The organism is Streptomyces sp. P17, from assembly GCF_032436805.1.
Lineage (GTDB): Bacteria > Actinomycetota > Actinomycetes > Streptomycetales > Streptomycetaceae > Streptomyces.
On record NZ_JAVRBF010000015.1, the window covers coordinates 57,672 to 113,756 of the forward strand.

The following is a 56,085-nucleotide window of genomic DNA, read 5'->3' on the forward strand; positions in this document are numbered from 1 at the left end:
CAGATCCTGAAGATGGTGATGCTGCTCGGCTCGGGCGCCGTGGTCGCCGTACTGGTGCTGAGCAAGTTCGACTGGGACCCGGGGGCGTTGTTCAACGCGGCAGCCGACCAGAGCGGGGTGGGCTCCGCCTTCCTCAACTCCGGGCTGCAGTTCTCGGGCGGGCCGTATCCGGGGCTGGACATGATCAGCTCACAGCTGGCCGTCGTCCTCGGCGGTGCCTGTCTGCCGCATGTCACCATGCGCATGTACACCGCCGACAGCGCCCGTCAGGTACGCCGTTCGATGTCCTGGGCGGTCTCCACGGTCGTGCTGTTCGTGCTGGTCATCACCGTCGTCGGATTCGGCGCGACCGCGCTCATCGGACGGGCCGTGATCGCCGGGGCCGACCCGCAGGGCAACACCGCCTATCTGCTCGGCTCGCAGGCCGCGTTCGGGGCCGAGGTGTCCGCGGCGGAGACCTTCCTGTTCACCACGGTCACCACGGCGATCTTCCTCACACTGCTGGCCTCGGTCGCCGGAATGATCCTCGCCTGCGCCAACTCCCTCGCCCATGACGTGTTCGCCGCCCGGGTGAGGGAGTTGTCCGGGCGCCGCGAGATGATGCTGGCGCGGCTGTCCGCCCTGGCGGTCGGAGCGCCGGCGATTCTCCTCGCCACGATGGCGCAGCACCGCAGCCTCCAGCCACTGGTGACGCTGTCCTTCTGCCTCGGCGCCTCGGCCATCGCGCCCGCGCTGGTGTACAGCCTCTTCTGGCGCCGGTACACCCGAACCGGCCTGCTCAGCACGATGATCGGCGGTTCGCTGGTGGTGCTGTTGATGATGCCCGGCACGAATCTGGTCTCCGGATCGCCCTTCTCCGCCTTCCCCGAGGCCGACTTCAACTGGTTCCCGTTCACGACGACCGGACTCGTCTCCATTCCGGCCGGGTTCCTTTTCGGGTGGCTGGGGACCGTGGTCTCGGGTCGCCGGAAGGCCGAGGAACAGCGGCGGCAGTACGAGGCCGTGGAGGGGTGGATTCTGGCGGGGGCCGTACGTCGGCAGGGTTGACGTCCGCGGGGAGATTCCGATCTCCCCGGCAACCCTTCGCGCCGTCGGTGGCGACTGGGGGACGGAAGCGCACTTGATCTTCCGTCTCCCCCGAACTTCCGAACGAGAGCGATGACGTGAGCGAGAGAGCAACTGCCCGCAGGCACCGGCCGCGGCGCAGGAAAGCGACCCCCCGCAGGGCTCTTCTGATCGGCGGCCTGGTCACCGCCCTGGGCGCGGGCGCGGTCACCGGCGGCATGCTGATGACGGCCTCGGCGTCCGGGCCCGGCGCGGGCACGTACCGCCTGGTGAACGCGGCCGACAGCACATGTCTGACCGTGCCGTCCACCGGGACCCGGCTGGCCACGGCGGCATGCGACGACGGCGCCGGCGCGCAGGCCTGGCAACTGGTCGACGCGGACGGCGGGTTCACCGTCGAGGCCGCCGACAGCGGGCTGTGCGCCACGGTGAAGGACGCGTCGAAGTCGGCCGGCAAGGCGGTGCAGCAGCAGGCCTGCGACGGGAGCGCGGCCCAGGTGTGGGAGCTCGACGCGGTGGGCGCCGCGTATCACCTGGTCAACGCGGGCAGCGCGAAGTGCCTGAACGTCAAGTCGGCGCTGGTGCAGCAGAACTCGTGCGACAAGGCGAGCACCAAGAGCTGGACGCTGGTGGCGGAGGGGGAGGTGACACCTTCGGCTTCCGCGTCGGCGTCGGCTTCCCCGTCGGCGTCCGCATCCGCCACCAAGTCGGCTACGGCTTCCCCGTCGGCGTCCGCATCCGCCACCAAGTCGGCTACGGCTTCCCCGTCGGCCTCCGCCACGACCTCCCCCTCCAGCGGTACGGCCCTCGCCGCTTGGCCGACCCCCACCGGCAACCAGGCCGTCAGCTCCACCATCGAGGTCTCCGGCACCTACGACGGCACCCTCAAGCGCTTCTACGGCTCCGGTGCCCTCGGCAGCGACGGTCAGTCCGAGAGCCAGGGTCCGCTGTTCGCGCTCGCCGACGGTGCCGTCCTCAAGAACGTCGTCCTCGGCGCGCCGGCCGCCGACGGCGTCCACTGCCTGGGTAGTTGCACGCTCCAGAACGTGTGGTGGGAGGACGTCGGCGAGGACGCCGCGAGCTTCAAGGGCAAGTCGACGTCCGCCAAGTACCTGGTGGACGGCGGCGGCGCCCGCAAGGCGGACGACAAGGTCCTCCAGTTCAACGGCGCGGGCACCCTCACCGTCCGCAACTTCCAGGTCGAGGACTTCGGCAAGCTGGTCCGCTCGTGCGGCAACTGCTCGACGCAGTACCAGCGGCACATCGTCATCGGCAACGTGAAGGCGACCGCCCCCGGCAAGGCCCTGGTGGGCATCAACGCCAACTACGGCGACACCGCGACGCTCTCGGGCGTGACGGTCGTCGGCGACAGGGACCTCACGATCTGCGAGCGCTTCAAGGGCAACAGCAGCGGCGACGAGCCGACGTCGCTGGGCGAGGGCCCCGACGGCACGTACTGCCGCTACAGCACCTCGGACGTCACCTATTAGTGACCTGACCGTCGTGCACCGGTGAACCACGCCGGACCGCGAGTCCCTCGGGAGGGCTCGCGCCGGCTCCCGAAGGGGCGCCCGGGATACGGGGGCTCGGGCGCCCCTGCACCCCTACTCCGCCGCGGCCCGCCCCGTCAGGGTGATGAGGCTGTTGCGTACGTGGTCCATATGGGCGCGTACGTCGTCCCAGCGCTCCCCGTGCTCGCGCAGCACGCGCTCGGTCTCGCTCGCGATCCGGTCCTCGCGCACACGCGCCTCCGCGATCACCTCGGCCGCCCGCGCCCGCGCCTCCTCCTGCAGCCGCCGCCCCGCCGCCTCGGCGTCGGCGAGCGCCTGCTTGGCGTCGGACAGCGCGGCCTCCGCGCGGGTGACCTGTTCGGCCTGCCGGGCCTCGGCCGCGGCCACCCGCTCCTCGGCCTCGCGCTCGAACGCGGCCCACCGTTCGGCGTGCTCCTTGGCCTGCTCGGCGAGGAGTCCGGTGGTGCGCTGCCGCATCTCGCGCAGGGCGGCGAGCGCCTCGCTGCGGCTCTCCTTGACCTCGTGCCGGGCCGCGATCCGGGTCTCGTCCGCCTCGGCACGCGCCGCGAGCAGACGCTGACGTGCGCGCTCCTCCGCCTCGGCGCGTACGGAGTCGGCGTGCGCCTGTGCCGCGCCGTGCACGCTGTCCGCGTGCGCCTGCGCCGCCTCCGCAAGGCGCTGCGCCTCCTGGCGCGCGCCCTCACGCACGGCGCCGGCCTCCTCCACCCCCAGCTCAAAGATGCGCCGCGCGCGCTCCCCGAGCGTGTCGTACGTCTGCGGCGCGAGTCCCGCCACGGTCTCGCGCAGCCGTACCGCCTCGGCCGCCATCTCCTTGGCGAGCACGGTCAGCCGGGCGGCGCGCTCCCAGGCGGCGTCCCGGTCCTGGGAGAGCGCGGCGGCGAACGCGTCGACCTGTTCGGGACGGTAGCCACGCCCCCGTACGGCCACGAAGCCGTGAGGCGGGACCGGTGTGCCGCTCATGCTGGAACCCCTCTCCATCAGACGGACGCAAAATCATGATTTTGCGGACATCTTGATGTATCGGGAAGAAAGGTGCATAACGCGACACTCCGGTCACGGGTCACGGCCGCCATCCTTCGGCGGTACCACGCGCTCGTCACCAGGAGGTGCCCGCGGGCTCCTGGAGCAGCGCGGACAGCTCGGCGTCCGTGAAGAACTCCGTGAAGAACGGAGCCTCGCGCCAGGCGCCGACCGCGGCGATGCGGTCCTCTCCGGCGCCCGCCTTGCGCAGGTTCTGCGTGTGGCCGTACACGCAGGATCTGCAGCCGTTGATCTGGCTGACCCGCAGCCCGACGGCCTCCTGCGTCTCCTGGGACAGACAGATGGGTGCTTCACCTCACTGACGGAGCCCGGACAGCGGATGTGACCGTTCGGCCGAAGGAAATTCCGGGGACACGAAGAAGCCGGGTCCGGCCGTCATGACCGGACCCGGCTTCCACGCGTGCGTGCCGTTCAGCGGAGGTCCGTCACAGCAGGCCGTCCCACATCTGCTCCAGCAGGACCGACCACCAGCTCTCCGGCGAACCGAGCGCCGCCGGGTCGAGGGCGGCCAGCTGAGCCTGGAAGTCGACGGTCCAACGGCCCGCCTGCTCCTGGTTGAGACCGAACCGCAGCCGCCACATCCGGCCGAGCAGCGCCAGACAGCGCTGGAACTCGGGCAGCCCGGTGTTGACGAACTGCGGCGGCACGGGCGCGCCGCCCGGACCCGCCTCCACCGGCACGGCGACGATGTTCGCCGTCCCGTACTGCACACAGACCGCCCGGCCGAAGTCGCTGCCCATCACCAGGTACGAGCCCGCGTCCGAGGCCGGCTGCACCCCGCGCTCGGCCGCCAGTTCCGCCAGCGTCGGCACCGGCCGCCCCGGCTGGGCCTGCGCCCAGAAGAAGGGACCCATGTCCATCGGCAGTCCCGCCGCGACCAAGGTGTGCGCCACGACCGGCGGCACGCCCTGCCGGGACACGGCCGCCTGCTCGAACCGGAACACCCCCGGCCCGAACGCGGCCGCCAGCTCCTGCCCGATCCCCTCCGGCGGCAGCGGCGGCGCGGGCTGCACCTGCGGCAACGGCGCCCGCACCGGCGCGAGCCGCGCGGGCCCGTCCGCCACCTGGTGCAACTCGCCCTGGTGCGCCAGCAGTTGCCGCATCCCCTGCTGCCGGCTCGCGTGGTCCGTGCCGTACGGCGCGATACTCGCGATCCGCGCCTGCGGCCACTGCTCCCGGATCATCCGCGCGCAGTACGCACCCGGCAGCTCGCACGACTCCAGCTCGGTGTGCAGCTCCAGCACCTGGTCCGGCGGCACGTTCATGGCGCGCAGCTCGTGGAAGATCTGCCACTCCGGGTGCGGCGTGCCCGGCGCCGAACGCCGGATCAGCTGCTGTTCGGAGCCGTCCTGCGCGCGGTAGCGCAGCACGGCCTGGTACCCCGGGCCCACGGTCGGCTGACCGGTGGGCTGCTGCGGGTAGCCGTACGCCGGGGGCTGCTGACCGGGCATGGGCACGGGCATCGGCTGACCCGGCGGCGGCATGGCGCCGGGCGGCATCGGCGGCTGGGGAGCGCCCGGTGCCATACCGGGGGCGCCCGGAGCACCGGGGGCGTGCGGCGGCGGGGGCGCGCCGGGGCCGCCCACCGGCGGCGCGGACAGCACGGTCTCCGCGTGGTGCACGGCACCGCGCCCACCACCGGGAGCGCCACCCGCACCGGGGGCACCCGGCATGCCCGGGGCGCCAGGGGGCTGCGGCGCGCCGGGGGCGCCGGGCATGCCCGGGACTCCGGGTGCGCCGGGCGGGTTCGGCAGGCCCGGGGCGCTCGGCGCACCAGGCGGGCCCGGAGGCTGCGGTACGCCGCCGCCCCCGCCCAGCTGACTCGGGTCGGCCAGCATCGTGGCCGCGTGGTGAACACCGCCCGGAGGCGTCCCACCAGGCGCACCCGGCGCACCGGGCGGCTTGGGGGCGCCCGGAGGCTGCGGCGCGCCCGGACCGCCCGGACCGCCCGGCCCGGCCGGGCCGTCGGGACCGAGCGCGGACACGAGTTGCGTGGGCACGTACCCGCCCGCCGGTGTACCCGGCGCGCCCGGACCGGACGGCGCGGGCGGCGGCGTGGCCGGACGCGCGCCCGGTGCTCCCGGGGCGCTGGGCGGAGGCGGCGGAGTCGCCCCGCCCCGCGCACGACGCGGCGGAGGCGCCGCCTTGCTCGTCGCGGCGTCGGCGATGTCCCCGGCGTTCGGCGCGAGCGGCCGACCCGGCGCACCCGCACCGGCCCCGTCAGGGGCGGCACCCGCTCCGCCCTGCGGGTAGCCGTAGGAGGACGCGCCCACGGGCGGCGGAGGCGTGGCACCCGGCGCGGGGGCGCCCGGAGGGGGCGTACCCGGCCCGCCTGCACCACCCGGGCCCTGCGGATAGCCGTACGACGACGCACCGGGCGCCGGCGTACCGCCAGGCACACCGGAGGCGCCAGGCACAGACGGAACTCCGGGCGCACCGGGAACCCCATGCGCCGGCGCACCCGGATCATCAAGCGCCGGTGCCACCGCCGTCCGCGGCAGCTGGCTGCCCCCCGACATCAACGCCGTCTTCGCATCCGGAGCCGCAGGCGGCGGCGTGTTGTCGTCCACCTCGCTCAGCGGCGGCGCGAACACGGTCGCGGGCAGCGGAACGGAACGGTCCTCACCGGCGTCCGCGTTGGTGTCCGTACCTGCCCAGGGAGTCGCCCCGACCGGCGCACCGTGCGCCCCCGAAGCCACGCCCGCGCCCCTCTGCGCCCCGGCACCACCACCGTCATCACCCGCACCGGCATCCGGCCAAGCCGCACCCCCACCGGACGCAACAGGCGCCCCCGGCACAGGAGTCGGCGCACCACCAGCAGCAGACCCGGCACCAGCGCCCGCACCCGGCACCCCGGCCTGCGTCTCAGGAAGCCCCCCGCCGCCGGCACCGGACCCCGTACCCGAGCCAGATGCCGCGGCCGCAGCCGCACCCCCCGAGGTGTCCCCACCCCGACGCCCGGGAATCCCCATCTGATCCGCCGCCTCCTGCAACCACTCCGGAGGAGTCAGCAGGAACGACGTCTGGTTCAGATCCACCCGCGCCGGAGCCGCCGACGCCGGTTCCGGGGCCGTGTCCGGGCGGCCGTACTCCTCCTCGTAGCGGCGGACCACCTCACCCACCGGCAGCGAGGGCCACAGGGTCGCCTCGCCGCTGTCCCGGGCGATGACCAGCCGCTGAGCGCCGCCGTCCGAGCGCGGTCCGTCCGAGCGGTCCTCGGCCCAGACCACGAAGCCGAGCTCGAACTCCCGTACCCGCACCTCGCGATGCTGGTACGACGGCACATCGCCGTTGACCCATTCCTCCGCGCGCTCCTGCGCCTGAGCGAACGTCACCATCGCGAAACTCACTCCCCGGACACGGAAGTAGACACGGGCACGGCACGGGCGAAACCGCCGTCGACCATCAGGTTCGCCACCGTCTCCAACTCGGGCGGGGAGCCCGCAAGACGGGAGAGGAAGACATCGAAGTCGTCGCCGCAAGGCAGGAGCAGCCGCTCCACCCGTTCCGCCGGCGACCAGGACGGATCGACGTCCCGCGCGTCGTCGTACGCGCAGAACCACACCGAACCGATTCCCTCGCCCTTCACCTTCACCGCCAGCAGACCGCCCTGGACGAAGCCGACGCCCAGATAGTCCTTGGTCAGATGGTCACGCAGGCACTTGTTGACGTAGACCAGGTCATTGACCGCCGCCTCGTCGCGCACCGTGAAGAACGGCTGGTCGATCAGCAGCCCCAGCTCCGCGTCCAGCGCCGTCCCGACCGGCGCGCAGCCGCCCGCCGCCTTCAGGAACGAGCGGTACGCGCCCGGCAGCCGGTACCCGAGGTCCTCCTCGACGCCCAGCACCTGCGACTCGCTCACCGCCACACCCGACTTGGGCAGACCGACATGCGCGGGACGCGTCTCCTGGAGGGGCCGCGTGCCCCGCTTGTTCTGGTCCACCGGCGCCGTCGCGACCCCGCCGTGATGCCGCAGCAACGCCTTGACCTCGACCGGAACCAGCTCAAGACGCCGTGAACCCACCGCGTGGTGCCAGGTCCAGCCGTGCGGAGTCGCCACCGACGGCACCGTGTCCCACAGTTCATGACCGGAGGCCGCCAGCGCCGCGTTCGCCGACACATAGTCCGTCAGACGCAACTCGTCGACACCGAAGCCCTCCGGCGGCTCCGCGATCTCCGCGGCGGCCCGCGCGTAGGGCGAGAAGTCGGGATAGCCGTGCTCGTCGATCCGCACCCCTCTCGGGTGACGGGCGGCCCGTACCGGGTCCGGGAAGTGCACGACCTGCCCGGCGTAGGCGGCGTTCGGCGGCGCGGCTCGCTGCCCGAGCCGACCTGTCGTCATGGCGGTTGCCCCCTGCGGCGTTCTGGTACGGCACGCAATGACCCTCCTCGGCCACTACGCCCCGTATCGACTGTCTCCACGCGTCAACCGCATGGATCGCGGTGCCGACAGCCTATGCGGTACGACGACGCCGGTCACCGGGCACCGGTCAGGGCCCCTCCGCTTCCGTGACCAGCCGTCACCCCGCCGTGACAGCCCGCCCAAACCCGGGCGTGTCGCGCCGCCCCAGCTTCCGCACCGGCCACGGCATTTGGCACTCTGTGTCGTCCGGGGGATGCACGGAGGGGATGACGATCATGAACGCGACGCAGACAGGACCACACCGAGGCCCGAAAACCAGGCCGTCCGGCGACCCCCGTATCGGCTGGAGCGCCACCGAGGCCCCGCACGCTCCCGCCCTGCGCCACCGTCGTGACGGCATACTCCCCACCGTCGCCGCCGCCCTCTCGGTACGCGGCGCCACCCTCACCGGCACCGCCGCCCGCGGCGACCAGCCGCCCGCGCTGCACCCGCTCGTCCAGGACTTCCTGGACACACTGACCAGCGCCCAACGCGACCGTTTCACCGGCCGCTGCGCCGAGACGATCCTGATCTCCCGGCACATCGCCGCCGCCGACGCCGCGCGCGGCAAACGTGCCGCCCGCAAACCGATGACCAACGGCGAGGCGCGCAAGGCCCTCAAGCAGGCCAAGCTCACCGCCCGCCGCATCCGCGAGGACGGCGACCCGCTGCACGGCAGCTTCGCCGCCCCCTGCCGCGCCTGCACCGCCCTCAGCGCGCACTTCGGCGTCCGCGTGGTCGATCCCACGACCGCCGACGACTGACACCAGACCCAAAAGCCGGACACTCCGGACTCCCGCACGATCGAGGGCAGATGCACCCAGACCGCACGTCCACCACCCGCTTCCCGGTGCCCGTCGACGCCGCCCTGCGCGCCGCCGGCTGGCAGCCCGGACGCTGGGACATCAAACAGGCCGAGATCTGGGCCGACGCCCTGCGCGACCACGCCTCGCCCGCCGGGCACCGGCACACCGTCTTCCCCGCCGCGGTGGAGGCATGGGCGGAGTTCGGCGGACTGCACATCACCCCGCCGGGCCCCGGCCGCCAGGTCGCCCCGGCCAGCGTGCACCTCGACCCGCTGCACGGCCTGCACATGGCCCGCACCCTCGGCGACCTCGGCCGCGCCCTCGACACCGAGGTCTGCCCGCTCGGCGCCGAGACCGACACCGCGGCCCTGCTCGCCATCGACGCCGAGGGCCGCGTCTACACCCTCGACCACACCGGCGACTGGTACCTCGGCCCCGACATCGACACGGCCCTCACCACGCTGGTCGCGGGCACCGAGCCGGTACGGCTCACCGCGGGCTGAGCCGCCACAACAAGCCGTAAAGAGCCACAAAAAGCCATCAGGCCGCCGGAATCACCGCCGACACCCGGAACCCCCCGGCGTCCGTCGGGCCCGACACGAACACCCCGCCCAGCGCGGAGACCCGCTCCTTCATCCCCACCAGACCGTTGCCGCCCGACGGCAGCCGCGCCGAGGACGCGGACGCCACCTCCGGCGGCGGCTCGTTCTCCACCTGCATCGCGATCTCCGAGACCCGGTGAGCGAGCCGGACATGCGTCTTCGCCCCCGCCGCGTGCTTGTGGACGTTGGTCAACGCCTCCTGCACCACGCGGTATGCCGTCTGCTCCACCTCGGGCGCGTAGCCGCGTACGTCGCCCTCGACCGAAAGGTCGACCACCATCCCCGCCGCCGCGGACTGCCCGATCAGCTCGTCCAGTTCCGACAGACACGGACCGTCGGCCGACGCCCCCTCGTCCTGCGCGGCCCGCGAAGCCGCCGCGGCGGCCGCCGCGCCGACCGCCGCCAGCGGCACCACCGGACGCCGCCCGGCGACACCGTCACTGGCGCGCAGCACCCCGAGCATCTCCCGCAGCTCGGTCAGCGCCTGCCGGCCCATGTCCCCGACCAGAGCGGCATTCTTGACCGCCTTCTCCGGATCCTTGCGCGCGACCGCCTGGAGCGCCGCCGCATGCACCACCATCAGGCTCACCCGGTGCGCGACGACATCGTGCATCTCCCGCGCGATCCGCGTGCGCTCCTCGCCACGCGCCCACTCCGCCCGCTCCTCGGCGCGCTCCGCGAGCAGTTGCAGCTCCCGCTCCAGGCTGTCCGCCCGCTCCCGCAACGACTCCATCAGCCGGCGCCGCGCGCCCACGTACAGCCCGAGCAGCAGCGGAGGCGCGGTCATCCCCAGCGATGTCGTGATCGCACCGAACGGCACGAACCAGTCCCCGAACTGCAGATCGCCCTGGTCCACACCCTGACGCAGCCACACGAACGTCACGATCAACATGCCGACCTGGGACATCCCGGCCAGCGCCGCGATGATCCGCCGGGGCAGCTCCGAGGCGGCCAGGGTGTACAGGCCGACGATGATCATCAGGAAGCCCATCTGGGCCGGCATCACGGCGATCGAGACGAGCACGACCGCGATCGGCCACCTCCGCCGCACCACCAGCACCGAACCGGCCAGCACCCCGAACAGCACACCCACGAACGACGGAATCCCCGCGTCCGCCGCAAATCCAAAACCCCTCGCCCCGCACTCCAACGCGGACACCGCGGCCAGACCTATGTCCAGCACCGCACTGCGCCACTTCACCCACCACCACGGCCCCGCCCCTGCCGGGACCGCGGCGTGGTCTTCCCCCGTCGTGGTCATGCCTCCAGCCTACGGGCGGGGGCCGCCGCTTTTCCGGCGAGTTTCGCCGACTGGCCTACACCACATCGTTCATCCCCGGAACCGAGGATTCCGGGCGGCGGGGGCCTCAGGGCGGCCACGCACACCGTCGCATCCACGGCACCTGGTACGGCATAGTGGTGTCCGTGCGCGCAGCCGATCAACGAGATCGGACACCGCGCGCGAACCATCCCGGATCGTCTAAGGGCAGGACAAACGGTTTTGGTCCGTTGAATGAGGGTTCGAATCCTTCTCCGGGAGCTCACCACGGGCCCTGACACCTGCGTCAGGGCCCGCTCCCATAACCCCCACGAAACGCCCCGGTATCCTGCGGATGTCACCCCTCCCCATCCCAAAAGCCGAAGGGCAACCCCGTGAGCGCCATTCGCCCGGCAGCCGTCGTCGTTCTCGCAGCGGGTGAGGGCACCCGTATGAAGTCGGCCACACCCAAGGTCCTGCACGAGGTCTGCGGACGCAGCCTCGTGGGTCATGTGCTCGCCGCCGCGCGTGAGTTGCAGCCCGAGAATCTCGTCGTGGTCGTCGGCCACGCGCGCGAGAAGGTCACCGCGCATCTCGCCGAGGTCGACGCCGAGGTGCGTACGGCCGTGCAGGCGCAGCAGAACGGCACCGGGCACGCCGTACGGATGGCCCTGGAGGAGCTCGGCGGCACGGTCGACGGGACCGTCGTAGTCGTGTGCGGCGACACCCCGCTGCTCACCGGCGCCACTCTCCAGGCCCTCGCCGCCACCCATGCCGCGGACGGCAACGCCGTGACCGTGCTGACCGCCGAGGTGCCGGACGCGACCGGTTACGGGCGGATCGTGCGGGACGGGGCCTCGGGTGCTGTCACGGCGATCGTCGAGCACAAGGACGCCAGCGAGTCGCAGCGGGCGATCCGGGAGATCAACTCCGGGGTGTTCGCCTTCGACGGGCAGTTGCTCGCGGACGCGCTCGGCAAGGTCCGTACCGACAACAGTCAGGGCGAGGAGTATCTGACCGACGTCCTCGGGATTCTGCGCGAGGCGGGGCACCGGGTCGGCGCCTCGGTCGCCGGTGACCACCGGGAGATCGCGGGCATCAACAACCGTGTGCAGCTCTCCGAGGCACGGCGGATCCTGAACGACCGGCTGCTCACCGAGGCCATGCTGGCCGGCGTGACGGTCGTGGATCCCGCGACGACCTGGGTCGATGTCACGGTGACCTTCGAGCAGGACGCGCTTGTGCACCCGGGTACGCAGCTGCTGGGCGCCACGCACCTCGGTGAGGGTGCCGAGGTGGGGCCGAACTCGCGGCTGTCGGACACCCGGGTGGGTGCCGGGGCGCGCGTCGACAACACGGTGGCGGACGGGGCCGAGGTCGGCGCGGGGGCGACGGTCGGGCCGTTCGCCTATCTGCGGCCGGGCACGCGGCTGGGCGCGAAGGGCAAGATCGGCACGTACGTCGAGACGAAGAACGCGTCCATCGGCGAGGGAACGAAGATTCCGCATCTGTCCTACGTGGGTGACGCGACGATCGGTGAGTACACGAACATCGGTGCCGCCAGCGTCTTCGTGAACTACGACGGCCAGGACAAGCACCACACGACGGTGGGGTCGCACTGCCGTACCGGTTCGGACAACATGTTTGTGGCTCCTGTCACGATCGGGGACGGCGCGTACACCGCCGCCGGGTCCGTGATCACCAAGGATGTGCCGCCCGGTTCGCTGGCCGTGGCCCGTGGTCAGCAGCGGAATATCGAGGGCTGGGTGGCCCGTAAGCGTCCGGGGAGCGCGGCGGCGAAGGCGGCCGGGGCGGCGTCCGGGGAGCCGGAAGGCGCAAGCTGACTGGAAACAGGTGCGTCTGGGACGGCGTACCGTGATAAGTGCACATCCGCACCTAACCAGCTGAGACGGCCGCTCGCACCAGCCGGTGACGGGCTCGGTGCGGCCTCTCGACATCCAGCTGAGACACCTCTGAGGAGACAGTGCTGTGACCGGGATCAAGACGACCGGCGAGAAGAAGATGATGTTCTTCTCCGGCCGCGCCCACCCCGAGCTTGCCGAGGAGGTCGCCCAGCAGTTGGGTGTCGGGGTCGTCCCGACGAAGGCCTTCGACTTCGCCAACGGCGAGATCTATGTGCGCTACCAGGAGTCGGCGCGTGGTGCGGACTGCTTCGTGATCCAGAGCCACACGGCTCCGATCAACCAGTGGATCATGGAGCAGCTGATCATGATCGACGCGCTGAAGCGCGCGTCGGCGCGCTCCATCACGGTCATCGTGCCGTTCTACGGTTACGCGCGGCAGGACAAGAAGCACCGCGGTCGTGAACCGATTTCGGCGCGTCTGATCGCGGACCTGATGAAGACGGCGGGTGCGGACCGGATCCTGACGGTGGATCTGCACACGGACCAGATCCAGGGCTTCTTCGACGGTCCGGTGGACCATCTGTTCGCGTTGCCCCTGCTGGCGGACTACGTGGGCCGCAAGGTGGACCGCGAGAAGCTGACCGTGGTCTCGCCGGACGCCGGCCGGGTGCGGGTCGCCGACCGCTGGTGCGACCGTCTCGGCGCGCCGCTGGCGATCGTGCACAAGCGGCGTGACAAGGACGTGGCGAACCAGGTGACCGTCCACGAGGTCGTGGGTGAGGTCAAGGGCCGGGTGTGTGTACTGGTCGACGACATGATCGACACCGGTGGCACGATCTGCGCCGCGGCCGACGCGCTGTTCGCGCACGGCGCGGAGGACGTCATCGTCACCGCCACCCACGGTGTGCTCTCGGGTCCCGCGGCGGACCGTCTGAAGAACTCGCGCGTGAGCGAGTTCGTGTTCACCAACACCCTGCCGACGCCGGGTGAGCTGGCGGACGACCTCGACAAGATCACGGTGCTGTCCATCGCGCCGACGATCGCGAGCGCGGTGCGCGAGGTGTTCGAGGACGGTTCGGTGACGAGCCTGTTCGACGAGCAGTAAGCCGCTTGATCAATTTTCGTACGGCCTCCCCCGCCGAGTAGACTGCTGAAGTTGCTCGGCGAGGGAGGCCGTACTCATTGAGGCACACTCAGTGGGGTACGGCGATCCGTTATCGACGCGCTCTTCGTAGCAGGCCGTTCGTGGCCGGGTGACCCTGTCCGTTTCTCACCCATACGAGGAGTGATCACTATGTCCGAGGTGAAGATCGCCGCCGAGACGCGCACCGAGTTCGGCAAGGGTGCCGCGCGCCGCATCCGCCGTGACAGCAAGGTTCCCGGTGTGCTGTACGGCCACGGTTCGGACCCGCTGCACCTGACCCTGCCGGGCCACGAGCTGCTGCTGGCGCTGCGTACGCCGAACGTCCTGATCGCCCTGGACATCGACGGCAAGACCAACGAGCTGGCGATCCCGAAGGCCGTGCAGCGTGACCCGCTGAAGGGCTTCCTTGAGCACGTCGACCTTCAGCTCGTGAAGCGTGGCGAGCAGGTCAACGTCGAGATCCCGGTGCACACCGAGGGTGAGCTGGCCGCCGGTGGCAACCTGCTGGAGCACGTGCTGAACGCGCTGCCGGTCGAGGCCGAGGCCACGCACATCCCCGAGTCCGTCACCGTGTCCGTGGAGGGCCTGGAGGCCGGTGCCTCCATCCTCGCCAAGGACATCACCCTGCCCAGCGGTGTGAAGCTGGCCGTCGACGGGGACGCGGTCGTCATCCAGGTCCTGGCCGCGCAGGCCGAGGAGGCCCCGGAGGGCGAGGCCGAGGGCGAAGAGGTCGCCGAGGCCTGATCCTCACCCTCTGTTTTCGGTTCGTCAGCCGCTGCTTCCTCCGGGGAGCGGCGGCTGGCGCGTATCAAGGAGACATGTACGTGACTTCCGACCCGAGCGCCCCCTGGCTGATCGCAGGCCTCGGCAATCCAGGACCCGAGTACGCCATGAACCGGCACAACGTCGGGTTCCTGGTGGTGGATCTGCTGGCCGAGCGGATCGGGGGGAGGTTCAAGCGGGCCGGTAAGGCGCAGGCGCAGATCGTGGAGGGGCGGATCGGACCGCCGGGGCCGATGAACCGGCGGGTGATCCTGGTGAAGCCGATGTCGTTCATGAACCTCTCCGGGGGTCCGGTGAACGCGCTCAAGGACTTCTACAAGGTGCCTCTCGCCAACATCGTCGCGATCCATGACGAGCTCGACATCGACTACGGCACGCTGCGGCTGAAGCTCGGCGGCGGGGACAACGGGCACAACGGTCTGAAGTCGATGACGAAGGCGATGGGTGCCGACTACCACCGGGTGCGGTTCGGGATCGGCCGGCCGCCCGGGCGGATGCCGGTCGCGGACTTCGTGCTGCGGGACTTCTCCTCGACCGAGCGCAAGGAGCTGGACTACTTCGTGGACCGGGCGGCGGACGCGGTGGAGTGTCTGGTCATCGAGGGACTGGAGCGGGCTCAGGGGACGTACAACTCGTAGCCGAACAAACAGGGTTCCCGCCCAGGCCGACATTGACTTTCAGCAAGGCGATGGCCAAGGATCGCGGCCATGCCTCCCGCCGTCATGTCCAGCCAGGGCGCCGTCATCGCACTGCGGTTCGGACGCGCCGCGGCCATGGGTACGGTCGCGGCGCTGATCCTGATCGGGGGCGTGTGGGCGTCGTGGGGGACCGCCCAGCACGTGATGCTCACCAAGGGACGCGAGAGCGGCACCGTCGAGGTGACCCGCTGCGCCGAGGACACCTGCACCGGCCCGTACTCCCCCCTCTCCCAGGGCTCGCAGCCCCGGGACCGAGTCGTCCTCGACCACACGGCCGCGGTCCGCAAGGGCCAGACCTACACGGTCGTCATCAAACCGGGCTCCGACGACGTCGTCCGCTCCGGCCCGTCCGGCATCCTCTACGCCTGGGTCCCGCTGGGCGGAGCACTGCTGCTGGCCTCGGTCGTGGTGGCGGGCGGCCTCCGCCGCACCCGGGCCGCCTGGGCCCTGGCCGGCACCGGGATCGCGCTGCTCACGGCGGCTTTTCTGACGGTCTGAGCGGAGTTTCGGCGCTGCTCCGGCCGTGACTCCGTGAAGAAACCGAGTGTTGTCTGTTCGTGATTGACCCGGGGTCAGGCGCGGCTGGAAGCTGAGCCGCCCCCTCCACATCTTCCCGTTCGTTTCACGAAGATGGACTGCCCATGCGTACCCTCACCCGCGCCGGCGCCGTGTCCGCCGTCGCCGCGGCGGCGCTGCTCGTCGCCCCCGCCGCCCACGCCACCCCCAACGGGGACAACGGCACCGTGAAGATCCACGACGCCACCACCGACGAGGAGCTCCGCAAGAACGAGCCCCGCGTCTGCTCCTTCTACCTCGACGCCTTCGGCTTCGACGGCGGCCAGCAGGTCGACTGGCGCATCGAGGCCTGGGCCCCGACGGCCGACGTCAAGGGCGAGACCGTGAAGTCCGGCGAGCTCACCCTGGACGCCGAGGGCCAGGGCCGCAGCGAGGACATGACGCTGCCCGACGGCCACTACAAGCTGTTCTGGAACTTCGAGGGCGAGAAGGGCTCCGCCAAGCACAAGGTGTTCTGGACGGACTGCGAGAAGTCCGAGGAGTCCGGCAGCCCGGCCCCGAGCACGAGCACGAGCGCCGGCCCGGGCACCGAGCCGTCCGCCTCTCCGAGCGCCTCCGACGAGGCGGCCGCCCCGAGCGCCTTTGCCGCGCCGTCCGCTCAGGGCGGCAGCGGCGCCGAGGGCGACCTCGCCGAGACCGGCAGCGGCGCCCCGGTGGGCCTGCTGAGCGGGATCGCGGCCGCCCTGGTCGCCGCGGGCGGGTTCCTGATGTACCGCCGCCGCAAGGCCTGACGCAGGACCCTTGCGCAGGACATGAGGGTGCCCCCCGAGAGCCTCGGGGGGCACCTTCGCGTTCCGGGCCGGGTCAGCCGGTGTTGCGCAGGCCCGCCGCCACGCCGTTCACCGTCAGCAGCAGCGCCCGGGACAGCAGCGGATCCGCCGGCTCACCCGCGGCCGCCGCGTCGCGCTGACGCTTGAGCAGGGCGACCTGGAGGTAGGAGATCGGGTCCAGGTAGGCGTCCCGGATGGCGAACGTCTGCTTCAGCACCGGGGTGGCGTCCAGCAGCTCCGCCTCGCCCGTCACCCTCAGCACCTCGCGCACGGTCAGCTCGTGCTCGGCCTTGATGGTCTCGAACACGTGCTTGAGCTCGTCGGGGACGAGGGTGTCGACGTAGTGCTGGGCGATCCGCAGGTCCGTCTTGGCGAGCGTCATCTCGACGTTGGAGATGAAGTTGCGGAAGAAGTGCCACTGCTCGTGCATCTCGACGAGCACGGTGTCGAGACCGGCTTCCCGCAGCGCCTTGAGCCCCGAGCCGACGCCGAACCAGCCCGGCACGATCTGCCGCGACTGGGTCCAGCCGAACACCCACGGGATGGCGCGCAGTCCGTCGAGGGAGACACCCGAGCCGGGGCGGCGGGAGGGCCGCGAGCCGAGGTGCAGGTCGGCGAGCTGGTCCACCGGCGTCGACGCGAGGAAGTACGTCGGCAGGTCCGGGTCCTCCACGAGGCGGCGGTAGGCGGCGTGGGCGGCGTCGGAGACCACGTCCATCGCCGCGTCCCAGCGGGCGAGCGCCTCGTCGGACTGGCGCGGGGCGGTGTGCAGGGCGGACGCCTGGAGCGTGGCCGCGACGGTCAGCTCCAGGTTCTCCCGGGCCAGCGACGGCACCAGGTACTTGTCGGAGATGACCTCGCCCTGCTCGGTCACCTTGATCTCGCCCTCCAGGGTGCCCCAGGGCTGGGCGAGGATCGCGTCGTGCGAGGGGCCGCCACCGCGGCCGACGGTGCCGCCCCGGCCGTGGAAGAGACGCAGGCGTACGCCGTAGCGGTGCGCCACGTCACGCAGCCGCCGCTGCGCCCGGTGGATCTCCCACTGGGACGTCGTGATGCCGCCGAACTTGGAGGAGTCGGAGTAGCCGAGCATGACCTCCTGGACATCGCCCCTGAGCGCCACCAGACGCCGGTAGGACGGGTCGGAGAGCATGTCCTCCAGGATCGTGTCGGCGGCCTTGAGCTCGTCCGTGGTCTCCAGCAGCGGCACGATGCCGATCTTCGCCCAGCCCGCGTGCAGATCGATCAGACCGGCCTCGCGGGCCAGCACGGCGGCCGCGAACACATCGTCGGCGCCCTGGCACATCGAGATGATGTACGACTCGATGACCTCGGGCCCGAAGACCTCCAGCGCCCGCTTGACGGTCTGGAAGACCCCGAGCGTCTTCTCCCCGGCCGCGTCCACCGGTGCGGGCGTGGGCGCGAGAGGACGGCGGGACCTCAGCTCCTTGGCGAGCAGCTTGCCCCGGTAGTCGCGCGGCATGTCGGCGTACCGCCAGGACTCCTCGCCGAGCCGGTCGAAGAGCTGGCCGAGGGCGTGGTGGTGGGCGTCGGCGTGCTCGCGGACGTCCATGGTGGCGAGCTGGAGGCCGAACGCGGACAGGGTGCGGATCGTCCGGTTCATCCGGCCCTCGGCGAACAGTCCCCCGCGGTGCTCGCGCAGCGAGGTCTGGATCAGCGTCAGGTCGCCGATCAGCTCGCTGGTGCCCAGGTAGTCGCGGCCCGGCTCGTGCGGGATGCCCTTGGCCAGGCGCGTCTTGGTGTTCTCCAGCTTCTGGCGGATGCAGGTGGCCTTGAGCCGGTAGGGCTCCTCGGCGTTCAGCCGCTTGTAGCGCGGGCTGATCTCCGGCAGCGCCTCCAGGTCGGCCTGGAGGGAGGCGAGCAGTTCCTCGGTGGCGCCGGAGTAGCGGATGGAGTTCGACAGGAAGCCGCGCAGCTCGTCGATCATCTCCAGGGCGTCGTTGATGCCGTGCTCGTGCTGGAGGATCAGCACGTCCCAGGTGACCTGCGGGGTGACGTTCGGGTTGCCGTCGCGGTCGCCGCCGATCCAGGTGCCGAAGGTGAGCGGCCGGGTGTCGTCGGGCAGCTGCACGCCGACCCGCTCCAGCTCGGCGGTGAGATCTTCCAGTACGTCCCCGACGGCGCCGGCGTGCAGCTCGTCGAGGTAGTAGATGGCGTTGCGGGCCTCGTCGGCGGGCTCGGGGCGGACGACGCGCAGTTCGTCGGTCTGCCATACGAGGTCGATGTTCTCCGCCAGACGGGTGTCGTAGCGCCGGCGGTCGGCCTCGATGACCGGGGTCTCCAGAAGCGCGGCGATGCGCCGGAGCTTGTTCAGCACCGACCGGCGCGCGGCCTCGGTGGGGTGGGCGGTGAACACCGGGCGGACATTGAGGTTCTTCACCGTCGCGCGCAGGTGCTCGGGGTCGGCGTCCTTCAGCCGGTCGGCCGTACGGGCCAGCAGACCGCCCTCGGCGGCACGCTTGGCGCGCAGCTCGCGGCCGCGGTGCACCTGCTCGGTGACGTTGGCGAGGTGGAAGTAGGTGGAGAAGGCGCGGACCAGCTTGGCCGCGGTGTCGAGTTCGGTGCCGCGCAGCAGCTCCGCGGCGGCCTCGCCGTCCTCGCGGGTGAGTCGGCGCACCCTCTCGACCAGGTCGAGAAGCTCTGGACCCTCCTGCCGGACGAGAGTCTCGCCGAGGAGATCACCCAGTCGCCTGATGTCGGCGCGCAACTCGCTGCTGGTCGACGTGGTGCTCGTAGTCAGGTCGTCGGCACTGCTCACAGGTGCGGCTCCTTGCAGTGTTGAAGCTCGTCCGGGAGGGGAACCCGGAGCCACGTCTCGCGCGGCGGCTGCCGCATACGGGCCGGGCATCCGGGAAGAAATCAGAGCGGACCGCGCTGTCCGACCGCAACCAAGGATAGGTGTCCGTGCGGACGCGCAGGCCCGCGGGCTCTTGCCGCCGGGCGACGCGCTGCCATACTTACGACGCCGTAGGTTACGGAACCGTAGAGACCGTTGGAACGGAACCAGGGAACGGTTCCCTCGACCACCCGGCATCTGACTCACCACCCTCGACCCCACAGGGGACGCCCATGACCACGAGCTCCGATGTGATCGAAGACGCCCCGCAGGCGAACGACGACACCCCCGCCACCTCAGCAACGCTCGGCGGCGAGAAGAAGGGGTCGCTCGAACAGTTCGCGCTGCTCCTCTTCATCGTCGTCCCGTTCCTGGCGCTCGCCGCAGCGGTGCCGCTGGCCTGGGGCTGGGGCGTGAGCTGGCTCGACCTGGGTCTGCTGGTCTTCTTCTACTACCTCGCCTGTCACGGCGTCACGATCGGCTACCACCGCTACTTCACCCACGGCTCCTTCAAGGCCAAGCGCCCGCTGCGCATCGCGCTCGCCATCGCGGGCTCGATGGCGGTCGAGGGCCCCCTCGTCCGATGGGTCGCCGATCACCGCAAGCACCACAAGTTCTCCGACGCGGAGGGCGACCCGCACTCCCCGTGGCGCTACGGGGAGACCCTCCCGGCACTGCTGAAGGGCCTGTGGTGGGCGCACATCGGCTGGATGTTCGACGAGGAGCGCACCCCGCAGGACAGGTACGCACCGGACCTGATCAAGGACCGGGCGATCCGCACGATCTCCCGTCAGTTCATCTGGTGGACGATTCTCTCGCTGGCCCTGCCCGCCCTGATCGGCGGCCTGGTGACGATGTCCTGGTGGGGCGCCTTCACGGGCTTCTTCTGGGGCTCGCTCGTCCGGGTGGCCCTGCTGCACCACGTCACCTGGTCGATCAACTCCATCTGCCACGCCGTCGGCAAGCGTCCCTTCAAGTCGCGGGACAAGTCGGGCAACGTGTGGTGGCTGGCGGTCCTGTCCTGCGGTGAGTCCTGGCACAACCTGCACCACGCCGACCCGACATCGGCGCGGCACGGGGTGATGCGCGGGCAGGTGGACTCCTCCGCGCGGCTCATCCGCTGGTTCGAGCTGGCGGGCTGGGCGTACGACGTGCGCTGGCCGTCACGCTCGCGTATCGATTCACGCCGGAAGAGCGCGGAAGACGGCTCCCGAAGCGGGGCGGAGGCCGCGAGGGCGGCATGATTGACGCCGTGGCGACCGACTCCAGCAGTACCCCGAACGAGAAGCCGCGGCGTGCGCGTCGCACCCGGATGACCGGTGCGGAGCGCCGTCAGCAGTTGCTGGAGATCGGTCGCACCCTCTTCGCCGCGAAGGGCTTCGAGGGCACGTCGGTGGAGGAGATCGCGGCGAAGGCCGGGGTCTCCAAACCGGTGGTGTACGAACACTTCGGCGGCAAGGAGGGCCTGTACGCGGTGGTCGTGGACCGCGAGATGCGCCGTCTGCTGGACATGGTCACGAGCTCCCTGACCGCGGGCCATCCCCGCGAACTGTGCGAGCAGGCGGCCTTCGCGCTCCTGGACTACATCGAGGAGTACACGGACGGCTTCCGCATCCTGGTCCGTGACTCCCCCATCCCTCAGTCGACGGGCTCCTTCGCCTCCCTGATCTCGGACATCGCCACCCAGGTGGAGGACATCCTGGGCCGCGAGTTCAAGAGCCGCGGCTTCGACCCCAAGCTGGCCCCCCTCTACGCCCAGGCCCTGGTCGGCATGGTCGCACTGACCGGCCAGTGGTGGCTGGACGTCCGCCGCCCGAAGAAGGCGGAGGTGGCGGCCCATCTGGTGAACCTGGCGTGGCACGGCCTGGACGGCCTGGAGGCCAAGCCGCACTTGATAGGGCGAAGGAAGAGCTGAGTAAAGGTTGCTCTAGATTAACCTTGTGCCACAATTAGCGCATGACTGAGATTGCGATCAGCGCGGCCCGTGCCCAGCTCGGTGACCTGGTCCGCCGCGCGGCCCACGGCCGGGAGACCATCGCCCTCACCGACCACGGCCACGTGGCCGCGCTCCTCGTCTCGCCGCAGGTGATAGAGGATCTCGAAGACGCCCTCGCCGTCGCGGACTATCAGCGGCGCAAGGCGGAGGGCACGCTGGGCGAGGGCGTCCCGCACGAAGAGGTGGGCCGCATGCTGGGGCTGCGCCCGTGACCTACCGCATCACCTGGGAACCTGCCGCGACGAACGCGGCGGCAGGGTTCCTGGAGGACGACCCCACCGGACTCGCGTCCGTCTACGAAGCCGTCGACGGGCTGGCGAAGGTGCCACGCCCCACAAACTCCACCGCCTATGGCCCCGGCATCCGACGCTTACGCGTGGGGGACTACCGCGTCCTGTACGTCATCGACGACGACGTGATCCGCATCCTCGTCACCCACCTGGGCCGGACCCCGTAATCGCCACAGGCTCCAGGAACTCCAGCCGGTTTCCCACCGGATCCTCCGAGTAGAAGCGCCGGTGGCCGGGCAGATGGGCGTCCCAGGTCACCGGCGCCCCCTGCGCCTCCAGCCGGACGGCGTACGCCTGGATACCCGCCACCCGCAGCCCCGGGTGGGCCTTGCGCGAGGGACGGAAACCGTCCTCGATCCCCAGGTGGAGCTGCACCGCTCCGGCCTGGAACCAGCACCCGCCACGCACGGCGAGGGCCGCCGGCTCGGGGATCTCGGTCATCCCGAGGACGCCGACGTAGTACGCCCGCAGCCGCTCCTCGGAGCCGGGCGGCGCGGCGAGCTGGACGTGATCGAGCGCGGTGATCATCACGCCTCCTTGCGGGCGACCGCGAAGATCCGGCGGAAGGGGAACGGAGTCCCGTGCGGCCCCGCCGGGTACGCCTCGCGCAGGGCCACGCGGTACTCCTCCACGAAGGCGTCCCGGGCCTCCGGATCGTCCGCGAGGGCGGAGAGGACGGGCAGGAGGCCCGTGCCCTTCACCCAGTCCAGGACGGGGTCCTCGCCGGTCAGCAGATGGATGTACGTCGTCTCCCACACGTCCGCCGCGCAGCCGAGGCCGGTCAGCCGCTCCAGGTAGGCCCCCGGCGTGAGCACCGCTCCGTCGTGGCGCAGGGCGTCGGTGAGTCCGTGCCCCTGCGCCAGCTCGCGCATCAGCCGGTGGCTCGGTGAGTCGAAGTTGCCCGGCACCTGGAAGGCGAAGGTGCCGCCGGGGGCGAGCCCGGCGATCCAGTCGGCGAACCGGTCCGCGTGGCCCGGGACCCAGTGCAGCGTGGCATTGCTGATGATCAGGTCGTACGGCTCCGAGGGCACCCAGGTGCGCACGTCCGCGTGGGCGAAGTCGAGGCGCTCCCCGCCGTGGTCCACGTGCGCCTTGTCGAGCATCTCGGCGGAGTTGTCGTAGCCGGTGATGCGCGCGGTGGGCCAGCGCTCGGCGAGGAGGGCGGTGACATTGCCCGGGCCGCAGCCCAGGTCGGCGATGCGGGGCCGGTCGCCGGGGAGCTCGGGGACCCGGGCCAGGAGGTCCGTGAAGGGGCGGGCCCGATGGCCGGCGTGACGCAGGTACTGGGCGGGGTTCCAGGTGGGAGTCGTCATGACGGTCATCCTCCTCCATATTTACCTTCACACCAAGATGCTTGATATCAAGAGACTTCATGTCGACACAACCACTACACTGATCGTCATGGAGGACGAGGTCGATCGGCTGGTCGCGGCGTGGCGTCGGGAGCGCCCGGACCTCGACGTGGAACCGCTGGAAGTGCTCAGCCGCGTCAGCAGGCTGGCCCGGCACCTGGACCGCGCACGCCGGCTGGCCTTCGCCGAGCACAGTCTGGAGCCCTGGGAGTTCGATGTGCTCACCGCGCTGCGGCGCGCGGGCACGCCGTACCAGCTCTCCCCGGGACAGCTGCTGACGCAGACCCTGGTCACCTCCGGCACCATGACCAACCGCATCGACCGGCTGGCGAAGAAGGGCCTGGTGGAGCGCCTCCCCGACCCCAGCGACCGCCGGGGCGTACTGGTCCGGCTCACCGACGAGGGCCGGGACCGCGCGGACCAGGCCCTGGCCGGACTGCTGGACCAGGAGCGCGCGATCCTCGCGGAGCTCTCCCGAGCGCAACGGGGTGAACTGGCGGGGCTGCTACGCCAGTTGACCGCCCCGTTCGACAACATCCCCGGCTAGACGCTCCGCTGGGAGAGCCGATCGGGAGTGCCGCGAGGGGTTCGTCTGCGGTCTGCGGCGCCGCTGTGGATGGTCGCGCCCACGCGGCGGTAGCCGCACATCGCGATACAGCCCCGCGCCCCTGGGGAGCCGCCGAACCGTCCCCTGACCTGCTACGCCAACTGACCGCCCCGTTCGACCACATCCCCGGCCAGATCCACCGGCCCTACCCCCGCCCGGCGCGCCAGCGCGACCGCGGCCAGGGTGGAGTGGACGCCCAGCTTGCCCAGCACGTTCTGCATATGTGTGCGGACGGTGTGCGGGGAGAGGTACAGGCGTTCGGCTACCGCCTTGCGCCCCAGGCCCGCCACCATGCACCGGAGCACCTCCCGCTCGCGCGGGGTCAGCGACTCCACAAGACGCTCGCTCTCGGTGCGGTGCTTGCGCGCGGCGGTCAACTCGCGCAGAACGCCGGTGAGCAGGGCGGGCGGGAGATGGGTCTCCTCGCGCAGCACCCCGCGGATGACGGTGAGCAGCCGGGACAGCGAACAGTCCTTGGCCACCCAGCCGGACGCCCCGGCCTGCAGCGCGAGCGCCGCCCGCCGCGGGTCGTCCTTCTCCGCGAGCACCACGATCCGCACACCGGGCTGCCCGGTGCGCACCCCGGCGACGAGGGAGATGCCGTCGACCAGACCGTCCTCCCCCACCTCCTGGACCGGCACGGCCGGCCGCACGCCCGGTATCCCGCCCCCCAGGTCGGCGTCGACGAGCAGGACGTCGTACCGGCGCCCCTCGGCGGCGGCGCGCTCCAGGCTGCGCAGCGCGGCCGGGCCGCTGCCCGCGGCGGAGACGTCGACGTCGGGCTCGGCTGCCAGGGCGGCGGCGAGCGACTCGGCGAAGATACGGTGGTCGTCGACGACCAGAACGCGGATGCGAACCACTGATACCCCCACTGGTCCGGTGAACGAAGACCGGCGCGGGTACGACACCCAGGGGTAGTCGCAGAGCCGCACGGCCGCCGCCGTGCAGAAACTGGTACCCCCACCACGGGCGTCGTACCCGACTGTCTCGCCCCCTGATCAGCACCGGCCCCCACCGGCACTGTTCATCAGAGTACGGGCGGGGGCCCGGAGCGGAAGGTAATTTGCAGAACTGGCCCGTCGACGCGTTTATGGTGAGCCGCATGTTCCGAATGGAGACAGAAGTCGACAAGGAGCGGCGCGATCTTCTTCGCGCCCGGCTGCGGGACACCAACACCGCCGCCTCCCCCGTCCTCGGCGCGATGCGCGGAACCCCAGGTGAACGTGAACTCCCGGTCCACGTCTGGATGTTGGACGCCGAGGGCGGTCTGGCCGGGGGGCTCGTCGGGCACACCTGGGCGACCTGGCTCCATGTGACCTACCTCTGGGTCGACGAACGCCACCGCGGCGCGGGGCTCGGTTCGCGACTGCTCGCCGAGGCGGAGCGCGTGGCGCGCGAGGAGCGGGGCTGTGCTTCCGTACGCCTGGAGACATGGGACTTCCAGGCGCCGGAGTTCTACAAGCGGCAGGGGTACGACGTGGTGTGCGTGATCCCCGACTATCCGCCGGGGATCACGGAGTTCACGCTGACCAAGCGGATCGGCTGAGGCGCCGGGCGCCTGCCGCCGGGACCGCCTCGAAGACGCGCGGGGCGGTGAACCCGGCGGCCGTGAACGCCTCCTGGACCGCCTTGGTGATGGTGTCCACGTCGGCCGCCTCGGCCAGCACGATCGCCGAGCCGCCGAAGCCGCCGCCCGTCATCCGGGCGCCCAGGGCGCCGGCCGCGAGGGCGGTGTCGACGACCAGGTCCAGCTCGGGGCAGGAGATCCGGAAGTCGTCGCGCAGCGAGGCGTGCCCCTCGACCAGCACGGGGCCGATCGCGCGGGTCTCGCCGGACTCCAGCAGGGAGACGACCCGCTCCACCCGGTGGTTCTCCGTCACGATGTGGCGGACCAGGCGGACGATCTCCTCCTCGTCACCGAGGCGTTCCAGCGCCGCGTCGAGTCCGTCGTAGGGAACGTCCCTGAGCGCGTCGACGCCCAGCAGTGCCGCGCCCTTCTCGCAGCCCGCGCGGCGCTTGCCGTACTCGCCCTCGTTGTGGGCGTGCTTGACGCGGGTGTCCACCACGAGCAGGCGCATGCCCTCGGCCGCGAGGTCGAAGGGGATCTGCTTCTGGGAGAGGTCCCGGGTGTCGAGGAAGAGCGCGTGGCCCGCCTCGCAGCAGGCGGAGGCCGTCTGGTCCATGATCCCGGTGGGGGCCCCGACGTAGACGTTCTCGGCGCGCTGGCACAGGCGGGCCAGCTGCCGGCGCTGGAGGCCGAGTTCGTACAGGTCGTTGAGCGCCAGGGCGATCACGACCTCCAGGGCCGCCGAGGAGGACAGGCCCGCGCCCGCCGGGACCGTCGACGCCAGGTGGACGTCGGCGCCGGTGACCGGGTGCCCGGCCTCGCGCAGGGCCCAGACGACACCGGCCGGGTACGCGGTCCAGTGCCGGTCCGTCTTTGGCGCGAGGTCGTCGAGACGCAGCTCCACCACCCCGCCCTCGACGTCCGCCGAGTGCAGGCGCAGAACGCCGTCCGTGCGCTTGGAGACGGCCGCGACGGCCGTGTGCGGCAGCGCGAAGGGCATCACGAAGCCGTCGTTGTAGTCGGTGTGCTCACCGATGAGGTTGACGCGGCCGGGCGCCGACCAGACTCCTTCGGGCCCGGTTCCGTAGAGCTCGACGAAACCGTCCCGCACCTGCTGCCCCACTACTGCTCCCTTGTGATCTTCTGCGCGAACTCCCAGGCGTCCGCGACGATCCCCGCGAGGTCGGCGCGTGAGGGGTTCCAGCCCAGCTTCTCGCGGGCCGCGGCGGCGGACGCCACCAGGACCGCCGGGTCGCCGCCCCGGCGCGGGGCCACGATCTCGGGGACCGGGTGCCCGGTCACCTTGCGCACCGTCTCGATGACCTCGCGCACGGAGAAGCCGTGGCCGTTGCCGAGGTTGCAGATCAGGTGCTCGCCGGGAGTGGCCGCCCGGACGGCCAGCAGGTGGGCCTCGGCCAGGTCCGCGACGTGGATGTAGTCGCGCACGCAGGTGCCGTCCGGCGTCGGGTAGTCGTCCCCGAAGACCGAGATGGCGTCCCGGCGGCCCTGCGCCACCTGGAGGACCAGCGGGATGAGGTGCGACTCGGGGTCGTGGCGCTCGCCGAACTCGCCATAGGCACCGGCCACGTTGAAGTAGCGCAGCGACACCGCGGCCAGGCCGTGGGCTGCCGCCTCACCCGTGATCATGTGGTCGACGGCGAGCTTGGAGGCACCGTAGGGGTTGGTCGGCTTGGTGGGCGCGGTCTCCACGATCGGGACCTGCTCGGGCTCGCCGTACGTGGCCGCCGTGGAGGAGAAGACGAGCTTGCGGACGCCCGCCTCGCGCATCGCGCCGAGCAGGGCCATGGTGCCGCCGACGTTGTTGTCCCAGTACTTCTCGGGCTTCACGACCGACTCGCCGACCTGCGAGGAGGCGGCGAAGTGCAGCACGGCCTCGTAGGAGGGGTCCAGCCACTTGGCCGCCTCGCGGATGTCGCCCTCGACGAGGACGGCGCCCGCGGGGACGCCCTCACGGAAGCCGGTGGAGAGGTTGTCGAGGACGGTGACCTCGTGGCCCGCCTCCAGCAGATGCTGGGCGACCACGCTGCCGACGTATCCCGCCCCGCCCGTCACCAGGTACTTCATTGACTCGCTACCTCTCGCAGTCGCTGGGCCGCGCGCTCCGGCGGCACGTCGTTGATGAACACGCTCATGCCGGACTCGGAACCCGCGAGAAACTTCAGCTTGCCGGAGGTTCGGCGAATGGTGAAAAGCTCAAGGTGAAGCGCGAAGTCGTCACGGACGACGCCGTCGAACTCCTCCAGCGCCCCGAACGGCGCCTGGTGCCAGGCGGCGATGTAGGGCGTCGGAGGCTCCTGGTCACCGAAGATCCGGTCGAAGCGCTTCAAGAGTTCCAGATAAACCCTGGGGAATTCTGAGCGCGCGTCCTCGTCGAGCGCGAGCAGATCCGGCACCCGGCGGCGCGGGTACAGGTGGACCTCGTACGGCCAGTGCGCGGCATAGGGCACGAACGCGACCCAGTGTTCACTCGCGAGGACGACCCGCTCACCCGCGAGTTCACGCTCCAGGACGGCGTCGAAGAGGTTCTCGCCGCCGGTGGCCTCCTTGTGCTGGGCGAGTTGCCGCAGCATCAGGGCGGTGCGCGGGGTGGTGAAGGGGTAGGCGTAGATCTGCCCGTGCGGATGCCCGAGGGTCACGCCGATCTCGGCGCCGCGGTTCTCGAAGCAGAACACCTGCTCGACGGAGGGCAGATGGGACAGCTCGGCGGTGCGGTCGGTCCAGGCGTCCAGCACCAGACCCGCCTGCTCCTCGGTGAGGTCGGCGAAGGAGGCGTTGTGGTCGGAGGTGAAGCAGACCACCTCACAGCGGCCGGAGTCACCGGCCAGCGAGGGGAAACGGTTCTCGAAGACCACGACGTCGTACGAGGAGTCCGGGATCTCGCTCAGGCGGTCGCCCTGCGAGGGGCACAGCGGGCACTCGTCGGCCGGCGGGTGGTAGGTCCGGCCCTGGCGGTGCGAGGCGACGGCGACCGAGTCGCCGAGCAGCGGATCCCGCCGGACCTCGGACGTCGTGACGGTGCGCTCCAGCGGCCGCCGGTCCACGGCGTCCCGCACGCGGTCGTCGCGCAGGTCGTAGTAGATCAGCTCGCGACCGTCGGCCAGCCGGGTCGAGGTCTTCTTCACCACTGGGCTCCTTCACTCAAACATAACCAAACACAAGTAACCATAACTCGACAGTCACGTCAACGCCGGAATCAAACAAACCTGAACGACAGAAGGGTTCAATGACGGGATGCAAAGCCCCACGAAAGCCGCATTCCTCGCCGCCGAGCTACGGCTCCCCACCAACTGGCTCGACTACACGATCCTCGGCATCTACTTCGTCGTCGTGCTGGGCATCGGCTTCGCGGCCCGCCGCTCGGTGAAGACGAGCCTCGACTTCTTCCTCTCGGGGCGCTCGCTGCCCGCCTGGATCACCGGCCTCGCGTTCATCTCCGCCAACCTCGCCGCCACCGAGATCCTCGGCATGGCCGCCAACAGCGCGCAGTACGGCGTCTACACCGTGCACTGGTACTGGATCGGCGCCATCCCGGCGATGGTGTTCCTGGGCCTGGTGATGATGCCGTTCTACTACTCGTCGAAGGTCCGCTCGGTCCCGGAGATGCTGCTGCTGCGCTTCGACAAGTGGGCGCATCTGCTGAGTTCGGCGCTGTTCGCCTTCGCCGCCATCCTGATCTCCGGGGTGAACCTGTACGCCCTGGCGATCGTCGTCGAGGCGCTGCTGGGCTGGCCGCAGTGGGTGGCGATCGTGGTGGCGGGTGCCTTCGTCCTCGCCTACATCACCCTCGGCGGTCTCTCCTCCGCGATCTACAACGAGGTCCTGCAGTTCTTCGTGATCCTCGCGGCCCTCATCCCGATCGTCGTGCTCGGTCTGAAGAAGGTCGGCGGCTGGGACGGTCTGACGGATTCGCTCACAAAGACACACGGCGCCGACTTCACGACCGCGTGGGGCGGCACGGGCATCGGCAGCGACAACCCGCTGGGCGCCAACTGGCTGACGATCGTGCTCGGTCTGGGCTTCGTGCTGAGCTTCGGCTACTGGACGACGAACTTCGCGGAGGTCCAGAGGGCCCTGTCGGCGAAGAACCTCTCAGCGGCCCAGCGCACCCCCCTGATCGCCGCGTACCCGAAGATCTTCATCGTCTTCCTGGTGATGATCCCGGGGCTGACGGCGGCGGCACTGATTCCCGGCTTCGGCACCGAGGAGTCGGGCTACCAGTACAACGACGCGATCCCCTACCTGATGGAGCAGCTGCTGCCCAACGGCGTCCTCGGCATCGCGGTGACCGGCCTGCTCGCGGCCTTCATGGCGGGCATGGCGGCCAACGTCTCGTCCTTCAACACGGTGTTCACGAACGACATCTGGGGGCGGTACGTGGTGAAGGGCCGCGAGGACGGCTACTACGTCGGATTCGGCCGCCTGATCACGGTGATCGGCGTGTGCGCGTCGGTGGGCACGGCGTTCCTGGCGTCGTCGTTCTCGAACATCATGAGCTACCTGCAGACCCTGTTCTCCTTCTTCAACGTGCCGATGTTCGTCGTCTTCATCGTCGGCATGTTCTGGAAGCGGGCGTCCGCGGTGTCCGGCTTCTGGGGCCTGCTCGCGGGCACGGTCGCCGCGATGCTCAACTACTTCTGGATCTACAAGCAGGGCATCGTCGACATCCCCTCCGACCAGGGCGCCAACTTCGTCTCGGCGATCGTGGGCTTCGTGGCGGGCGCGGTGGTCATGGTCGTGGTATCGATCTTCACCAGGCCGAAGCCGATGGCGGAACTCCAGGGGCTGGTCTACGGCACCCGCTCCCCCGGCATGTCCGAGGCGCCGGCCGAGGGCGACGACGCCTGGTACCGCAAACCGGCCCTGCTGGGCTGGGGAGCGATCATCCTGGCGGCCGCCTGCTACATCCCGTTCTCGTTCTGACTCTCCGTTTCGCGGGAGGATGGAGAAACCATGTCCGACCACTCCGAACACCACGGATACTCCGAAGAGGACGTCCAGCGGGAAGTCACCGAGCTGCAGGCCAAGTCCGCCACCGCGGCCCGCATCTTCGACCTGCGCCGCATCATCGGCGGCCTCTTCGTCATCTACGGCGTGATCGTCACGATCGCCGGCATCAACCCCTCGGACGCCACCCTGGACAAGGCCGAGGGCGTCAACATCAACCTCTGGACCGGCCTGGGCATGCTGCTGCTCGGCATCTTCTTCCTGGTGTGGCTGAAGCTGCGGCCTACGGTTCCGCCGCCCCCGGAGGTCCTCGTACCGGAACAAGCGCCGAAGGACGAGTAGCCGGGACGGGGGTGCCCTACGGCGGGAAGACGGGAGTGCCTACGGCGGGAAAGGCGGCCGTAGGCACCCCGGTTCACGCCTCCGGTGGGGGCGACACCGGTCCCGCCCGGTCCAGCAGTCCCGTCCGCGCCGCCAGGGCCGCCGCCTCCAGTCGGGAGCCGACGCCCAGCTTCATCAGGACCCGCTGGACGTGGGTGCGGGCCGTCGAGGGGGCGATGCCCATGCCCGCCGCGATCAGGCGGGTGTCCTCGCCGTCGGCGACGCGGACCAGGACCTCCACCTCCCTCGGGGTGAGCATCTGGAGCAGGCGCTGGCCCTCGTCGTCCGGCTGGGCCGCCGGGTTGAGCAACTCGCTGAAGGCCCCCTGGAGCAGTTGCGGGGCCACGGCCGCCTCACCCGCCCTCGCCTTCATGATCGCCCGCTCCACTCCCTCGATGCGCTCGTCGTGCCGGACATAGCCCGAGGCGCCCGCCGCGAACGCCGCTGCGATCCCCCGCGGGCTCGGCACGGGCCCCAGCACCAGCACCGCCACCTGCGGGCGCTCGCGCTTGATCTTCACCACCGGGTCGAACATCCCCGGCTCGGCCGGTGTCGCCGTCCCCAGCAGGCACACCTCCGGTGCCCTGGTGATCACCAGCTCCGCCGCCCCCGCGGCCGGTGCCGCCGCGGCCAGCACCCGGTGCCCACGCAGCTTCAATGCCGAGGCCAACGCCTCGGCGAGCAATCGGTGGTCGTCGACCACCATGAGCCGAACTCCCATCGAGCAACCCCCCAGTCCCCCCAATGGATCCCCACACACATCCCCAGGCGCACCCCCGTGGATGCCCCCGGAAGCTACACGCTTGTTCGACGTTGCGCTCCCCCTACTGGAGAGATGTGCCCCGGATCGCCGAAATTCCTCTCATTCGAGGGTGATGAGCGGTAAGTGAACGGCCCCGCCCCTGAACAGGGGCGGGGCCGTGGCCACAAGCGTTCGAGCTGCTCCTCGGCGGCTACTGCTTCGCGCCGAAAGCGATCACCAGATACTCCTCCTCGTCGGTGCTGCCGAGCTCACTGGCGAAGACGTCCGACATGAACAGGCGGCCCTGGCTGTAAAGGATCTCCGCGTAGTCGGGCAGCATGCTCCGCTCCACGTCCATCACCGACTTCGTGGCCGGGTTCTCCATCAGCTTGGTCTCCTTGAAGGAGCCGCCGTCGATGGAGACGACCTGGCCGCCCTTGTCGTACGGGCCGCGCTTGTACGCGATCAGGTTCGGGCCGTCCATGCGCAGCGGGACGAGCTCGTAGTCGTCACCGGCGTCGGCGCGCTGGCCGGTCTGCTTGCCGGTGGCCAGGTCGAAGGCGACGATCTCGTTGGTGTCGCTGTACTCGCCGGTGCCCTCGCGCTTCTCGGTCGGCAGATAGAGCCGGTCGTTGCCCACCGCGAGCAGACGGCACTCCTCGACCTTGGTGATGCCCTCGCAGGTGGCGTTGTACTGCTCGCCCGGCGCGGAGATCCGGGTGCGCAGCTTGCCGGTCTTGTTGTCGATCGAGAAGAAATCGGAGATACCGCTTCCGTCACCGGCGGAGTCACCGACGTCGGCGGCCACGACCAGCGGCTCGGTGGAGACCACGCTGGCGTACTCGATGCCCTTGGCCATCTTGTACGCCGAGATCACCTTGCCGGACTTCGGGTCGATGGTCTCGATGCTCAGCTGACGCTCGCCGTACTGACCGCACTTGCGCACCGCCACCAGCTTGGGGCCGCCCGCGTAACCGGCGTCGTAGCAGGTGTCGGTCGGCTTCGGCGCCCACAGCTGCTCACCGTTGGTGATGTCGAACGCGGCGCCGCCGCTGGTGCTGCCGACGGCGACCGTGCTCGCGCTGACGGTGACGTTGTCGAAGCTGATCGGCTCGGTACCGCTCTCCACGGTCTTCGTCCACAGCTTCCTGCCCGCGTCGAGGTCGATCGCCGCGACCTGGCTGCAGCCGTAGGAGGGCGTGGCCTTGGTCGGCATCTTCGGCTGGTAGGTGATGGCCGTCTTGTTGTCCTCGGTGGCGTGGTTGCTGCCCTGGCAGACCGGGCCGGGGAGCTTGATCGTCCAGATCTTGGTGCCCTTGTCAATGTCGTAGCCGACGACCTCGGCGACGCCGCTCTTGGCGTACACCTCGTCCGTGACCCAGGAGCCGGAGGTGGAGAAGGTGGACTTCACCTCGGGGGCCGGGACCTGGAAGAGCACCTCGGAGTTGGGATCGGCGGGCACCTTCTCCGTCGCCTTGCCGGAGGAGGTGCCGCCCGTGCCGCCGGTGTCGTCGCCCTTGTCGCCGCCACCGCCGGTGCCGCCGCTGGAGCTCGCGGTGTCGTCCTTGCCGCCGTCCTCACCGGAGGACGAGGCGTACCAGACGCCGCCGACGACGATCAGGGCGATGACCACGACGGCGGCCACGATGATGGCCAGCTGCGCGTTGAACTTCCGTCCGCCGCCCGGCTGTCCCGGCTGCGGCTGCATCGGCATGGTCGGCTGGCCGGGATAGCCGTAGCCGGGCTGCTGGCCGTACGGCGGGGTCGGCGGCTGGCCGTACGCCGGAGTGGCGGGCTGGCCCGGGTAGCCGTAGCCCGCGGGCTGCTGGGGATAGCCGTAACCCTGCGGGGGCGTGGGCGGCGGAGTGGGGGGCGCCGGAGGCTGCTGCGGGGCCTGGGGGGCGCCGAAACCGGGCTGCTGGGCGGGCTGTTGGGGCGCGCCGAAGCCGGGCTGCTGGGGGGGCTGGTCCTGGGGCGGGCCGAAGCCGGGCTGCTGGGGGGGCTGGTCCTGGGGCGCGCCGAAGCCGCCCTGCTGCGGGGGCTGGTCCTGGGGCGGGCCGAAGCCGCCCTGCTGCGGGGGCTGGTCCTGGGGCGGGCCGAAACCTCCCCCGGGCGGGGGCTGGTTGGGCGGCGGAGGGGGCTGGGTCATGGTGTGGCTACCTCGGAAGGGGGGACGGCTCGGAACGGGACGTGGGAGCGGCTCACTTGCCGAAGGCGAGCATCAGCTTCTCCTTCGTCTCGTCGCTGCCGGACAGGCGCGTGGTCGACAGGTAGAAGCGGCCGTCGATCCAGTCGTAGGTCCCGGAGTAGAAGCTGTCCTCGATGTCTGCGGTGCCCGCCGGGTTCTGGAGCAGCTTGGTCGGCGTGTGGCTGCTGCCCGCGGTCGGGATCGACACGACCTGGCCGCCCGACTCCCAGGACGGCTTGACGTAGGCGATGAGGTTTCCGCCCTCGGTCTTCAGCGGCATCATCGACTCCTCCGCCGGGGACTTCACGCGCCACTTCTCCTTGCCGTTGGCCAGGCTGATCGCGACGATCTCGTTGGCGCCGGTGGTGGCCTCGGTGGGCAGGTAGAGCGTCTTGCCGTCGGAGGCCACGCCGCTGCAGCCCCTCAGGTCACGCTGGAGGACGGCCCAGCCGCACTCGGGGGAGAAGCTCTCGTCGACGTCGACCTGCGAGGCGACGGAGCCGCCGGCGCCCAGCGTGGAGATGTTCCACGCGTTCTTCTTCTCGTTGGTGCTGTAGACGACCACCGGGTTCAGGGAGTAGACCCGCGCCACCGTCCAGCCCTTGTCGGGCTTCCAGGTCCACTTGACCTTGCCGGTCTTCGGGTCGAGCTCCTGGACCTCGTCGTGCTCGTTGTTGCCGCCCGCGCCGCAGGACGACACGGCGATCAGCTTCTCGCCGCCCGCGAAGGCGGCCGGGAAGCAGGCGTCGCCGTACTTCTTCTTGTCCCACAGCTTCTTGCCGGTGGTGACGTCGTACGCCGTGCCCGACTGCGAGCGGCCCACCATCAGCGTGTCGCCGGTGACGGACAACTCGATCTGGAGCGTGCTGTCGAAGAGTTCGCCGTCGGCGACCTCGCCCTTCCAGCCCTTCTCGCCCTTGTTCAGGTCGAGTTCCTGGAGCTGGTTGCACTCGGCGCGGTCGCTGCTGCCGCTCATGTACGCGATGACGACCTTGTCGTCGGCCGTCTTCTCCGGGGTGACCGCGCAGATCTTCTGCGGGAAGGTGATCGCGTCCCAGGCCGGGGCACCGTCACCGGTGTTGTAGGCGAAGACCTGCTTGTACGCCGCCTTCACCGCGGTCTTGTCGGTGATCCACATACCGGGGGCGTCGGCGCCGGAACCGGGCGCGTCGGGCGCCTCCTTGTACCAGAGCACCTTCGCCTCGCCGGCCTTGCGGCCCTCGTTGAGGTTCTCCGGGTCGTCGCCGCCGTCGCCGCTGCCGTCGCCGGGGTTGACCGGGTCGTCGGAGGCCTTGGGGTCGTCGCTCTTCTGCGCGACCGGCTTCTTCTTCTTTCCGCCGTCGTCCCCGCTCGTCACCGCGAACACGGTGCCGCCGATGACGAGCAGCGCCGCCACCGCGGCACCGATGACGAGGGCGGGCTTGCCCTTGAAGGGGTTGCGGGAGCCGGGCGGGGTGGGCGCGCCGGGGTACTGGGGCTGCTGCGGGTAGCCGTAGCCGGGCTGCTGGCCGTAGGGGCCGGGCTGCTGCTGGGGCTGACCGTAGGGACCTGAGGCGTACGGGCCGGGGGCGCCGTAGGGGCCGGGCTGCTGCGGCTGGGCGTACGGGCCCGGCTGCTGGGGTGCCTGGGGGTAGCCGTAACCGGGCTGGGGGGCGCCGGTCGGCGGCGGCGTCTGAGGCGGGCCCTGGGGCGGCGGCGGCGTCGGTGCGCCGAAGCCGCCCTGCGGCGGCGGGTCCTGCGGCGCGCCGAAACCGCCGTTCGGCGGCTGGTTGGGCGGCTGGCTCATCAGCGGTTCCCCCTTGTGACCGATGTGGCGCCGCGCTCTGTGGCGCTGCGTTTCCGCCACACCCGTTGTGTTCTCAGACGGTTCTCAGACGGCTCTTTCTATCACTCGGCACCGACAACCCACCGGGCCGGTCAACCCCTGTTCCCAAGGGACGACCGGCCCGTGATACCGCCGTTACGCGCCTTCACGCGCCCTTCACGCCGCTTACGCGTCCTCCGCCAGTTCCAGCCAGCGCAGCTCCAGCTCCTCGCGCTGTCCGGCCAAGTCCCGCAGCTCGGCGTCGAGTTCGGCCACCTTCGCGAAGTCCGTGGCGTTCTCGGCGATTTGGGCGTGCAGCTTGGTCTCCTTCTCGGAGACCTTGTCGAGCTGACGCTCGATCTTCTGCAGCTCCTTCTTGGCGGCGCGCTGGTCGGCGGCGCTCTTCTCGGGCACGGCCTTCTCGACGACCGGGGCCGCGGCGGCGGCCGCCTCCTCCATACGGTGGCGGCGCTCGATGTACTCGTCGATGCCGCGCGGCAGCATCCGCAGGGTGGCGTCGCCGAGCAGGGCGAAGACCCGGTCGGTGGTGCGTTCGACGAAGAACCGGTCGTGGGAGATGACGATCATCGAGCCGGGCCAGCCGTCGAGGACGTCCTCCAGCTGGGTGAGGGTCTCGATGTCGAGGTCGTTGGTGGGCTCGTCGAGGAAGAGGACGTTCGGCTCGTCCATCAGCAGCCGCAGCAGTTGCAGCCGGCGCCGCTCACCGCCGGACAGGTCGCCGACCGGCGTCCACTGCTTCTCCTTGTTGAACCCGAACGTCTCGCACAGCTGCCCGGCCGTCATCTCGCGCCCCTTGCCGAGGTCGACCCGTTCCCGCACCTGCTGCACGGCCTCCAGCACCCGAAGATTCGGGGCGAGTTCGGCGACCTCCTGGGAGAGGCAGGCGAGCTTGACGGTCTTCCCCACGGCGATACGGCCGCCCGCGGGCTGTACGTCGCCCTCGGTACGGGCCGCCTCGGCCATGGCGCGCAGCAGCGAGGTCTTCCCGGCGCCGTTGACGCCGACGAGACCGACGCGGTCGCCAGGACCGAGCTGCCAGGTGACGTGCTTGAGCAGCACCTTGGGACCGGCCTGGACGGTCACGTCCTCCAGGTCGAAGACGGTCTTGCCGAGCCGCGAGGAGGCGAACTTCATCAGCTCGCTGGTGTCCCGGGGCGGCGGCACGTCCTTGATGAGCTCGTTGGCGGCCTCCACGCGGAAGCGCGGCTTGGACGTCCGCGCGGGGGCGCCGCGGCGCAGCCAGGCCAGCTCCTTGCGGACGAGGTTCTGCCGCTTGGTCTCCTCGGTGGCGGCGATGCGCTCCCGCTCGGCACGCGCGAAGACGTAGTCGGAGTAGCCGCCCTCGTACTCGTGGACGTCGCCCTTCTGCACGTCCCACATGCGGGTGCAGACCTGGTCCAGGAACCAGCGGTCGTGGGTCACGCACACGAGCGCGGACCGGCGCTCGCGCAGATGCTGGGCGAGCCAGGAGATGCCCTCGACGTCGAGGTGGTTCGTCGGCTCGTCCAGGACAATCAGGTCCTGCTCCTCGATGAGCAGCTTGGCGAGCGCGATACGGCGCCGCTCACCGCCGGAGAGCGGTCCGATGACGGTGTCCAGGCCCTGCGGGAAACCGGGCAGGTCCAGGCCGCCGAAGAGCCCGGTCAGCACGTCCCTGATCTTGGCGTTGCCCGCCCACTCGTGGTCCGCCAGGTCCCGGATGACCTCGTGCCGCACGGTGGCGGCCGGGTCGAGGGAGTCGTGCTGGGTGAGCACGCCGAGGCGCAGCCCGCCGGAGTGGGTGACCCGGCCGGTGTCGGCGTCCTCCAGCTTGGCCAGCATGCGGATCAGGGTCGTCTTGCCGTCGCCGTTGCGGCCGACCACCCCGATCCGATCCCCTTCGGAGACGCCGAGGGAGACGCCGTCGAGCAGGGCACGGGTGCCGTACACCTTGCTGACGTTCTCGACATTGACCAGATTGACGGCCATTTCTCTCCTGCCCAGGGGGATCGATCGACCCTCCAGGGTAGTCCGCGGGCGAGTCCGGCGGACGCGGTGTCCGGCGACGCCCCTATGCGGAGACCACGGTGGCGCCCGGCGCGGGCCCCGTCGCCACCCGCACCGCCCGGCAGGTGCCGGACGAGCGCAGGGATTCGGCCACCTTCAGCGCCGACTCCGGGTCCCGCGCCAGGAACGCCGTCGTCGGGCCGGAACCGGAGACCAGTCCGGCGAGCGCCCCCGCGGAGCGGCCCGTGGCGAGGGTGTCGGCGAGCTCGGGGAACAGGGAGAGCGCGGCGGGCTGGAGGTCGTTGGAGACGGCCGCGGCGAGCGCGTCGGGGTCGCCCTCGGCGAGCGCGCCGAGGAGTTCCTCGGAGGCGACGGGCTCGGGGATGTCCAGGCCCTGCGCCAGCCGGTCGAACTCACGGAACACAGCCGGCGTCGACAGCCCGCGCGCGGCCATCGCGAACACCCAGTGGAAGGTCCCGCCGGTCTCCAGCGCGCGCAGCTTCTCGCCCCGCCCGGTGCCGAGCGCTGCCCCGCCCACCAGGCTGAACGGCACATCACTGCCCAGCTCGGCGCAGATGTCGAGGAGTTCGTCCCGGGAGGCGTTCGTGCCCCACAGCGCGTCGCAGGCGAGCAGGGCGCCCGCGCCGTCCGCGCTGCCGCCCGCCATGCCGCCGGCGACGGGGATGTCCTTGGTGATGTACAGATGCACGTCGGGGCGGATCCCGTAGCGCGCGGCGAGCGTCTCGGCCGCGCGGACGGCGAGGTTCGTACGGTCCAGGGGGACCTGGTCGGCGTCGGGGCCTTCGCAGGTGACGCGCGGGCCGCCCGCCGACGGGGCGACGGTGACCTCGTCGTACAGGCCGACCGCGAGGAAGACGTTGGCCAGGTCGTGGAAGCCGTCGGGGCGGGCGGCGCCCACCGCGAGCTGGACGTTGACCTTGGCGGGGACGCGGACGGTGACGCTCACTGGTGACGGGGCTCCTTGTTCTCGGCGTTCTCGGCGTTCTCGGCGTTCTCGGCGTTCTCGGCGATCCGCGCGAACTCCTCGACCGTGAGGGCCTCCCCGCGCGCCTGCGGCGAGACGCCCGCCGCGACGAGCGCCGCCTCGGCGGCCGGCGCGGACCCCGCCCACCCGGCGAGCGCGGCCCTGAGCGTCTTGCGCCGCTGCGCGAACGCGGCGTCGACGACGGCGAACACCTCCTTCTTGGAGGCGGTGGTCTTGATCGGCTCGCTCCGGCGGACCAGCGAGACAAGACCGCTGTCGACGTTCGGCGCCGGCCAGAAGACCTTGCGGCCGATGGCTCCGGCCCGCTTGACCTCGGCGTACCAGTTCGCCTTCACGGACGGCACGCCATACACCTTCGACCCGGGCGGCGCGGCGAGCCGGTCGGCGACCTCCGCCTGCACCATCACGAGCGTGCGCTCGATGCTCGGGAAGGTGTCGAGCATGTGCAGCAGCACCGGTACGGCGACGTTGTACGGCAGGTTCGCCACCAGCGCGGTCGGGGCGGGGCCCGGCAGCTCGGTGACGTGCATCGCGTCGGAGTGGACCAGCGCGAACCGGTCGGCGCGGCCGGGCATCCGGGCGGCGACGGTGGCGGGCAGCGCGCCCGCGAGGACGTCGTCGATCTCCACGGCGGTGACCCGGTCGGCCACCTCCAGCAGCGCGAGCGTGAGCGAACCGAGCCCCGGCCCGACCTCCACCACCACGTCGTCGGGCCGGACATCCGCGGTACGGACGATACGGCGCACGGTGTTCGCGTCGATCACGAAGTTCTGGCCACGCTGCTTGGTGGGCCGCACACCGAGCACCTCCGCGAGTTCACGGATGTCGGCGGGGCCCAGAAGGGCGTCGGGGGTGGGGCTGCTGCTCACGGGACAAGGGTACGGGCCGCGAGGGCGGCGACCTCACCCCCGCAGCCGCGCCCCGCAGTGCGGCCAGGGGCTCGCTCCCCGCTGTACGTACAGCTTCTTCGCGCGCAGGGTCTGCTCCGACGGCGGTGCGTCCTGGGGCCGCCCGCTCCCGCCGAGGCTCCGCCAGGTCTGTGTGTCGAACTGGTACAGCCCGCCGTACGTCCCCGAGGGGTCCACCGCGTTGGCCCGCCCGCCCGATTCGCACGCCGCGAGACCCTGCCAGTTCAGATGGTCCGCGCCCTGCACGGAGGTCGGCATGGGCTTGGACCCCACCTTCACCACCTGCGTCCTGGGCTCGCGCACCACCTCGCTCTTGATCAGCCGCGGCTTCTGCTTGACGCCGTTGACGGTGCGCAGGGAGTACGTGACCCGCCGCAGCCCCGGCTGTCCCGCACGCTCGACGACCTCGGTCCCCCGGAACAGCGACGCGTCCCCGGTCCGCCGCACGGCGAAGGGGATCTCCTCCTCGCGGACCTCCTTGGTGCCGGTGATCCGCAGCACGGTCACCGTCTGCCCGTCGCGCGGGAAGCTCCCGAGCGGGACGGAGGTGGTGTCCTGTCCGCGCAGGGTGATCCCGGCCTCCTCGACCACCTCCCGCACGGTCGCCGCGTTGGTGCGGACGGTGCGGGCGCGGCCGTCCGCCATGATCGTCACGGAGCGCTCGGTGCGGACATCCAGCGCGAGCCCGGCGCGTCCGATGCGTGTGGAGCGCGCGGCGGACAGATACGCCCCCTCCGCGCGCACTCCCCACTGTGCGAGCGCCTCCTCCACCGTGCGCGCCGTAGTCCACACCTCGCGCCGGTGACCGTCGATCGTGAGCCGCACGGGGCGCCCGTAGCGCACCGCGACCTCGTCACCGCTGCTGAGCTCGGTACCGGGGGCGGGCGCGACCACGTCGTTGGCCCCCACCTCGACGCCCTCCTGCGCGAGCAGCTCGGTCACATCGTCGGCGAAGGTGTGCAGGGTGCGCGGCCGGCCGTCGACGCTCAGCTCGATCGCCTTGTCCTTGGCGACGAAGGCGGTGGTGCCGCCCGCGAGGAACGCGACCACCAGCGCCTGCGGCAGCAGTCGGCGCACGGAGCCGTCCGCATGCCCGGCGTACCGGCCTTTGCGCCGACGCGCACCCCGTCGCGCCGCCCCGGCGCGCGCCACGGGCGCGAGCTCCTCCTCTACCGGCGCCGGCCACGGCTCGTACGTGCCGGCCACCCCGTACCCCAACGTCTCCGCGCCGTGCAGATCACCGGGAGGCGCGCCGAATCCGCCGTATGCCTGCGGCGGGTACGTCTCGTACTGCGACTTGCTGCTCACGTCGCCACGCTCCAGAGGTCCAGAGGGGTCCCGATCGGGCCCCCAGAACCTAGCGGAGCGAGTGTCACTCTCCAAAGCGGCGCGGCTACGCACCGTCGCGACGGCGTCGGGCGTCAGCAGCCGAAGGCGCGCGCCGTGTTCGCGCCCAGGGCCGTCGCCAGCGCGTCCTCCCCGATCCCGCGCACCGCGGCCATCGCGCGCACCGTGACCGGAATGAGATACGGGGCGTTGGGCCGTCCGCGGTAGGGAGCCGGCGTCAGGAAGGGCGCGTCGGTCTCCACCAGGAGCAGCTCCAGCGGGGCCACGGCCACCGCGTCCCGCAGGTGCCGGGCGTTCTTGAAGGTGACGTTGCCGGCGAAGGACATGAAGTATCCGGCCGCGGCGCAGATCTCCGCCATCTCGGCGTCGCCCGAGTAGCAGTGGAAGACGGTGCGCTCCGGCGCGCCCTCCTCCTTCAGCACCCGCAGCACGTCCGCGTGCGCGTCGCGGTCGTGGATGACCAGCGCCTTGCCGTGCCGCTTGGCGATCTCGATGTGGGCGCGGAAGGAGCGCTCCTGCGCCTCCTTGCCCTCGTCGCCGGTGCGGAAGTAGTCGAGGCCCGTCTCGCCGACCGCCTTCACGTGCTCCAGCGCGGCCAGCCGGTCGATCTCGGCGAGCGCCGCGTCGAGCCCCGCGTCGCCGCCCGGCTCGCGCGCCCCCTGGCGGGACCAGCCGTCGGGGTCGCCGTGAACGATGCGCGGGGCCTCGTTGGGGTGCAGGGCGACGGCCGCGTGCACGTTCGCGAACACCGCCGCCGTGTCCGCCGCCCACTGCGAGCCGCGTACGTCACAGCCGACCTGCACGACGGCCGTCACGCCGACCGACGCGGCCTTCGCGAGTCCTTCCTCCACCGTGCCGGACTGCATGTCGAGGTGGGTGTGGGAGTCGGCGACGGGCACCCGGAGCGGTTCCGGGAGCGGCGGCGCCGCGTTCCGGTCGGTCTTGTCGGTGGAGGAAGGCATGCCCCGATCCTACGAAAGGGTCACACCGAGCCCCTCAGCTCGCCCGGCGCTGGAAGGGGTGCAGGAGATCGGACAGATGCCAGTGGTGGCGTTCCTCGGAGGGCTCCCCGTGCGCCGCCTCGCGCACCGACGAGACCTGCCCCGCGCGCATGATCCGTACGACATGGCCGTCGCAGTTCTGGCACGCGGGCCGGCTCAGCGGGGACGGGACGACCTTGCCGTTCGCCACGTACAGGACGAACTCCTGCCCCTCGGCGTCCGTGTGGTGCTCTATCTCGTACGACTGTTCCCAGCCGTGCCCGCAGCGCATGCAGGCGAAGGAATACGACTCGTGGACGACGGGGGTCGCCGCGGTGCGGAGACGGGTCTGCCCTGCGATCTCACTCATGCCGGCTCCAGTTGGTCCGCTGGTGGGGCGGGTTGCCCCTGTGCCCAGTGGACTCCTCGCCCAGGGCGCAGGCACGCGAACTGTGCACTGTTGGCCGCGCCTTGGACGTTCCTTGCCGAAACGCCCGTGCCGCTTTACCCCGGCATGACGAGGCGTCACCGGCTCTTTGCCGCCACCACCGCGTCGAAGACGACCCTCTTCGGCAGCCCCGCCTCCGCCGCCACCGCCGCGATGGCCTCCTTGCGCCGTTCGCCCGCCTCCTCGCGCACCCGTACCCGGCGCACCAGCTCCTCGGGTCCGATCTCCTCGGGGCCCTTCTCCGGCGCGCCCTCCACGACGACGGTGATCTCCCCGCGCACGCCCTCGGCCGCCCAGGCGGCCAGCTCGGCCAGCGGGCCGCGCTTGACCTCCTCGTACGTCTTGGTCAGCTCCCGGCACACGGCGGCCCGCCGCTCGTCGCCGAAGACGGAGGCCATCGCGGCGAGGGTGTCGTCGAGCCGGTGCGGGGCCTCGAAGTAGACGAGCGTGCGCCGCTCCTCGGCGACCTCCTTGAGGCGTGAGAGCCGCTCGCCCGCCTTGCGCGGCAGGAACCCCTCGAAGCAGAACCGGTCGACGGGCAGCCCGGACAGCGCGAGCGCGGTGAGCACGGCCGAGGGCCCGGGCACGGCGGTGACCTTGACGTCCCGCTCGACGGCCGCGGCGACCAGCCGGTACCCGGGGTCGGACACCGACGGCATCCCGGCGTCCGTGACAAGAAGCACACGCGCCCCGCCCAGCAGCTCGTCGACGAGTTCGGGCGTACGGGCGGACTCGTTGCCCTCGAAGTAGGAGATGACCCGCCCCTTGGGCGTGACGCCCAGCGCCTGGGTCAGCCGGCGCAGCCGCCGGGTGTCCTCGGCCGCGACGACGTCGGCGCCGGCGAGCTCCTCGGCGAGCCGGGGCGGAGCGTCCGTGATGTCGCCGATCGGCGTGCCTGCCAAAACAAGGGTTCCTGTCACGTTTCCATCCTCGCAGGCGCCATGCGCGGGACTCCCACAGAAGGGTTCCCTACGATGGCGCGGTGACCAGTACAGCGTCGTCCATGGACTCCACGGACACCCGGCAGGGCCAGGCGCCGCAGGACCAGCGGCCCTCGTGGCAGCAGCGGCTGCGCCGATTCGGATACACGGCGGGGCCAAGAACCGATGTCCGCGACCGGCTGGTGCCGCCGTATGCGCAGCCCAGCCCGCGTCTGTGGGCGGTGCTCGGGCTGCCGCCGACCCTCGCCGACCGGCTGGTGCGCTGGTCGGGCTGGGGCGGTCCGCTGCTGGTCACCCTGCTCGCCGGGGTGCTGCGGTTCTGGAACCTGGGCAGCCCGAAGGCGGTGATATTCGACGAGACGTACTACGCGAAGGACGCCTGGGCGCTCGTCCACCGCGGGTTCGAGGTCAACTGGGACAAGAACGCCAACGACCTGGTCCTGTCCATGGGCGACAAGGTCCGGATCCCGTCGGACGCGGCGTACGTCGTGCATCCGCCGGTCGGCAAGTACGTCATCGGGCTCGGCGAGCTGATGTTCGGGTTCGACCCGTTCGGCTGGCGGTTCATGACCGCGCTGCTCGGCACGCTGTCCGTGCTGATGCTGTGCCGCATCGGCCGCCGGATCTTCCGCTCCACCTTCCTGGGGTGCCTGGCGGGCGCCCTGATGGCGGTGGACGGGCTGCACTTGGTGATGAGCCGCACGGCGCTGCTCGACGGCGTGCTGATGTTCTTCGTGCTGGCCGCGTTCGGCGCTCTCGTCATCGACCGCGACAAGGCGCGCGAGAGGCTCGCGGCGGCGCTGCCCGCGGACGCCGACGGCCGCGTCCGCCCGGACGCGCACACCGCGGAGACCCTGAGCCTGGGCCGGCGTCCCTGGCGCTGGACGGCGGGCCTGATGCTGGGCCTTGCCATCGGCACCAAGTGGAACGGCCTGTACATCCTGGCCGCGTTCGGCCTGCTCACAGTCCTGTGGGACGTCGGCTCCCGCAAGGTGGCGGGCGCCCGCCACCCGCACATGGCGGTGCTCAAGCACGACCTGGGCTTCGCCTTCCTTGCCACGGTCCCGGTCGCGATCATCACGTACATCGTGTCCTGGACCGGCTGGATCCTCTCCCCCACGGACGGCTCCGGCGGCTACTACCGCAACTGGGCCGCCACCGACGGCAAGAACAGCGACTGGTCGTGGCTCTTCCCCGACTGGTGGCGCAGCCTGTGGCACTACGAGTCCCAGGTCTACGAGTTCCATGTCGGCCTGTCCTCGCCGCACACGTACGAGTCCAACCCATGGAGCTGGCTGGTCACCGGCCGCCCGGTGTCGTTCTTCTACGAGTCCCCCGCGCCCGGCAAGGACGGCTGCCCGGCCGACGCGGGCGAGAAGTGCGCGCGCGAGGTGCTGGCGATCGGCACGCCACTGCTGTGGTGGGCGGCCGCCTTCGCGGTGCTGTACGTCCTGTGGCGCTGGTTCTTCCGCCGCGACTGGCGCGCGGGCGCCATCGCCTGCGGTATCGCGGCCGGTTATCTGCCCTGGTTCATGTACCAGGAGCGCACGATCTTCTTCTTCTACGCCGTCGTCTTCCTCCCCTTCCTGTGCCTGGCCGTCGCGATGCTGCTCGGCGCGATCGTCGGCCCACCGAAGTCGAGCGAGACCCGCCGGGTGGCGGGCGCGACCGGCGCGGGCGTGCTGGTGCTGCTGATCGCCTGGAACTTCATCTATTTCTGGCCACTGTTCACGGGGACGGCGATCCCGATAGACGACTGGCGATCGCGGATGTGGCTGGATACCTGGGTATAGCAACAATCGGGGAAACACCCGCCCCCGCTGTCACACCCTCCCCTTACAGTGCGAAGACCAATGGGGAAACGGGGAGGGGACGGCCCGATGGGCAAGGGGGTGAAGGTCACCGTCATCGGCGGAGTGTTCGCGGTGATGGTGGGCGGTGCCGGATACGGCGCGTACAACGTCGTATCCGCGCTGAACGGGGACGGGGGCGGGCCCGCGGCTGTGAAGACCGGGCCGCCGAGCGGGGGCGAGGTCGAGGAGACCTCCGAGAAGTTCTTCGCGGCCTGGGAGCGGGGGCAGGCGGCCGAGGCGGCGGCGTACACCGACTTCGCCCAGGCCGCCGAGCCGCTGCTGACCGCGTACGGGCAGGACGCGCACATCACGGACGTGAAGATCACGCCGGGGGAGGCGAACGGCGGGGTCGTGCCCTTCTCGGTCGAGGCGAAGGTGTCGTACGACGGGACATCCAAGCCGCTCAGCTACGACAGCGAGCTCAAGGTCGTGCGGGGCAAGACCTCCGGGAAGGCGCTCGTCGACTGGGATCCGGCCGTGATCCATCCGGAGCTGAAGAAGGACGACACCCTCGTCACCGGTGAGTCGAAGAGCGCGCCCATCGAGGCCGTGGACCGCGACGGCCAGGTGCTGACGAAGGCGGAGTACCCCTCCCTCGGCCCGGTCCTGGACACCCTGCGCGAGCGCTACGGCGACAAAGCCGGCGGCACTCCGGGTGTCGAGCTGGTGATCAGGCACGCGGCCGAGGGCGTCGCCGACACCCCGCTGCTCACCCTCGCCGAGGGCAAGGCGGGCAAGCTGCGCACCACGCTCAGCGCGGGTGTGCAGGCGGCGGCCGAGAAGGCGGTGAAGAGCTACGCCGAGTCGTCGGTGGTGGCCGTCAAGCCGAGCACGGGCGAGGTGCTGGCGGTGGCGAACCACCGCAAGGACGCGTTCAACGCCGCCTTCGAGGGCCGGGTCGCGCCCGGCTCCACGATGAAGATCATCACGGCGGCGATGCTGATCGACAACGGTGTCGCCTCGATGAACGGCCCGGCGCCGTGCCCGGACACCGCCACCTGGCAGAGCCAGACGTTCAAGAACCTCCCGGGTCTGCAGGCCGACATGAGCGCCACGCTCGCCGACACCTTCATGCGCTCCTGCAACACCGGCTTCATCAAGCTCGTGGACGAGGACCCGCTCACCGACGCCTCCCTGATGGCGGAGGCGCAGGAGGCGTTCGGGCTCGGCAAGGACAACTGGAAGACCGGCATCTCCTCCTTCGACGGCAGCGTGCCCGCCTCGACAGGCCCGGACCGGGCGGCCAACGCCATCGGCCAGGGCCAGGTCCAGATGAGCCCGCTGAACATGGCGTCCGTCACAGCCACCGCGATCACCGGAACCTTCCGGCAGCCGTATCTCGTCTCCCCCGACCTGGACGGCCGTGAACTGGCCACCGCCAAGGGTCTGGAGGCGAGCACCGCGTATCAGCTCAAGCAGATGATGCGGCTCACGGCGACCCAGGGCACGGCCCGGGACGTGATGTCCGGGCTCGGCGGTGACACAGGCGCGAAGACGGGCTCCGCGGAGGTGGACGGACAGACCGCGAACAGCTGGTTCACCGGGTTCCGGGGCGATGTCGCCGCGGCGGCGATGAGCGTGTCCGGCGGACGCGGCGGCGAGGCTGCGGGCCCGATCGTGAAGGCCGTGCTGGCGGCGGGTGGCTGAAGTCACCCGATGAGGACGGGACTCTAGGGTGGTGCCGTCGTTGGGCTGACGGGGACCCTGGGGAATCGCGGAGGAACGGACAACAGTGGGCAAGAGGAAGCGCGTCGCCGAGCGACGGAAGACGAGTCCCGCCGTGCTGGTCGGCGGGACGATCGCCGTGGTCGTCGTCGGCGCCGGGATCGGCGGGTACGCGCTGTACGGCGGCTCGTCGGCGGCCGATGACCGTACGCAGTCGGCGACCGCCGACGACAAGGCGGTCAAGACGGGCCCGCTGTCCGCCAAGGAGGTCGCCACCGCCTCCCGTGCCTTCCTCACCGCCTGGCAGCAGGGCAAGGTCACCGAGGCCGCCGCGGCCACCGACGACGCGACGGCGGCCCGCAAGCTGCTCACCGGCTACACCAAGGACGCCCGTATCCAGGGCGTCACGCTCACCGCGGGCACCCCCACCGGCGCCGAGGTCCCCTTCTCCGTCAAGGGCACGGTGACGTACGACAAGCTCAGCGAGCCGCTGACGTACGACAGCGCCCTGACCGTCGTACGGCGCGAGGCGGACGGCGAGCCGGTCGTCGCCTGGCAGGCGTCCGTCGTGCATCCGGACCTCAAGGACGGCGACACCCTGGTCACCGGGGAGTCGGGGACCCCGCCCGTCAAGGCGCTCGACCGGGACGGGGGCGAGCTGACCACCGCAAAGTACCCCTCGGTGGGCGCGATCCTGGACTCGCTGCGCGAGAAGTACGGCAAGTCCGCCGGCGGCAAGGCGGGCATCGAGCTGCGGGTGGTCCGCGGCAAGGGATCCAAGTCGGCCGACAAGACGGTGCTGGAGCTCAGCAAGGGCACGCCGGGCACGGTGAAGACGACACTGAGCCCCGCCCTCCAGGCCGCCGCCGAGGACCAGGTCGCCAAGAAGGCCCGCTCCTCGGTGGTCGTGCTGCGCCCCTCCACCGGCGAGATCCTGGCCGCCGCGAACGCCTCCAAGGGCTTCAACACCGCCTTCCAGGGTTCCCTCGCGCCCGGCTCCACCATGAAGGTCATCACCTCCTCGCTCCTCATCGAGAAGAAGCTCGCCTCGGCGAACAAGGCGCATCCGTGTCCGAAGTACTTCAGGTACGGAGGCTGGAAGTTCCAGAACAACGACAAGTTCGAGATCAAGGGCGGCACCTTCAAGGCGAGCTTCGCGCGCTCCTGCAACACCGCCTTCATCAGCCAGGCGCCCAAGCTGGACGACGACAGCCTGACCAAGCACGCCCAGCAGGTGTTCGGGCTCGGCCTGAACAACTGGTCCGTGGGCGTCTCGACCTTCGACGGCGCCGTCCCGGTGCAGTCGCAGGCGCAGATGGCGGCCGAGCTGATCGGCCAGGGCGGGGTGCGGATGAACCCGCTGAACATGGCGTCGGTGTCCGCGACGGTGAAGTCCGGCGTCTTCCGCCAGCCCTACCTGGTCTCCGCCGAGGTGGACGGCCGCAAGCTCGCGACGGCCTCGCGCACGATGTCCTCGGGCACGCTCTCGCAGCTGCGCGAGCTGATGGCCTACACGGCGGCCTACGGCACGGCGGCCGAGGCGATGTCCGGGGTCAGCGGTGACGTCGGCGCGAAGACCGGCTCGGCGGAGGTCGACGGTCAGAAGAAGCCGAACGGCTGGTTCACCGCGTACCGGGGCGACCTCGCGGCCGCGGGCGTGGTCCAGGCGGGCGGCCACGGCGGTGAGACTGCGGGGCCGATCGTGGCGGCGCTGCTGAAGCTGGGCGGCTGAGGCCGGGCTGCCGGGCGGCCGCTCAGCCGCGTACAACGGGCTGGGCGGCCGCCATGTAGGTGCGGCGCAGGAAGCGCAGCAGCGACTTCGTCTCGAACTGCACGACCGAGACGCCGTGGTCGGAGTGGAACTCCACCACCGCCTGCACCCGGCCGCACGGCCACACCCGTACCTCGCCGCTGCCGGCGGGGGCGCGCAGGCCCTGCTCCAGCAGGGACCGGTCGCAGGTCCATTCGTGCGCCCCGGGCAGCCCGAAGCGCACCTCGCGGGGGTCGCGCTCGGGGTCGTAGCGCAGGATCACGGGTATCGCGCCGCGATCCTCCTGCACCTCGACGTCCTCGTCCGTGACGATGTGGGCTCGTGCGTACTGCTCGACTACGGACATCGGACGGCCCCTTACGCTGAGCGACCTGTGCGAAAGCTGTGAATCCGCTTCCTCTCCAATGTCGCACATTTCCCGCGGGGCGCCGCTCGGGCCGAAGACTCTGCGCCGGTTGTTCCATGTCACACGCTCTTGCAAGCCCTTCGCAACAAGCCGCTGTCATCGAACGGTGCATGTGCCTGACGGATTCGTGGACGCCCCCACCTCGGTCGCGACCAGCTCTTCATGCCGACGGTCCGCGAGGACGTGGCCTTCGCTCCCGCGCCGGCCGGGCTGGCGCCGAGCTGGAGGAGCGCGTGGACCGGGCGCTCGCGCGGGTCGGCATGGCGGAGTTCAAGGAACGGCCGCCGCACCATCTCTCCTTCGGACAGCGCCGCCGGGTGGCCGTGGCGACGGTGCTGGCGATGGAGCCGGAGATCCTGGTGCTGGACGAGCCGTCCTCCAACCTCGACCCCGCCTCCCGTCGCGAACTGGCCGACATCCTGCGCTCGTTGGACGTGACGGTGCTCATGGTCACCCACGACCTGCCTGCCCTACGCCTGATGCGCGCGCACCGGCTGGAGCTGCCCTTCGGTTTCGACCCGCGTTTCCGTCCCTGCCGCTCCCGGCCGTCCGTGACAATGGGCGCGTGAGAGACGACGAGGCCCCTGGGTCCCTGCTGCTCGACGAGCAGCTGTGCTTCGCGCTGTACGCGGCCCAGCGCGCGGTGACGGCCGCGTACCGGCCGCTGCTCGACGAGCTCGGTCTGACGTATCCGCAATATCTGGTCCTGCTGGTGCTGTGGGAGCGGGGCGAGACGACGGTGAAGGAGCTGGCGGGGGCGCTCCGGCTGGACTACGGCACGGTGTCGCCGTTGCTCAAGCGGCTGGAGAGCGCGGGGCTCGTACGGCGGGAGCGCGCGACGGGCGACGAGCGCTCGGTGCTCGTCGCGTGCACGGGGCGCGCGGAGGAACTGAGAGAGCGCGCGGCGCGCGTACCGGGCGCCCTGCTCGCGGCGACGGAGCTCGGCGGGGCGGAGATCGCGCGGTTGCGCGAGGAGTTGTGGAGGCTCGCGGAGAAGGCGCAGGCGGCGGCGGACCGCGCGCGCTGAGTCTTCCGCACCCCGCGCCCCGCGCCCCGCGCCCCGCACCCCGCGCCCCGCGCCCCGCGCCCGATCCGACGTTACCCACGGTTGCCACCCCCTGCTCACACCTGCCTCCCTACCGGCCAGTACCTTGTGCACGATGCACTTGTGTGCACTCTTTCCCGGGGGAGGACGACCATGACCGAGGACACCGCTGTCGACACGCGTCCCACGAAGATCATGTACGTCGCGGAGGCCACCGCGCACGGCGGCCGGGACGGCTATGTGACCAGCCAGGACGGCCAGTTGCAGCTGCGGGTCGCGATGCCGCCCCAGCTCGGCGGCGACGGCAACGGCACCAACCCCGAGCAGCTGTTCGCCGCCGGCTACAGCTCCTGCTTCCACAACGCGCTGGTCCTGGTGGGCCGCAGGGCCGGTTTCGACCTGTCCGCTTCCACGGTCGCCGCGAAGGTCGGCATCGGCCCCAACAAGCAGCAGGGCTACGGACTCGCGGTCGCCCTGAGCGTCTCCCTGCCGGTACTGGACGCGGACATGGCCGCCAAGCTGGTCGACGCCGCCCATGAGGTCTGCCCGTACTCGAACGCGACCCGCGGCAACATCGACGTGACGATCCTGCTCGGCTGAGGCCGAGCCGGGCTCCGCAACCCTCCGAGGACCGTCCACACCCCGTCCACAGCATGCGCATGGCACGACTACCTCACGGCGGAGGTCCCGACGGGCATCTCGGGGGCCGCCGAGAAGAATGCGACGGCGGCGGCGATGCCGGCTGGGGCACCATGACCGAGTCGGCCCGCGTCCTCGCCGGTTCCGTCCGGGGGAGACGGAGTCGTCCTCGGCGAGAGCGGCGTACGCGGCGGCGAGACCGCTGCCGAGCCGAGGAATCGCAGGCGCCGGGCGGTTGTTGCACGCGCTGTCGCAGGCAGGCGGAGAGGATGTACGGGCGTGGATGTGAACGGCACGGTCGCCGACGGGTTCGAGCCGGTCAGGGAGGCGTTCGCACGGAACTTCGACGCGCTGGGTGAGCGGGGCGCGGCCGTCTCCGTCTACCGGGACGGGCGCCCGGTCGTGGACCTGTGGGGCGGCACCCGGGACATCGACGGCACGGCTCCCTGGCAGCGCGGCACCGCGCAGGTCGTGCGCTCGGCGACCAAGGGCGTCGCCGCCGCCGTACCCCTTCTGCTGCGTCAGCGGGGGCTGCTGGACGTGGACGCGCCGGTGGGTGAGTACTGGCCGGAGTTCAAGGCGCGGGGCAAGGAGCGGGTGCTGGTCCGGCAGTTGCTCAACCACCGGGCCGGGCTGCCGGTGCTCGACCGTCCGCTCACGCCGGAAGAGGCGCTCGACCCGGCCAGGGGGCCCGAGGCGGTCGCCGCGCAGGCCCCGGCGTGGGAGCCGGGGAGCGACCATGGCTATCACGCGCTGACCTACGGCTGGATGCTGGACGAGCTGGTGCGCCGGGTGACCGGGCAGGGCGCCGGCGAGTGGATCGCGGCGGAGATCGCCGGGCCGCTGGGCGCCGACTTCTGGCTGGGGCTGCCGGCCGCGGAGGAAGCCGCGGGGCGGGCGGGCCGGGTCGGCCGTGTCGAGGGGCCCGAGCCCTCCTCCGGGGCGGTTCTGCGGGCCCGGCCCAAGCGTTCGGTCACCGAGGCCTACGCGGACCCCGGCTCCCTCACCCGCCGGGCCTTCGCCGCGATCACTCCCTTCCCGGACCAGAACGACCCGGCATACCGGGCGACCGCGCTGCCCGCCACCAACGGCATCGCCACGGCCGACGGGCTCGCGCGCGTCTACGCCGCCCTGATCGGCGAGGTCGGCGGGGTCCGCCTCTTCGACGAGGCCACGGGGGCGCTCGCCCGCACGGAGGAGTCGGCCGGTCCTGACCGGGTCCTGGTCGTGAACACCCGCTTCGGCCTCGGGTTCATGCTGCACGGCAGCGCGTCCCCGTTCCTCTCCCCCGACTCCTTCGGCCACCCCGGCCGCGGCGGCTCCCTGGGCTTCGCCGACCCGGCCTCGGGCATCGCCTTCGGCTACGTCACCAACGGCTTCCGCAAAACGGTGACAGCGGACCCCCGCGCCCAGGCACTGGTCCGCGCGGTACGAGAGTCACTCACGCGGGGCCTGTAGCCCTTCACGGGCGCCCCGTCGGGATTCGGCCGGCCCGGTGCGGACGGTTGCCCGCCCGGGTCGCGGCGAGCGCGTTCACGTCCGGCGCGCAATCTCTTCCGCGCACCCCGGGCCCGGGGCAGCGCCCCTGCGCGGCGCGCACGCATTTCCGCGCGCAGCAATCCGCACGCCCCCGCGCCAACCGCTCACGCCAGGCGCGCGAGCCGGGCCCGCGCGCCTCAGCGCTCTCTCATACATGGATCGGGTGCGAAGTCCGCCCCGACACCGCGTCGATCTCCCCATGCGCCTTCGTCAGGAGTTGCATGGCGAGTTCGTTCAGTGCCCGTGCGCCCGCGATCTCCTCACCGACGCGTGGCTGATTCGCGTCGGTGTGGTGCCGGCTTGCGTGGCCCTGGGCCCGGACCTCGGTGCCATCGGGCAGGCGTACCAGCGCCGCCGCTCGCGTGTGCTGGTCGTCCTCGCTGAACTCCATCTCGACGTGCCATCCCACTGCGGTGTGCATCATGACGATCACCTCCGGAACACTTGCTTCCAGGGTGCTCCTTCAGCCACGTTCCACACCACCGCAACCGCACGGAATGGGCGGCGGGTTCCGGGGCGTTGAGTGGATCATGACGTCTGACGAGCGCACGATCACCAACCCGGCCACGCTCCACGACCCCACCCCCTTCGGCTACAGCCACGCCGTCTCCGCCCCCGGCGAGATCGTCCACATCGCCGGCCAGTACGCCTCCGACTCCTCCGGCGCCCCCGTACCCGGCGACTTCGCCACCCAGGTGGAGCTCGCCCTCGACCGGCTGCGCTCGGCGCTGGCCGGGGTGGGCCTCGACTTCGAGCACGTCGTGCGGCTCGGCACCTTCGTCGTGGACCACGACCCGGGGAAGCTGAGGGTGCTCGGCAAGGCGCTGAGCGCCCGTTTCGGCGACCGTCTCCCCGCCCAGACCCTGGTCGGGGTGGCCTCCCTCGCCCTGCCCGGGATGCTCTTCGAGGTCGACGCGGTGGCCGTCAGGCCCGGCACCGGCTCCTAACCCGCCCGCAGCATCAGCCCGATCCCCACCACCATCAACCCCGCCGCCACGATCCGCGGCGCCCCGAACCTCTCCTTGAAGAACACGGCGCCGATCGCCGCCCCGACGATGATCGATGTCATACCCGGCTCATACAGTATTTGGCATGAGTCGATCAAAGTTAGCGAGGGCAGCCGTCACGCCGGGCGAGCCCGCAGCGATCTACTGCCGTATCTCGCACTCCAAGGACGAGGATCAGACCGGAGTCGACCGGCAGGAACGCATCTGCCGAGAGATCGCCGAGCGACTTCAGCTCCGTGTCGAGTCTGCCCACGTCTACGTCGACAACAACCGTTCGGCATGGCAGCGCAACCGCAAGCGGCCGGGGTGGGAAGAGATGCTGGAGGCGATGGGGGAAGGGGAGATCCGGCACGTCATCGTCTACCACCCCGACCGCCTCATGCGGCAGCCAAAGGATCTTGAAGAGCTGCTCTCCATAGCCGACGACAAGCGGATCCTCCTGCACGGCGAAGCGAACCGGCGCGATCTTTCGGACCCCGACGACAGGTTCATCCTGCGCATCGAGGTGGCCCACGCGTGCCGCTCTTCTGATGACACGTCCCGACGGCTGAAAGACGCCCTGAAGGACAAGGCGCGCGAGGGCACACCGCACGTGGGCAACCGCCCGTACGGCTACACCAGCGACGGCCGCGCGATCATCGAAGAGGAAGCGAAGATCGTCCGCGAGGTCTTCCGCCTCTACCTGGATGGCGAGTCACCCCAGCACATCGCCGAGCACCTGACCCGGCGGGGCGTGACCACGTCCAAGGGCAAGACATGGCAGCCCGACAACGTTCGTCATCTGCTGTCGTCCAACTTCGTGGCAGGCGTGCGGATCCACCAGGGCGAAGAGGTGGGGGTTGGGACGTGGCCCGCCATCATCGACCGAGGCCAGTGGGACGAGGTCCAGCGGCTCAGGCAGTACCGGGCCGAGCGCTCCAGGGACAAGCAGCAGCGACCGACCCGGCGCTACCTTCTGCGGGGAGTCGCGACGTGCTCATGCGGGGCACGCATGGCTGGCACGAACAGCGGCCGTTACGCCTACTACCGGTGCACCCGCGCTGACGAGACCAGCCAGACCAAGTGCAACCGTTCCGTCTCGGCCGGACCTCTCGAAGCCTTTGCGCGGGACGTGGCGATCAAAGTGCTGACCAAACTGGACACGTCGGGCCGCGAGCCCGCCACGACCACCCGCCCTGAGGCTGACGTTCTCGCGGACGAGAAGGACCGGGCGAGGCTGGAGGAGCTCAAAGAGCTGTGGCTCAACGATGACGATTTCACGACCGCCGACTTCCAGTCCATGCGTGCGCCCATCCTCAAGCGGATGAAGGAGCGCCAGCGGAAGACCGTCAAACGACCGATCGTCGTCCTGGAGGGGATCGCCGGACCGGACGCCGAAGCCAATTGGGAGAGGCTGGAGAAAGAGGAGGACTACGCGCGCATGAACGCGATCTACCTGTTCCTGTTCGCCGCCGTGGTCGTCCGACCTCCGACGAGGAAGGGCAGGGGGTTCGACACCGACCGAGTGGACATCAAGCCGAACCCGCTGGACTAGGAATCCTTCCGAGCAGGGCCGAGGAGCCGCGCGAGTCGCGCAGCGCTCTTCGGCCCTATTCGTGTGGGGAACTTGGCCGCCTGGCGCTCGACGGCCCGAACCCACTGCTCGCTCTGGCGTCTCGTCACCGGGGCGCCTCACGCTCTTCTCGGGCGATCTCGCGGTTCGAGGCGATGTCTTCGGCGACTCCAGCAGCCAGGAGCGCGGCACCGGGGGTGTGGCCGGAGCCGATGTAGCGCCAGCGGGCATCGGTGACCGTGTCGGGGATGTCGGCGTGGCCTACATGGCGGGCGCGCTCGGCACGCAGAGCCGCGTATGTGGTCGAGTAGGCGCGGGACTTGGTCAGGATGTGCCCCCGGTAGCCGAGAGTGTGAGCCCAGGCCCGGAAACGGAGGGGCGCATACTCAGGCAGCCCCCCGAGGCGCCAGCAGGCGCGCATGAGGGTGCGGACGTGTGCGCTCACGGGTGCGGACTCGATGTCGGCCCAGGTGGTGAGCGGGTAGTCGGTGCCAGCGCCTGTCTCGGTCGCGCCCTTGGTGACGTATTTGGCGACGTACGCGGCGACGGCGTCATCGTCGGGGCCGTCGCCGTTGGCGCGTAGGGGGCGAGCGTCGACCTGGGCGCCCCAACGGAGGTCGAGTTCCCCGACGGCCGGGCTGTGAGGGGTGCGGACCAGGACCCGTCCGGCCGATGCCCGTACGGCATCGATGAGCACGTCCGTCGTGCCCCAGGGCGGGGGTTCGTCGTCTGGTCCGTTCGGGCCGTCGAGGCGGACGATGGCGTGCACGTGGACGGCCGCCCGCTTCTGGTATTCGGCGACGCGGGCGAAGGACACCCGGGCGTGCTGGGCGAAGCGGGACTGTACGAGCCCGGCGGAGGAGGCGAGGCGCCGCCTCACGTCGATGACGAAGCGGTCCCAGAGCTTGGAGGCGTGGGCGTGCCACAGCACGTGGCCGGTGTAGTCGTAGCAGTCGGAGCAGAGCGGTTGGCCGACGGCCAGAGCGTCGGGGGCGTGGACGCCGCCGCAGCCGAGGGAGCGGCCGTGCTCGCAGGCGCCACCGTCTCGGCGAGGACGGCACACCTCACCGGACCGGTGGACCGGGCCGAACGAGGGGGCGGTGAGGGTGACGAAGAGCCGGGGCCGGTCGCGGACCGACGCAGGGACGTTCTTGCCGCCGAGGAGGCCTGCGCGGACGAGGTGGAAGGTGTCTCCGGCGTGCAGACGAGAGCAGGCCGGGCAGATGGTGGCGCGTCGGTTGCGGCAGCGGACGAGGAGGCGTTCACCGGGTTCGGTACGGGTGTCGTAGTGGTGGAGGATCTCGCCGGTTGCACCGTCCAGGGTGGTGGTCGAGCCGGTTAGGTGGACGGGGTGGGAGCAGCCGCCGGTGGCGGTGATCTGCTCCAGCCAGCGCGGGAACTGCGGGTCTTGGGCGAGGCGTATCGCGTCGCGGTCTGCTTCGGAAAGCTGACGCAGGCGCGCCGCGCGGTCGAGAACGGCGCGCCTGTCAGCCGGGGTGAACTCCGGGGTGATGGTGGTGACCTTCCGGGGTGGGCCGCCGAAGCGGCACGGTCGATGGGTGGTGGCGCCTGGTCGCTCATGGGTTGGCTCCCTTGCTGTTCAGGTGTGGTGTGGCGGGGTATCAGCGGATGGTTCCGGTGCCCCGGCAGACGCGGCAGCGCCGACGCCGTCCGGTCCAGGTC

Annotated in this window: 51 protein-coding genes, 1 tRNA gene and 3 pseudogenes (1 of these 55 cut by a window edge); 29 read left to right on the forward strand and 26 right to left on the reverse strand. The window is 71.0% G+C overall.

What is annotated here, in order from left to right; all coding sequences use genetic code 11:
- The 3 genes and pseudogenes from RMT89_RS12395 to RMT89_RS12405 all read left to right on the forward strand — a co-directional run.
- On the forward strand, nt 1–1,047 hold the 3' portion of the coding sequence (locus RMT89_RS12395; RefSeq protein ID WP_315883760.1) for a cation acetate symporter. Its footprint begins 567 nt before the window's first position; 1,047 of the gene's 1,614 nt are visible here — the last part of the coding sequence; the start codon falls outside the window, past its left edge; the stop codon is at nt 1,045–1,047.
- Nucleotides 1,048–1,289: 242 nt separating this feature from the next.
- Nucleotides 1,290–1,667 (forward strand): annotated as a pseudogene (locus RMT89_RS12400) (RICIN domain-containing protein); the annotation flags it as partial.
- Nucleotides 1,668–1,709: 42 nt separating this feature from the next.
- The gene (locus RMT89_RS12405; RefSeq protein WP_399498035.1) at nt 1,710–2,555 is read left to right on the forward strand and encodes a pectate lyase; all 846 of its coding nucleotides are present in this window, start codon (nt 1,710–1,712) and stop codon (nt 2,553–2,555) included.
- A gap of 114 nt (nt 2,556–2,669) precedes the next feature.
- Here the strand turns inward: RMT89_RS12405 and RMT89_RS12410 are convergent, their stop codons facing one another.
- The 4 genes from RMT89_RS12410 to RMT89_RS12425 form a co-directional block, all read right to left on the reverse strand.
- A complete protein-coding gene (locus RMT89_RS12410) occupies nt 2,670–3,557 on the reverse strand; it encodes a cellulose-binding protein (protein ID WP_315883761.1) in 888 nt (295 codons plus the stop codon).
- A 136-nt stretch (nt 3,558–3,693) separates the two neighbouring features.
- The gene (locus RMT89_RS12415) at nt 3,694–3,921 is read right to left on the reverse strand and encodes a carboxymuconolactone decarboxylase family protein (protein ID WP_315883827.1); all 228 of its coding nucleotides are present in this window, start codon (nt 3,919–3,921) and stop codon (nt 3,694–3,696) included.
- A 142-nt stretch (nt 3,922–4,063) separates the two neighbouring features.
- The gene (locus RMT89_RS12420; protein ID WP_315883762.1) at nt 4,064–6,976 is read right to left on the reverse strand and encodes an SUKH-4 family immunity protein; all 2,913 of its coding nucleotides are present in this window, start codon (nt 6,974–6,976) and stop codon (nt 4,064–4,066) included.
- Nucleotides 6,977–6,984: 8 nt separating this feature from the next.
- Nucleotides 6,985–7,980 (reverse strand): SMI1/KNR4 family protein, encoded by a 996-nt coding sequence (locus tag RMT89_RS12425; protein ID WP_315883763.1) that lies wholly within the window; start codon nt 7,978–7,980, stop codon nt 6,985–6,987.
- Between the two features lie 287 nt (nt 7,981–8,267).
- On the opposite strand from RMT89_RS12425, the gene RMT89_RS12430 reads away from it, so the two are divergent.
- Both RMT89_RS12430 and RMT89_RS12435 read left to right on the forward strand, forming a co-directional pair.
- Nucleotides 8,268–8,804, forward strand: a complete 537-nt coding sequence (locus RMT89_RS12430) for a YwqJ-related putative deaminase (RefSeq protein WP_315883764.1) — start codon at nt 8,268–8,270, stop codon at nt 8,802–8,804.
- Nucleotides 8,805–8,854: 50 nt separating this feature from the next.
- Nucleotides 8,855–9,349, forward strand: a complete 495-nt coding sequence (locus RMT89_RS12435; protein ID WP_315883765.1) for an SUKH-3 domain-containing protein — start codon at nt 8,855–8,857, stop codon at nt 9,347–9,349.
- Nucleotides 9,350–9,386: 37 nt separating this feature from the next.
- On the opposite strand, the gene RMT89_RS12440 is transcribed toward RMT89_RS12435, so the two are convergent.
- Nucleotides 9,387–10,709 carry a histidine kinase gene (locus tag RMT89_RS12440; protein ID WP_315883766.1) on the reverse strand — a complete coding sequence of 441 codons (1,323 nt, stop codon included), beginning with the start codon at nt 10,707–10,709 and terminating at the stop codon, nt 9,387–9,389.
- Nucleotides 10,710–10,917: 208 nt separating this feature from the next.
- On the opposite strand from RMT89_RS12440, the gene RMT89_RS12445 reads away from it, so the two are divergent.
- The 7 genes from RMT89_RS12445 (at nt 10,918) to RMT89_RS12475 (ending at nt 16,503) form a co-directional block, all read left to right on the forward strand.
- Nucleotides 10,918–10,988, forward strand: a tRNA-Gln gene (locus tag RMT89_RS12445).
- A 113-nt stretch (nt 10,989–11,101) separates the two neighbouring features.
- On the forward strand, nt 11,102–12,550 hold the full coding sequence (gene glmU, locus RMT89_RS12450) for a bifunctional UDP-N-acetylglucosamine diphosphorylase/glucosamine-1-phosphate N-acetyltransferase GlmU (RefSeq protein WP_315883767.1): 1,449 nt from the start codon (nt 11,102–11,104) through the stop codon (nt 12,548–12,550).
- Between the two features lie 145 nt (nt 12,551–12,695).
- Nucleotides 12,696–13,676: a ribose-phosphate diphosphokinase gene (locus RMT89_RS12455; RefSeq protein WP_315883768.1), complete on the forward strand. Its 981-nt coding sequence runs from the start codon at nt 12,696–12,698 to the stop codon at nt 13,674–13,676.
- A gap of 189 nt (nt 13,677–13,865) precedes the next feature.
- Complete coding sequence (locus tag RMT89_RS12460; protein ID WP_315883769.1) at nt 13,866–14,459, forward strand: 50S ribosomal protein L25/general stress protein Ctc; 594 nt, start codon at nt 13,866–13,868, stop codon at nt 14,457–14,459.
- Between the two features lie 74 nt (nt 14,460–14,533).
- Nucleotides 14,534–15,136, forward strand: coding sequence for an aminoacyl-tRNA hydrolase (gene pth, locus RMT89_RS12465; RefSeq protein ID WP_315883770.1), 603 nt, complete (start codon nt 14,534–14,536; stop codon nt 15,134–15,136).
- A 69-nt stretch (nt 15,137–15,205) separates the two neighbouring features.
- Nucleotides 15,206–15,694 carry a hypothetical protein gene (locus RMT89_RS12470; protein WP_315883771.1) on the forward strand — a complete coding sequence of 163 codons (489 nt, stop codon included), beginning with the start codon at nt 15,206–15,208 and terminating at the stop codon, nt 15,692–15,694.
- 143 nt (nt 15,695–15,837) lie between these two features.
- Nucleotides 15,838–16,503, forward strand: coding sequence for an LPXTG cell wall anchor domain-containing protein (locus RMT89_RS12475; protein ID WP_315883772.1), 666 nt, complete (start codon nt 15,838–15,840; stop codon nt 16,501–16,503).
- Between the two features lie 73 nt (nt 16,504–16,576).
- Here the strand turns inward: RMT89_RS12475 and ppc are convergent, their stop codons facing one another.
- Nucleotides 16,577–19,318 carry a phosphoenolpyruvate carboxylase gene (gene ppc / locus RMT89_RS12480; protein ID WP_315883773.1) on the reverse strand — a complete coding sequence of 914 codons (2,742 nt, stop codon included), beginning with the start codon at nt 19,316–19,318 and terminating at the stop codon, nt 16,577–16,579.
- A 311-nt stretch (nt 19,319–19,629) separates the two neighbouring features.
- Between ppc and RMT89_RS12485 the strand changes: the two genes are divergently transcribed.
- Genes RMT89_RS12485 through RMT89_RS12500 form a run of 4 tightly spaced genes read left to right on the forward strand, consistent with a single transcriptional unit; the run spans nt 19,630 to nt 21,849 of the window.
- Nucleotides 19,630–20,640: a fatty acid desaturase gene (locus tag RMT89_RS12485; protein WP_315883774.1), complete on the forward strand. Its 1,011-nt coding sequence runs from the start codon at nt 19,630–19,632 to the stop codon at nt 20,638–20,640.
- Nucleotides 20,637–21,311 carry a TetR/AcrR family transcriptional regulator gene (locus RMT89_RS12490; RefSeq protein ID WP_315883775.1) on the forward strand — a complete coding sequence of 225 codons (675 nt, stop codon included), beginning with the start codon at nt 20,637–20,639 and terminating at the stop codon, nt 21,309–21,311. The genes RMT89_RS12485 and RMT89_RS12490 overlap by 4 nt, the downstream gene beginning before the upstream one ends.
- Nucleotides 21,312–21,352: 41 nt before the next feature.
- Nucleotides 21,353–21,604 (forward strand): type II toxin-antitoxin system Phd/YefM family antitoxin, encoded by a 252-nt coding sequence (locus RMT89_RS12495; RefSeq protein ID WP_315883776.1) that lies wholly within the window; start codon nt 21,353–21,355, stop codon nt 21,602–21,604.
- Nucleotides 21,601–21,849 (forward strand): type II toxin-antitoxin system RelE/ParE family toxin, encoded by a 249-nt coding sequence (locus tag RMT89_RS12500; protein ID WP_315883777.1) that lies wholly within the window; start codon nt 21,601–21,603, stop codon nt 21,847–21,849. The genes RMT89_RS12495 and RMT89_RS12500 overlap by 4 nt, the downstream gene beginning before the upstream one ends.
- On the opposite strand, the gene RMT89_RS12505 is transcribed toward RMT89_RS12500, so the two are convergent.
- Nucleotides 21,824–22,210 carry a glyoxalase gene (locus RMT89_RS12505; protein WP_315883778.1) on the reverse strand — a complete coding sequence of 129 codons (387 nt, stop codon included), beginning with the start codon at nt 22,208–22,210 and terminating at the stop codon, nt 21,824–21,826. The genes RMT89_RS12500 and RMT89_RS12505 overlap by 26 nt on opposite strands.
- On the reverse strand, nt 22,210–22,995 hold the full coding sequence (locus tag RMT89_RS12510) for a trans-aconitate 2-methyltransferase (RefSeq protein WP_315883779.1): 786 nt from the start codon (nt 22,993–22,995) through the stop codon (nt 22,210–22,212). Before RMT89_RS12510 ends, RMT89_RS12505 begins: the two co-directional genes overlap by 1 nt.
- An 88-nt stretch (nt 22,996–23,083) precedes the next feature.
- On the opposite strand from RMT89_RS12510, the gene tamR reads away from it, so the two are divergent.
- Entirely contained in the window at nt 23,084–23,581 is a 498-nt protein-coding gene (tamR, locus tag RMT89_RS12515; protein WP_030941878.1) for a MarR family transcriptional regulator TamR, read from the forward strand.
- A 152-nt stretch (nt 23,582–23,733) separates the two neighbouring features.
- Here tamR and RMT89_RS12520 read toward each other — a convergent pair whose 3' ends face one another.
- Nucleotides 23,734–24,501, reverse strand: coding sequence for a response regulator transcription factor (locus RMT89_RS12520; RefSeq protein ID WP_315883780.1), 768 nt, complete (start codon nt 24,499–24,501; stop codon nt 23,734–23,736).
- 230 nt (nt 24,502–24,731) lie between these two features.
- On the opposite strand from RMT89_RS12520, the gene RMT89_RS12525 reads away from it, so the two are divergent.
- Entirely contained in the window at nt 24,732–25,187 is a 456-nt protein-coding gene (locus RMT89_RS12525) for an N-acetyltransferase (protein WP_315883781.1), read from the forward strand.
- On the opposite strand, the gene galK is transcribed toward RMT89_RS12525, so the two are convergent.
- Genes galK through galT form a run of 3 tightly spaced genes read right to left on the reverse strand, consistent with a single transcriptional unit; the run spans nt 25,162 to nt 28,351 of the window.
- The gene (gene galK, locus RMT89_RS12530; RefSeq protein WP_315883782.1) at nt 25,162–26,331 is read right to left on the reverse strand and encodes a galactokinase; all 1,170 of its coding nucleotides are present in this window, start codon (nt 26,329–26,331) and stop codon (nt 25,162–25,164) included. The two genes, RMT89_RS12525 and galK, sit on opposite strands and share 26 nt — an antisense overlap.
- Nucleotides 26,331–27,293 carry a UDP-glucose 4-epimerase GalE gene (gene galE / locus RMT89_RS12535; RefSeq protein ID WP_315883783.1) on the reverse strand — a complete coding sequence of 321 codons (963 nt, stop codon included), beginning with the start codon at nt 27,291–27,293 and terminating at the stop codon, nt 26,331–26,333. The genes galK and galE overlap by 1 nt, the downstream gene beginning before the upstream one ends.
- Nucleotides 27,290–28,351 (reverse strand): galactose-1-phosphate uridylyltransferase, encoded by a 1,062-nt coding sequence (gene galT, locus RMT89_RS12540; RefSeq protein WP_315883784.1) that lies wholly within the window; start codon nt 28,349–28,351, stop codon nt 27,290–27,292. The genes galE and galT overlap by 4 nt, the downstream gene beginning before the upstream one ends.
- 109 nt (nt 28,352–28,460) lie before the next feature.
- Here galT and RMT89_RS12545 point away from each other — a divergent pair, with 109 nt between their 5' ends.
- Both RMT89_RS12545 and RMT89_RS12550 read left to right on the forward strand, forming a co-directional pair.
- Nucleotides 28,461–30,149, forward strand: coding sequence for a sodium:solute symporter family protein (locus RMT89_RS12545; RefSeq protein ID WP_315883785.1), 1,689 nt, complete (start codon nt 28,461–28,463; stop codon nt 30,147–30,149).
- Between the two features lie 30 nt (nt 30,150–30,179).
- Nucleotides 30,180–30,515 carry a hypothetical protein gene (locus RMT89_RS12550; RefSeq protein ID WP_315883786.1) on the forward strand — a complete coding sequence of 112 codons (336 nt, stop codon included), beginning with the start codon at nt 30,180–30,182 and terminating at the stop codon, nt 30,513–30,515.
- A gap of 73 nt (nt 30,516–30,588) precedes the next feature.
- Here the strand turns inward: RMT89_RS12550 and RMT89_RS12555 are convergent, their stop codons facing one another.
- The 10 genes from RMT89_RS12555 to rsmI all read right to left on the reverse strand — a co-directional run bounded on the left by RMT89_RS12555 (nt 30,589) and on the right by rsmI (nt 42,904).
- A complete protein-coding gene (locus tag RMT89_RS12555; protein ID WP_315883787.1) occupies nt 30,589–31,275 on the reverse strand; it encodes a response regulator transcription factor in 687 nt (228 codons plus the stop codon).
- A 232-nt stretch (nt 31,276–31,507) separates the two neighbouring features.
- Entirely contained in the window at nt 31,508–33,445 is a 1,938-nt protein-coding gene (locus RMT89_RS12560; RefSeq protein WP_315883788.1) for a PQQ-binding-like beta-propeller repeat protein, read from the reverse strand.
- Nucleotides 33,446–33,497: 52 nt separating this feature from the next.
- Nucleotides 33,498–35,270: a PQQ-binding-like beta-propeller repeat protein gene (locus RMT89_RS12565; protein WP_315883789.1), complete on the reverse strand. Its 1,773-nt coding sequence runs from the start codon at nt 35,268–35,270 to the stop codon at nt 33,498–33,500.
- A gap of 204 nt (nt 35,271–35,474) precedes the next feature.
- Entirely contained in the window at nt 35,475–37,277 is a 1,803-nt protein-coding gene (locus RMT89_RS12570; protein ID WP_315883790.1) for an ABC-F family ATP-binding cassette domain-containing protein, read from the reverse strand.
- Nucleotides 37,278–37,359: 82 nt separating this feature from the next.
- Nucleotides 37,360–38,262: a 4-(cytidine 5'-diphospho)-2-C-methyl-D-erythritol kinase gene (locus RMT89_RS12575; protein WP_315883791.1), complete on the reverse strand. Its 903-nt coding sequence runs from the start codon at nt 38,260–38,262 to the stop codon at nt 37,360–37,362.
- Complete coding sequence (gene rsmA, locus RMT89_RS12580) at nt 38,259–39,170, reverse strand: 16S rRNA (adenine(1518)-N(6)/adenine(1519)-N(6))-dimethyltransferase RsmA (RefSeq protein WP_315883792.1); 912 nt, start codon at nt 39,168–39,170, stop codon at nt 38,259–38,261. The genes RMT89_RS12575 and rsmA overlap by 4 nt, the downstream gene beginning before the upstream one ends.
- Before the next feature lie 33 nt (nt 39,171–39,203).
- The gene (locus RMT89_RS12585) at nt 39,204–40,517 is read right to left on the reverse strand and encodes a ubiquitin-like domain-containing protein (RefSeq protein WP_315883793.1); all 1,314 of its coding nucleotides are present in this window, start codon (nt 40,515–40,517) and stop codon (nt 39,204–39,206) included.
- A 113-nt stretch (nt 40,518–40,630) separates the two neighbouring features.
- On the reverse strand, nt 40,631–41,518 hold the full coding sequence (locus tag RMT89_RS12590; RefSeq protein WP_315883794.1) for a TatD family hydrolase: 888 nt from the start codon (nt 41,516–41,518) through the stop codon (nt 40,631–40,633).
- Nucleotides 41,519–41,552: 34 nt separating this feature from the next.
- Nucleotides 41,553–41,906, reverse strand: coding sequence for a hypothetical protein (locus RMT89_RS12595; protein WP_315883795.1), 354 nt, complete (start codon nt 41,904–41,906; stop codon nt 41,553–41,555).
- Between the two features lie 155 nt (nt 41,907–42,061).
- Nucleotides 42,062–42,904: a 16S rRNA (cytidine(1402)-2'-O)-methyltransferase gene (gene rsmI, locus RMT89_RS12600; RefSeq protein WP_315883796.1), complete on the reverse strand. Its 843-nt coding sequence runs from the start codon at nt 42,902–42,904 to the stop codon at nt 42,062–42,064.
- A gap of 62 nt (nt 42,905–42,966) precedes the next feature.
- Here rsmI and RMT89_RS12605 point away from each other — a divergent pair, with 62 nt between their 5' ends.
- From RMT89_RS12605 to RMT89_RS12615, 3 genes are all read left to right on the forward strand, one after another.
- Entirely contained in the window at nt 42,967–44,718 is a 1,752-nt protein-coding gene (locus RMT89_RS12605; RefSeq protein ID WP_315883797.1) for a phospholipid carrier-dependent glycosyltransferase, read from the forward strand.
- Between the two features lie 87 nt (nt 44,719–44,805).
- Nucleotides 44,806–46,425, forward strand: coding sequence for a penicillin-binding transpeptidase domain-containing protein (locus RMT89_RS12610; RefSeq protein WP_315883798.1), 1,620 nt, complete (start codon nt 44,806–44,808; stop codon nt 46,423–46,425).
- Between the two features lie 85 nt (nt 46,426–46,510).
- On the forward strand, nt 46,511–48,175 hold the full coding sequence (locus RMT89_RS12615; protein ID WP_315883799.1) for a penicillin-binding transpeptidase domain-containing protein: 1,665 nt from the start codon (nt 46,511–46,513) through the stop codon (nt 48,173–48,175).
- 22 nt (nt 48,176–48,197) lie between these two features.
- Here RMT89_RS12615 and RMT89_RS12620 read toward each other — a convergent pair whose 3' ends face one another.
- Nucleotides 48,198–48,560 carry an SsgA family sporulation/cell division regulator gene (locus RMT89_RS12620; protein WP_315883800.1) on the reverse strand — a complete coding sequence of 121 codons (363 nt, stop codon included), beginning with the start codon at nt 48,558–48,560 and terminating at the stop codon, nt 48,198–48,200.
- A 210-nt stretch (nt 48,561–48,770) separates the two neighbouring features.
- On the opposite strand from RMT89_RS12620, the pseudogene RMT89_RS12625 reads away from it, so the two are divergent.
- The 4 genes and pseudogenes from RMT89_RS12625 to RMT89_RS12640 form a co-directional block, all read left to right on the forward strand.
- A pseudogene (locus RMT89_RS12625) lies at nt 48,771–49,189 on the forward strand (energy-coupling factor ABC transporter ATP-binding protein); the annotation flags it as partial.
- A complete protein-coding gene (locus RMT89_RS12630) occupies nt 49,186–49,647 on the forward strand; it encodes a MarR family transcriptional regulator (RefSeq protein WP_315883801.1) in 462 nt (153 codons plus the stop codon). The pseudogene RMT89_RS12625 and the gene RMT89_RS12630, both read left to right, overlap by 4 nt.
- Nucleotides 49,648–49,818: 171 nt before the next feature.
- On the forward strand, nt 49,819–50,265 hold the full coding sequence (locus RMT89_RS12635; protein WP_315883802.1) for an organic hydroperoxide resistance protein: 447 nt from the start codon (nt 49,819–49,821) through the stop codon (nt 50,263–50,265).
- A 318-nt stretch (nt 50,266–50,583) separates the two neighbouring features.
- On the forward strand, nt 50,584–51,762 hold the full coding sequence (locus RMT89_RS12640) for a serine hydrolase domain-containing protein (protein ID WP_315883803.1): 1,179 nt from the start codon (nt 50,584–50,586) through the stop codon (nt 51,760–51,762).
- A 229-nt stretch (nt 51,763–51,991) separates the two neighbouring features.
- Here the strand turns inward: RMT89_RS12640 and RMT89_RS12645 are convergent, their stop codons facing one another.
- Nucleotides 51,992–52,267 (reverse strand): DUF1876 domain-containing protein, encoded by a 276-nt coding sequence (locus tag RMT89_RS12645; protein ID WP_315883804.1) that lies wholly within the window; start codon nt 52,265–52,267, stop codon nt 51,992–51,994.
- A 106-nt stretch (nt 52,268–52,373) separates the two neighbouring features.
- Here RMT89_RS12645 and RMT89_RS12650 point away from each other — a divergent pair, with 106 nt between their 5' ends.
- Nucleotides 52,374–52,790 (forward strand): RidA family protein, encoded by a 417-nt coding sequence (locus tag RMT89_RS12650; RefSeq protein ID WP_315883805.1) that lies wholly within the window; start codon nt 52,374–52,376, stop codon nt 52,788–52,790.
- On the opposite strand, the pseudogene RMT89_RS12655 reads toward RMT89_RS12650, so the two are convergent.
- Nucleotides 52,787–52,909 (reverse strand): annotated as a pseudogene (locus tag RMT89_RS12655) (EamA family transporter); the annotation flags it as partial. The gene RMT89_RS12650 and the pseudogene RMT89_RS12655 overlap by 4 nt on opposite strands.
- Between RMT89_RS12655 and RMT89_RS12660 the strand changes: the two are divergent.
- Complete coding sequence (locus RMT89_RS12660; RefSeq protein ID WP_315883806.1) at nt 52,906–54,384, forward strand: recombinase family protein; 1,479 nt, start codon at nt 52,906–52,908, stop codon at nt 54,382–54,384. The pseudogene RMT89_RS12655 and the gene RMT89_RS12660 overlap by 4 nt on opposite strands.
- A gap of 124 nt (nt 54,385–54,508) precedes the next feature.
- On the opposite strand, the gene RMT89_RS12665 is transcribed toward RMT89_RS12660, so the two are convergent.
- Complete coding sequence (locus tag RMT89_RS12665) at nt 54,509–55,858, reverse strand: replication initiator (RefSeq protein ID WP_315883828.1); 1,350 nt, start codon at nt 55,856–55,858, stop codon at nt 54,509–54,511.
- Nucleotides 55,859–56,085: the final 227 nt, after the last annotated feature.

Excerpts from the sequence above, each read along its gene's own strand:
- RMT89_RS12460 (WP_315883769.1), top strand. The coding sequence starts at position 13,866 with ATGTCCGAGGTGAAGATCGCCGCCGAGACGCGCACCGAGTTCGGCAAG.
- RMT89_RS12660 (WP_315883806.1), top strand. The coding sequence starts at position 52,906 with ATGTCATACCCGGCTCATACAGTATTTGGCATGAGTCGATCAAAGTTA.
- RMT89_RS12590 (WP_315883794.1), bottom strand. The coding sequence starts at position 41,518 with ATGCCTTCCTCCACCGACAAGACCGACCGGAACGCGGCGCCGCCGCTC.
- RMT89_RS12610 (WP_315883798.1), top strand. The coding sequence starts at position 44,806 with ATGGGCAAGGGGGTGAAGGTCACCGTCATCGGCGGAGTGTTCGCGGTG.
- RMT89_RS12635 (WP_315883802.1), top strand. The coding sequence starts at position 49,819 with ATGACCGAGGACACCGCTGTCGACACGCGTCCCACGAAGATCATGTAC.
- RMT89_RS12505 (WP_315883778.1), bottom strand. The coding sequence starts at position 22,210 with ATGATCACCGCGCTCGATCACGTCCAGCTCGCCGCGCCGCCCGGCTCC.
- RMT89_RS12550 (WP_315883786.1), top strand. The coding sequence starts at position 30,180 with ATGTCCGACCACTCCGAACACCACGGATACTCCGAAGAGGACGTCCAG.
- pth (WP_315883770.1), top strand. The coding sequence starts at position 14,534 with ATGTACGTGACTTCCGACCCGAGCGCCCCCTGGCTGATCGCAGGCCTC.
- tamR (WP_030941878.1), top strand. The coding sequence starts at position 23,084 with ATGGAGGACGAGGTCGATCGGCTGGTCGCGGCGTGGCGTCGGGAGCGC.
- RMT89_RS12495 (WP_315883776.1), top strand. The coding sequence starts at position 21,353 with ATGACTGAGATTGCGATCAGCGCGGCCCGTGCCCAGCTCGGTGACCTG.
- RMT89_RS12435 (WP_315883765.1), top strand. The coding sequence starts at position 8,855 with ATGCACCCAGACCGCACGTCCACCACCCGCTTCCCGGTGCCCGTCGAC.
- galE (WP_315883783.1), bottom strand. The coding sequence starts at position 27,293 with ATGAAGTACCTGGTGACGGGCGGGGCGGGATACGTCGGCAGCGTGGTC.
- RMT89_RS12425 (WP_315883763.1), bottom strand. The coding sequence starts at position 7,980 with ATGACGACAGGTCGGCTCGGGCAGCGAGCCGCGCCGCCGAACGCCGCC.
- RMT89_RS12510 (WP_315883779.1), bottom strand. The coding sequence starts at position 22,995 with ATGACGACTCCCACCTGGAACCCCGCCCAGTACCTGCGTCACGCCGGC.
- RMT89_RS12430 (WP_315883764.1), top strand. The coding sequence starts at position 8,268 with ATGACGATCATGAACGCGACGCAGACAGGACCACACCGAGGCCCGAAA.
- RMT89_RS12490 (WP_315883775.1), top strand. The coding sequence starts at position 20,637 with ATGATTGACGCCGTGGCGACCGACTCCAGCAGTACCCCGAACGAGAAG.
- RMT89_RS12650 (WP_315883805.1), top strand. The coding sequence starts at position 52,374 with ATGACGTCTGACGAGCGCACGATCACCAACCCGGCCACGCTCCACGAC.
- RMT89_RS12555 (WP_315883787.1), bottom strand. The coding sequence starts at position 31,275 with ATGGGAGTTCGGCTCATGGTGGTCGACGACCACCGATTGCTCGCCGAG.
- RMT89_RS12440 (WP_315883766.1), bottom strand. The coding sequence starts at position 10,709 with ATGACCACGACGGGGGAAGACCACGCCGCGGTCCCGGCAGGGGCGGGG.
- RMT89_RS12560 (WP_315883788.1), bottom strand. The coding sequence starts at position 33,445 with ATGACCCAGCCCCCTCCGCCGCCCAACCAGCCCCCGCCCGGGGGAGGT.
- RMT89_RS12420 (WP_315883762.1), bottom strand. The coding sequence starts at position 6,976 with ATGGTGACGTTCGCTCAGGCGCAGGAGCGCGCGGAGGAATGGGTCAAC.
- RMT89_RS12525 (WP_315883781.1), top strand. The coding sequence starts at position 24,732 with ATGGTGAGCCGCATGTTCCGAATGGAGACAGAAGTCGACAAGGAGCGG.
- RMT89_RS12485 (WP_315883774.1), top strand. The coding sequence starts at position 19,630 with ATGACCACGAGCTCCGATGTGATCGAAGACGCCCCGCAGGCGAACGAC.
- RMT89_RS12410 (WP_315883761.1), bottom strand. The coding sequence starts at position 3,557 with ATGAGCGGCACACCGGTCCCGCCTCACGGCTTCGTGGCCGTACGGGGG.
- RMT89_RS12475 (WP_315883772.1), top strand. The coding sequence starts at position 15,838 with ATGCGTACCCTCACCCGCGCCGGCGCCGTGTCCGCCGTCGCCGCGGCG.
- RMT89_RS12470 (WP_315883771.1), top strand. The coding sequence starts at position 15,206 with ATGCCTCCCGCCGTCATGTCCAGCCAGGGCGCCGTCATCGCACTGCGG.
- RMT89_RS12565 (WP_315883789.1), bottom strand. The coding sequence starts at position 35,270 with ATGAGCCAGCCGCCCAACCAGCCGCCGAACGGCGGTTTCGGCGCGCCG.
- RMT89_RS12645 (WP_315883804.1), bottom strand. The coding sequence starts at position 52,267 with ATGATGCACACCGCAGTGGGATGGCACGTCGAGATGGAGTTCAGCGAG.
- RMT89_RS12570 (WP_315883790.1), bottom strand. The coding sequence starts at position 37,277 with ATGGCCGTCAATCTGGTCAATGTCGAGAACGTCAGCAAGGTGTACGGC.
- RMT89_RS12595 (WP_315883795.1), bottom strand. The coding sequence starts at position 41,906 with ATGAGTGAGATCGCAGGGCAGACCCGTCTCCGCACCGCGGCGACCCCC.
- RMT89_RS12545 (WP_315883785.1), top strand. The coding sequence starts at position 28,461 with ATGCAAAGCCCCACGAAAGCCGCATTCCTCGCCGCCGAGCTACGGCTC.
- RMT89_RS12620 (WP_315883800.1), bottom strand. The coding sequence starts at position 48,560 with ATGTCCGTAGTCGAGCAGTACGCACGAGCCCACATCGTCACGGACGAG.